The organism is Rhizobium sullae (genome assembly GCF_025200715.1).
Taxonomy (GTDB): Bacteria; Pseudomonadota; Alphaproteobacteria; order Rhizobiales; family Rhizobiaceae; genus Rhizobium; species Rhizobium sullae.
In genome coordinates this window covers 115,343-173,013 of the sequence record NZ_CP104146.1, presented here as the reverse complement: position 1 = coordinate 173,013, position 57,671 = coordinate 115,343, and the positions used below count along the sequence as shown (strand labels likewise).

43 protein-coding genes and 23 pseudogenes (2 of these 66 running past the window's edge) are annotated in these 57,671 nt (G+C 57.0%); 28 read left to right on the top strand and 38 right to left on the bottom strand.

The annotated features are described in order from the left end of the window. A protein-coding gene (locus N2599_RS37270; protein WP_260308687.1) for a helicase-related protein crosses the window boundary here: on the bottom strand, positions 1–36 show its 5' end (the start). It extends 267 nt beyond the left edge of the window; 36 of the gene's 303 nt are visible here — the first part of the coding sequence; its start codon is at positions 34–36; its stop codon lies off the left edge, out of view. 717 nt (positions 37–753) lie between these two features. Between N2599_RS37270 and N2599_RS37265 the strand changes: the two genes are divergently transcribed. Continuing rightward, a complete protein-coding gene (locus N2599_RS37265; RefSeq protein WP_027513729.1) occupies positions 754–1,203 on the top strand; it encodes a DUF3846 domain-containing protein in 450 nt (149 codons plus the stop codon). 502 nt (positions 1,204–1,705) lie between these two features. Beyond that, positions 1,706–2,240 (top strand): annotated as a pseudogene (locus N2599_RS37260) (IS66 family transposase); the annotation flags it as partial. Between the two features lie 197 nt (positions 2,241–2,437). On the opposite strand, the pseudogene tnpC (N2599_RS37255) reads toward N2599_RS37260, so the two are convergent. The 11 genes and pseudogenes from tnpC (N2599_RS37255) to N2599_RS37205 form a co-directional block, all read right to left on the bottom strand. Further along, a pseudogene (gene tnpC, locus N2599_RS37255) lies at positions 2,438–4,088 on the bottom strand (IS66 family transposase). 87 nt (positions 4,089–4,175) lie between these two features. After that, positions 4,176–4,505, bottom strand: coding sequence for an IS66 family insertion sequence element accessory protein TnpB (tnpB, locus tag N2599_RS37250; protein WP_260308665.1), 330 nt, complete (start codon positions 4,503–4,505; stop codon positions 4,176–4,178). Further along, entirely contained in the window at positions 4,502–4,957 is a 456-nt protein-coding gene (tnpA, locus tag N2599_RS37245) for an IS66-like element accessory protein TnpA (protein WP_087005347.1), read from the bottom strand. The genes tnpB (N2599_RS37250) and tnpA overlap by 4 nt, the downstream gene beginning before the upstream one ends. 454 nt (positions 4,958–5,411) lie before the next feature. Beyond that, positions 5,412–6,162: pseudogene (locus N2599_RS37240) on the bottom strand (IS6 family transposase). 5 nt (positions 6,163–6,167) lie between these two features. Continuing rightward, positions 6,168–7,046 (bottom strand): annotated as a pseudogene (locus N2599_RS37235) (IS256-like element ISRm3 family transposase); the annotation flags it as partial. A gap of 382 nt (positions 7,047–7,428) precedes the next feature. Continuing rightward, positions 7,429–8,379, bottom strand: a complete 951-nt coding sequence (locus N2599_RS37230; protein ID WP_027513739.1) for an ABC transporter permease — start codon at positions 8,377–8,379, stop codon at positions 7,429–7,431. Continuing rightward, positions 8,366–9,511, bottom strand: a complete 1,146-nt coding sequence (locus N2599_RS37225; RefSeq protein WP_027513738.1) for an ABC transporter permease subunit — start codon at positions 9,509–9,511, stop codon at positions 8,366–8,368. The genes N2599_RS37230 and N2599_RS37225 overlap by 14 nt, the downstream gene beginning before the upstream one ends. An 8-nt stretch (positions 9,512–9,519) precedes the next feature. Then, positions 9,520–11,022 (bottom strand): ATP-binding cassette domain-containing protein, encoded by a 1,503-nt coding sequence (locus tag N2599_RS37220; RefSeq protein WP_027513737.1) that lies wholly within the window; start codon positions 11,020–11,022, stop codon positions 9,520–9,522. Further along, positions 11,019–12,017 carry a BMP family lipoprotein gene (locus N2599_RS37215; protein WP_167333953.1) on the bottom strand — a complete coding sequence of 333 codons (999 nt, stop codon included), beginning with the start codon at positions 12,015–12,017 and terminating at the stop codon, positions 11,019–11,021. The genes N2599_RS37220 and N2599_RS37215 overlap by 4 nt, the downstream gene beginning before the upstream one ends. 205 nt (positions 12,018–12,222) lie before the next feature. Continuing rightward, on the bottom strand, positions 12,223–13,056 hold the full coding sequence (locus tag N2599_RS37210) for a MurR/RpiR family transcriptional regulator (protein ID WP_027513735.1): 834 nt from the start codon (positions 13,054–13,056) through the stop codon (positions 12,223–12,225). 93 nt (positions 13,057–13,149) lie between these two features. Then, positions 13,150–13,854, bottom strand: a complete 705-nt coding sequence (locus N2599_RS37205; RefSeq protein WP_063829635.1) for an HAD-IIA family hydrolase — start codon at positions 13,852–13,854, stop codon at positions 13,150–13,152. Positions 13,855–13,975: 121 nt separating this feature from the next. Here N2599_RS37205 and N2599_RS37200 point away from each other — a divergent pair, with 121 nt between their 5' ends. Then, complete coding sequence (locus N2599_RS37200) at positions 13,976–14,857, top strand: metallophosphoesterase family protein (protein WP_245209335.1); 882 nt, start codon at positions 13,976–13,978, stop codon at positions 14,855–14,857. Positions 14,858–14,913: 56 nt separating this feature from the next. Here the strand turns inward: N2599_RS37200 and N2599_RS37195 are convergent. Continuing rightward, positions 14,914–15,508, bottom strand: a pseudogene (locus tag N2599_RS37195) (recombinase family protein). Positions 15,509–15,785: 277 nt separating this feature from the next. Here N2599_RS37195 and N2599_RS38180 point away from each other — a divergent pair. From N2599_RS38180 to N2599_RS37155, 9 genes and pseudogenes are all read left to right on the top strand, one after another. Then, positions 15,786–15,968: a hypothetical protein gene (locus tag N2599_RS38180; protein WP_037144238.1), complete on the top strand. Its 183-nt coding sequence runs from the start codon at positions 15,786–15,788 to the stop codon at positions 15,966–15,968. A gap of 209 nt (positions 15,969–16,177) precedes the next feature. Beyond that, entirely contained in the window at positions 16,178–16,786 is a 609-nt protein-coding gene (locus N2599_RS38120; RefSeq protein ID WP_375714170.1) for a dCTP deaminase, read from the top strand. Further along, the gene (gene dcd / locus N2599_RS37185) at positions 16,770–17,321 is read left to right on the top strand and encodes a dCTP deaminase (protein WP_027513732.1); all 552 of its coding nucleotides are present in this window, start codon (positions 16,770–16,772) and stop codon (positions 17,319–17,321) included. The genes N2599_RS38120 and dcd overlap by 17 nt, the downstream gene beginning before the upstream one ends. 85 nt (positions 17,322–17,406) lie before the next feature. Then, entirely contained in the window at positions 17,407–18,261 is an 855-nt protein-coding gene (locus N2599_RS37180; RefSeq protein ID WP_027513731.1) for a class I SAM-dependent methyltransferase, read from the top strand. Then, positions 18,261–19,289 (top strand): hypothetical protein, encoded by a 1,029-nt coding sequence (locus tag N2599_RS37175; RefSeq protein ID WP_051336853.1) that lies wholly within the window; start codon positions 18,261–18,263, stop codon positions 19,287–19,289. Before N2599_RS37180 ends, N2599_RS37175 begins: the two co-directional genes overlap by 1 nt. Before the next feature lies 1 nt (position 19,290). Next, a complete protein-coding gene (locus N2599_RS37170) occupies positions 19,291–19,782 on the top strand; it encodes an NUDIX hydrolase (RefSeq protein ID WP_167333952.1) in 492 nt (163 codons plus the stop codon). Between the two features lie 102 nt (positions 19,783–19,884). Further along, positions 19,885–20,145 (top strand): annotated as a pseudogene (locus N2599_RS37165) (transposase); the annotation flags it as partial. A gap of 68 nt (positions 20,146–20,213) precedes the next feature. Continuing rightward, a protein-coding gene (locus N2599_RS37160; RefSeq protein ID WP_260308669.1) for an IS3 family transposase occupies positions 20,214–21,403 on the top strand; the annotation gives its coding sequence in 2 pieces (ribosomal slippage) (positions 20,214–20,466 and positions 20,466–21,403; 1,191 coding nt in all). Between the two features lie 21 nt (positions 21,404–21,424). Further along, positions 21,425–22,018 (top strand): annotated as a pseudogene (locus tag N2599_RS37155) (IS5 family transposase); the annotation flags it as partial. A gap of 256 nt (positions 22,019–22,274) precedes the next feature. Here the strand turns inward: N2599_RS37155 and N2599_RS37150 are convergent. The 7 genes and pseudogenes from N2599_RS37150 to N2599_RS37120 all read right to left on the bottom strand — a co-directional run bounded on the left by N2599_RS37150 (position 22,275) and on the right by N2599_RS37120 (position 28,129). Beyond that, positions 22,275–22,454, bottom strand: coding sequence for a hypothetical protein (locus tag N2599_RS37150; RefSeq protein WP_244564774.1), 180 nt, complete (start codon positions 22,452–22,454; stop codon positions 22,275–22,277). Continuing rightward, complete coding sequence (locus N2599_RS37145; protein WP_260308668.1) at positions 22,451–23,440, bottom strand: IS701 family transposase; 990 nt, start codon at positions 23,438–23,440, stop codon at positions 22,451–22,453. The genes N2599_RS37150 and N2599_RS37145 overlap by 4 nt, the downstream gene beginning before the upstream one ends. Positions 23,441–23,528: 88 nt before the next feature. Beyond that, positions 23,529–24,803: a metallophosphoesterase family protein gene (locus tag N2599_RS37140; protein ID WP_156915393.1), complete on the bottom strand. Its 1,275-nt coding sequence runs from the start codon at positions 24,801–24,803 to the stop codon at positions 23,529–23,531. 276 nt (positions 24,804–25,079) lie between these two features. Continuing rightward, positions 25,080–25,211: a hypothetical protein gene (locus tag N2599_RS37135; protein ID WP_260308667.1), complete on the bottom strand. Its 132-nt coding sequence runs from the start codon at positions 25,209–25,211 to the stop codon at positions 25,080–25,082. 557 nt (positions 25,212–25,768) lie between these two features. Beyond that, positions 25,769–26,519, bottom strand: a pseudogene (locus N2599_RS37130) (IS6 family transposase). 5 nt (positions 26,520–26,524) lie between these two features. Next, a pseudogene (locus N2599_RS37125) lies at positions 26,525–27,322 on the bottom strand (glutamate synthase subunit alpha); the annotation flags it as partial. A 56-nt stretch (positions 27,323–27,378) separates the two neighbouring features. Then, positions 27,379–28,129 (bottom strand): annotated as a pseudogene (locus N2599_RS37120) (IS6 family transposase). An 8-nt stretch (positions 28,130–28,137) separates the two neighbouring features. Between N2599_RS37120 and N2599_RS37115 the strand changes: the two are divergent. The 5 genes and pseudogenes from N2599_RS37115 to N2599_RS37095 all read left to right on the top strand — a co-directional run. Beyond that, positions 28,138–28,284, top strand: a pseudogene (locus tag N2599_RS37115) (TlpA family protein disulfide reductase); the annotation flags it as partial. A 292-nt stretch (positions 28,285–28,576) separates the two neighbouring features. Beyond that, positions 28,577–28,873 carry a co-chaperone GroES gene (gene groES, locus N2599_RS37110; RefSeq protein ID WP_027507824.1) on the top strand — a complete coding sequence of 99 codons (297 nt, stop codon included), beginning with the start codon at positions 28,577–28,579 and terminating at the stop codon, positions 28,871–28,873. 55 nt (positions 28,874–28,928) lie between these two features. Then, entirely contained in the window at positions 28,929–30,566 is a 1,638-nt protein-coding gene (gene groL, locus N2599_RS37105; protein WP_260308657.1) for a chaperonin GroEL, read from the top strand. A 470-nt stretch (positions 30,567–31,036) separates the two neighbouring features. Further along, positions 31,037–31,787, top strand: a pseudogene (locus tag N2599_RS37100) (IS6 family transposase). Between the two features lie 124 nt (positions 31,788–31,911). Further along, entirely contained in the window at positions 31,912–32,280 is a 369-nt protein-coding gene (locus tag N2599_RS37095; protein WP_084606787.1) for a winged helix-turn-helix domain-containing protein, read from the top strand. A 104-nt stretch (positions 32,281–32,384) separates the two neighbouring features. On the opposite strand, the gene N2599_RS37090 is transcribed toward N2599_RS37095, so the two are convergent. Then, positions 32,385–33,542 (bottom strand): amino acid kinase family protein, encoded by a 1,158-nt coding sequence (locus tag N2599_RS37090; RefSeq protein WP_027513931.1) that lies wholly within the window; start codon positions 33,540–33,542, stop codon positions 32,385–32,387. A 759-nt stretch (positions 33,543–34,301) separates the two neighbouring features. Between N2599_RS37090 and N2599_RS37085 the strand changes: the two are divergent. Further along, positions 34,302–34,922, top strand: a pseudogene (locus N2599_RS37085) (glutamate synthase subunit alpha); the annotation flags it as partial. Between the two features lie 2 nt (positions 34,923–34,924). Next, positions 34,925–35,675, top strand: a pseudogene (locus tag N2599_RS37080) (IS6 family transposase). Between the two features lie 32 nt (positions 35,676–35,707). Here the strand turns inward: N2599_RS37080 and N2599_RS37075 are convergent. Both N2599_RS37075 and ectB read right to left on the bottom strand, forming a co-directional pair. Further along, complete coding sequence (locus tag N2599_RS37075) at positions 35,708–36,055, bottom strand: hypothetical protein (protein WP_245209346.1); 348 nt, start codon at positions 36,053–36,055, stop codon at positions 35,708–35,710. A gap of 551 nt (positions 36,056–36,606) precedes the next feature. After that, positions 36,607–37,881, bottom strand: coding sequence for a diaminobutyrate--2-oxoglutarate transaminase (gene ectB, locus N2599_RS37070; RefSeq protein WP_027513942.1), 1,275 nt, complete (start codon positions 37,879–37,881; stop codon positions 36,607–36,609). A 316-nt stretch (positions 37,882–38,197) separates the two neighbouring features. On the opposite strand from ectB, the gene N2599_RS37065 reads away from it, so the two are divergent. Beyond that, positions 38,198–39,387 (top strand): IS3 family transposase gene (locus N2599_RS37065; RefSeq protein ID WP_260308666.1). Its coding sequence is split into 2 segments (ribosomal slippage): positions 38,198–38,450 and positions 38,450–39,387, totalling 1,191 coding nucleotides; the frame shifts between segments, so codons are not numbered across the junction. Between the two features lie 262 nt (positions 39,388–39,649). Here N2599_RS37065 and N2599_RS37060 read toward each other — a convergent pair. Together N2599_RS37060 and N2599_RS37055 are read right to left on the bottom strand one after the other, a co-directional pair. Then, a complete protein-coding gene (locus N2599_RS37060) occupies positions 39,650–39,973 on the bottom strand; it encodes a hypothetical protein (protein ID WP_027513772.1) in 324 nt (107 codons plus the stop codon). Positions 39,974–40,034: 61 nt separating this feature from the next. Beyond that, entirely contained in the window at positions 40,035–40,229 is a 195-nt protein-coding gene (locus N2599_RS37055) for a hypothetical protein (protein WP_156915386.1), read from the bottom strand. A 215-nt stretch (positions 40,230–40,444) separates the two neighbouring features. Here N2599_RS37055 and N2599_RS37050 point away from each other — a divergent pair. From N2599_RS37050 to N2599_RS37040, 3 genes and pseudogenes are all read left to right on the top strand, one after another. Continuing rightward, positions 40,445–40,840 (top strand): annotated as a pseudogene (locus tag N2599_RS37050) (AAA family ATPase); the annotation flags it as partial. Between the two features lie 135 nt (positions 40,841–40,975). Further along, on the top strand, positions 40,976–42,013 hold the full coding sequence (locus N2599_RS37045) for an aspartate-semialdehyde dehydrogenase (protein ID WP_027513770.1): 1,038 nt from the start codon (positions 40,976–40,978) through the stop codon (positions 42,011–42,013). After that, positions 42,010–43,110 (top strand): amino acid kinase family protein, encoded by a 1,101-nt coding sequence (locus tag N2599_RS37040; RefSeq protein ID WP_027513769.1) that lies wholly within the window; start codon positions 42,010–42,012, stop codon positions 43,108–43,110. Before N2599_RS37045 ends, N2599_RS37040 begins: the two co-directional genes overlap by 4 nt. A gap of 154 nt (positions 43,111–43,264) precedes the next feature. On the opposite strand, the gene N2599_RS37035 is transcribed toward N2599_RS37040, so the two are convergent. From N2599_RS37035 to N2599_RS37025, 3 genes and pseudogenes are all read right to left on the bottom strand, one after another. Continuing rightward, the gene (locus N2599_RS37035; RefSeq protein WP_051336856.1) at positions 43,265–44,185 is read right to left on the bottom strand and encodes a replication protein RepA; all 921 of its coding nucleotides are present in this window, start codon (positions 44,183–44,185) and stop codon (positions 43,265–43,267) included. Continuing rightward, positions 44,178–44,632 (bottom strand): annotated as a pseudogene (locus N2599_RS37030) (alpha-hydroxy-acid oxidizing protein); the annotation flags it as partial. The pseudogene N2599_RS37030 and the gene N2599_RS37035, both read right to left, overlap by 8 nt. A 298-nt stretch (positions 44,633–44,930) precedes the next feature. Next, positions 44,931–45,267: pseudogene (locus tag N2599_RS37025) on the bottom strand (IS110 family transposase); the annotation flags it as partial. 659 nt (positions 45,268–45,926) lie between these two features. Here N2599_RS37025 and N2599_RS37760 point away from each other — a divergent pair. From N2599_RS37760 to N2599_RS37010, 4 genes and pseudogenes are all read left to right on the top strand, one after another. Next, positions 45,927–46,351, top strand: a pseudogene (locus N2599_RS37760) (plasmid partitioning protein RepA); the annotation flags it as partial. A 347-nt stretch (positions 46,352–46,698) separates the two neighbouring features. Continuing rightward, a complete protein-coding gene (locus N2599_RS37020) occupies positions 46,699–47,025 on the top strand; it encodes a hypothetical protein (RefSeq protein ID WP_027513766.1) in 327 nt (108 codons plus the stop codon). Between the two features lie 17 nt (positions 47,026–47,042). Continuing rightward, positions 47,043–47,441: a hypothetical protein gene (locus N2599_RS37015; protein ID WP_245209337.1), complete on the top strand. Its 399-nt coding sequence runs from the start codon at positions 47,043–47,045 to the stop codon at positions 47,439–47,441. Positions 47,442–47,573: 132 nt separating this feature from the next. Further along, a pseudogene (locus tag N2599_RS37010) lies at positions 47,574–47,789 on the top strand (IS66 family transposase); the annotation flags it as partial. A gap of 259 nt (positions 47,790–48,048) precedes the next feature. Here N2599_RS37010 and N2599_RS37005 read toward each other — a convergent pair. The 6 genes and pseudogenes from N2599_RS37005 to N2599_RS36980 form a co-directional block, all read right to left on the bottom strand. Then, positions 48,049–48,294: pseudogene (locus tag N2599_RS37005) on the bottom strand (IS6 family transposase); the annotation flags it as partial. 63 nt (positions 48,295–48,357) lie between these two features. Further along, the gene (locus tag N2599_RS37000) at positions 48,358–49,560 is read right to left on the bottom strand and encodes a cytochrome P450 (RefSeq protein ID WP_027513763.1); all 1,203 of its coding nucleotides are present in this window, start codon (positions 49,558–49,560) and stop codon (positions 48,358–48,360) included. Positions 49,561–50,221: 661 nt separating this feature from the next. Next, positions 50,222–50,565: pseudogene (locus tag N2599_RS36995) on the bottom strand (recombinase family protein); the annotation flags it as partial. A 284-nt stretch (positions 50,566–50,849) separates the two neighbouring features. Then, positions 50,850–52,500: pseudogene (gene tnpC / locus N2599_RS36990) on the bottom strand (IS66 family transposase). An 87-nt stretch (positions 52,501–52,587) separates the two neighbouring features. Further along, complete coding sequence (tnpB, locus tag N2599_RS36985) at positions 52,588–52,917, bottom strand: IS66 family insertion sequence element accessory protein TnpB (RefSeq protein ID WP_260308665.1); 330 nt, start codon at positions 52,915–52,917, stop codon at positions 52,588–52,590. Next, entirely contained in the window at positions 52,914–53,318 is a 405-nt protein-coding gene (locus N2599_RS36980) for a transposase (protein WP_375714169.1), read from the bottom strand. Before N2599_RS36980 ends, tnpB (N2599_RS36985) begins: the two co-directional genes overlap by 4 nt. Before the next feature lie 76 nt (positions 53,319–53,394). Here N2599_RS36980 and N2599_RS36975 point away from each other — a divergent pair. Then, positions 53,395–53,790: pseudogene (locus tag N2599_RS36975) on the top strand (IS3 family transposase); the annotation flags it as partial. 79 nt (positions 53,791–53,869) lie between these two features. Here the strand turns inward: N2599_RS36975 and N2599_RS36970 are convergent. From N2599_RS36970 to glyA, 4 genes are all read right to left on the bottom strand, one after another. After that, a complete protein-coding gene (locus N2599_RS36970) occupies positions 53,870–54,172 on the bottom strand; it encodes a hypothetical protein (protein WP_245209345.1) in 303 nt (100 codons plus the stop codon). A 308-nt stretch (positions 54,173–54,480) separates the two neighbouring features. After that, positions 54,481–55,383, bottom strand: a complete 903-nt coding sequence (gene dapF, locus N2599_RS36965; protein WP_051336866.1) for a diaminopimelate epimerase — start codon at positions 55,381–55,383, stop codon at positions 54,481–54,483. Between the two features lie 108 nt (positions 55,384–55,491). Further along, entirely contained in the window at positions 55,492–56,457 is a 966-nt protein-coding gene (locus N2599_RS36960) for a D-alanine--D-alanine ligase family protein (protein WP_084606789.1), read from the bottom strand. A 383-nt stretch (positions 56,458–56,840) separates the two neighbouring features. Next, on the bottom strand, positions 56,841–57,671 hold the 3' portion of the coding sequence (gene glyA, locus N2599_RS36955) for a serine hydroxymethyltransferase (protein ID WP_260308663.1). It continues 468 nt past the right edge of the window; 831 of the gene's 1,299 nt are visible here — the last part of the coding sequence; the start codon falls outside the window, past its right edge; its stop codon occupies positions 56,841–56,843.

The following is a 57,671-nucleotide window of genomic DNA, read 5'->3' as shown; positions in this document are numbered from 1 at the left end:
CTCTTTTGGATGCTTCTTGGTCAGCAACTCGATCAGCGCGGCAAGCTTGGTATCTTTCGCATGGTCCCAATCCTCGCAATCGTCGAGAATTTTCAGAAGTCGGGCGCTGTCGGTCGTCAGATCCTTCTTCAGCTGCGCGACGAATAAATCAGGGCGCAGCCATTTGAACCGCCGCTTGAACTGATCGGCGTAAAGGCGATAGGTCTCCGCCCATTCGGGTGACGATCGGCGCGCAGCTGCTTCGTAGCCCGAACGTCATTATGAGTGCACCATATTGGCGAACTAGGGCGTTTACAGCCGCCTACGAAATAAGCATAGCGCATCCCGGCAACGACAATGCAGAGTTGGTGATGGCAAGTCGCTAGCCCTTCTTGTCACACCACGGGAGCCGTCCTGACCACAAGGAAGGACGGCTCCTTCCTCTCCGGGTGGCGGCCGCGATCGCGGCCGACTTTGTCTGCCCTAGAGAGGGAAAGAGGGCTCTGCCCTCTCTCCTCGCAAGCAAAAAAACGGTCTCCCCGTCCTTCCTCCTCTTCGGCCTTCGGCCTGCGTTCCGTGCAGGATCGACGCGGATCCGCATGCGCGGATCACGCATCGCCCCTTCGGCTCACGCCTCGGGCGGGCGAACCCCCTCCGTTTTTTCCCTTGCCTCCCACTCTCCCGCTGCTCCGCGCGAGCTCGCGAGCAGGAGCGGGGCTCCGGCCCCTTCGGGCACGAGAAAGACCCGCTTCGCGGAAAAGAAAGGGCTAGACCATGACAAAGACTGCTTACCTGCTGGACCCGGAAACCACGCTATTCCGGCCCGTCAAGCTTCAAGACGGAATTAGCTTCAAGCCACTTTACGAGCTGATCGCGTGCCGCCTGATCGAGGTCGTGCGCTTCGATGAAAAACATTCCCTGTTCGTGGACGAAGAAGGTTTGCGCGACGGGCTGACGGCCTTCGCGCTCTTTGAGGGCTACCCGCAGCCGCTCGCCGGGAAACTCGTTCTCGTCGGTGGTGACGGAAGCGAACCTTACACCTCCCCGCTGATCAGTCTTGAGGACGCATCAGCATATTTTACGTGCTGCCGTCCCGTGGTGGACCCCGTCTTTGCGACGGCTGACGAGCTGACGCCACGCGGCTTGATCATAACGGGTGCGCTTTTGGGATTTCAGCTCCGTTTTGAACGGCGTTCCCCGACCCTTGTCGAAGGAGAGGCGTGATGATCATCGCAGCTTTCGAAAACAACATCCTCGCTATCGTTGAAGGAACCTTCGCCGCAACCTTTGCGGCGGAGGACATCGAACCGCAGTTTCATGCTCTCACTCATTTTCCTGACCGGCGCGCAAATACCGAGCTTGCCGACCTGGCAGAGCGGCTGAATCTGTTTGCCGCTTATGTGGTGGAGCTTTGGGACGAAGCCTGTGCGCCAATTCCGGAGGCGGAAATCGAAGCCTTCGCGCGGCGTCACGTCGATCTGACGCGGCGCTATTGGGCGGCGGAGGGCCGTTGCATGAACTGGTTTATTACCGGCCCTGCCCGTTTTCCCGTTGCCCGCAACGAAAAGCGCATGAAGATTTCCGACGCGCGCCACGCCGACCTGAAGGCGCACGAAGCGACGGCCCGCAAGGCCGTCAAGCGGAAGGCGTTTCCGCATGGTGCGGATGATGAGCTGATCCGTTCCGGCGATCCGTCGGCAATGCAGCGGATCGTTACCTGCATCGAAAGGCCACGCCAACGAGTGGATCGCCCATCGTCGACGAGGCGCTGGTGCGGATCGCCGCGCTCTACAAGATCGAAGACAGTATCCGGGGTTGCGATCCCGAACATCGCCGGGCAGTTCGACAGGACCTGTCCCTCCCGCTGGTGGACGAGTTCTTTACCTGGCTGGCAGCGCAAGCCAAGCGCGTCTCACGCAAGTCTGACCTCGGAAAAGCCCTGGCCTATATGCTAACGCGGCAGGACGGCTTCCGGCTGTTCCTGGACGACGGCCACCTCGATATCGACTCCAACCTGGTGGAAAACGCGATCCGCCGCCCCGCCATGAACCGCCGCAATGCGCTCTTTGCGGGGCACGATGAAGGAGGCCGCAATCGGGCCCTGGTTTGCCAGCCTGATCGGCACTTGTAAAATGAACGGCGTTGAGCCCTACGCCTATCTGTGCGACCTCTTCACCCGCCTCGCACACGCCCACCTCGCCAAAGACATCGACGCCCTAATGCCCTGGGCCTATGCCGCCCGCATCAAGGCCTCACAATGAGCTCGTCAGGTACTCTTCGGGGTAGTGTCCAGAATCTTTCGCACTTTTTTCAGGCGACGGCTCCGTGGGTTAAATACTACTCCGCGTAAAGAGGACGTATGCGGCGTCTCCGTCCCATTGATTATGCGGTTGCAACGGTCAGGTCTTTTGCTTGCTGGTGGTTCTGTGAGCTCGTCGAGGAGTCCCGGACGAGGTCATTATGAGGCACTGATCCGTTGCGCATAGGCCCAGGGCATCAGGGCGTCAATGTCTTTGGCGAGGTGGCCATTTGCGAGGCTGATGAAGAGATCGCGCAGGTAGGCATATGGTTCAACGCCATTCATCTTACATGTGCCGATCAGGCTGGCGAAACGGGCCCAATTACGGCCACCCTCGTCATGCCCGGCAAACAGCGCGTTGCGGCGATTCATGGCTGGGCTGCGGATTGCATTTTCGACGAGGTTGGAGTCGATGTCGACGCAGCCGTCGTCGAGGAATAGCCGGAAGCCGTCCTGGCGTTTCAGCATATAGGCCATGGCTTCGCCGAGGTCGGACTTGCGCGATACGCGCTTGGCTTGCGCTGTCAGCCAGGTGAAGAACTCGTCCACCAGCGGGAGGGACAGGTTCTGGCGGATAGCCCGGCGATGATCGGGATCACAACCTCGGATGCTGTCCTCGATCTTGTAGAGAGCGGCGGTGCGCAACAACGCCTCGTCGACGATGGGCGAACCCTTCTTCGGCTGGGACTTGATCAGTTTTCTGCGGCCATGTGCCCAGCAGAAGGCCAGCCTCAACGGATCGCCACTCGTGCGTTTTGGCGTGGCGAGATGGGAGTAGCCGCCATAGGCATCGACCTGGATCGTGCCGTCGAAGCCGTCGAGGATTTCTGCGGCATATTCGCCTTTACGCCCCGGCCGATAATGGAACACCACGCCCGGCGGCGCAGATCCGTTCCAGCCGCGGTCGTCGCGCAGAATAGCCCAGAGATAGCCAGTTTTCGTCTTGCCGCGGCCCGGATCCAACACCCGGGGCCGTGGTCTCGTCGACATAAAGTCTTGAACTGCCCTGTTTCAGGAGCATGGCCATGCGGTCTACCACCGGCGCGATCGCAGCACCCGTCCGCCCCATCCAATCGGCCAGGACCGTGCGGTCGATCGGCACTCCGTGTCGGGCCATGACTGTCGCCTGACGGTTGAGCGGCATATGTTCGGAAGGCTTGGACACGGCGATCTGCGCCAACAGGGCTTCGGTCGGCCAGCTGCCTTCCAACAGATGTGCCGGCGCCCTGGCCTGAACCACGCCGGTGCGGCCCTTGGGACACGCGTATTTCGGGCGGATCGTGACGATCACCTGATAGCAAGCCGGAATTTGATCGAGCCGTTCCGTCCGATCTTCGCCGATCCGCACCATGTTGCCGCAACCACAGGGGCAAGCAATGCTATCGGGCTCGATCACCCGCTCGACTCGCGGCAGGTGCTCAGGCAGCGAGCGCGCCTTGCGCTGTTTGCGCGGGACGGCCTTTTCGGGATCGGATCCGCTGGCCGCGATCTTTCCCTCGACAACAGCGATCTGGGCCTGTGTTTCGGCAATCGCCGTCTCAAGGTCTTCCAGCGCCAGTTCCATCTGCGCCGGATCGAGCTTTTCCGATTTCGGCCCGAACTTCGTGCGGCGGTAATCCTGAACCTGGCTCTCCAGCTTCTCGATCAATTCCTTCAGCTCGCTGATGAAGGCGTCCTTTTCGGCCACCACCGCCTGCTCATGCTGGCGTGCCGCACGCTCGACCGACAGCTCGAACTGCACCGCCGCAAAGGCTTTCAATACCTCGACAGGAAGGTCCGGGAACTGGCTGAGATCGATCGGTTGCGACATGCGTCTTCATAGCAAATCGAAGCAGAAAAGCCCAATAAAACAATGCCAAAATCAAGCAGGTGAGTCATCCTGCCGCACTCGGCGCTGTTACCCGCCGCGCCATAACTCGTCGCCAGTCGATCCTTCGAACAAGGCTTCGTATTGAGCCCGAGAAAGACGCATCGTTCCATCCTGCACCTTGGGCCAGGCAAAACTGCCCTGTTCCAGGATTTTGTAGGTCAGCACCATTCCGGTGCCATCCCATACCAGGATTTTCAGACGATCGCCGCGCTTCGACCGGAAGACCACGGTGACGCCGGAATGCGGATCAAGCTTCAACTCGGTCTGCACCATCAATGCCAGCGCCTGGTGGCCACAGCGGAAGTCCACCGGCCGCGTCGCGATCAGGATCGGCAATCGTTGGCCCGCGACGATCATGCCGTCCCTCGCATCGCCCGCACCAAGGCCGCAACCCGATCAACCGGCACATCGCCGGGAACCCGCACCAGGAGGTCTGCGCCTATTTCTACTGTCATGATCCCCGAAGTGATCTCGACCGGCTCCGGTATTGGTGATGCATCGGCAGCCTCCTTCGGCTCCGTCGTAATCGCCAGGGGCACAAAGGCAGGCACGAATGCTCCGCTATCCTCGCAAGGAACCCCTGCCATCAGTTCCGCAGGCAGCGCCAGAAGTCCCTGACGCGCCTGCCGGCGCCAGTCCGATAGCTGGTGCGCAAGCAGATCATGGCGACGCGCAACATCAACAACCCGCGTACCGGGTTGAAGGCTCTCCGCTACAATCCGCGCCTTCAGATCATTGGGCCATCGCCGGTTTCCACGACGAGGCTCGACAACTTCGCATCGCCCAACAAATCCCTCACCATCCGCCATTCCAAATCTCCAGCTCTTGCCGAAAACCTTCTGGCAGAAACCTCAATGTTCAGAAACATGCGGAATCAATGGGGCGTAGGCGGCGCATACCCCGCAAGCGCAGGATCTCCCTGATCGCCTTCGACGACGAAACTTGGCCGTTGCCACCAGGTGCTATTTCCGCGGATGCGTTAGCAATGCCAGCACGCAGTTGTCGACCGACAGCGCGGTCTTATCACTTCGCAATCGTACGGCAGGATTGCCGCGCCTTGTCGATATAGGTGAGACTGGCGCGATCTTTCGCGTTAAAGTCATTAACTATTACCCTGACAGGTATCCCAAGCTCCCTTGCACCCCCACCCGTCGACTGTCAGTTAGCGTTCTTTGAAACTCCGCGCCCGGCGCACCAGAATGCGTCTTGCCGGCGATGTCACGTTGTTTGATCAAGGTCGGAACAAGGCGCTTATGTGAGACGTCAGGCGGTTGCGCCGGTCACGGCTTTCCACTGCGCCATTGCGCGGATCCGATGGATGTGGATGGCGAGGGCTGAGTTTTTCTGGTGCGGGGGGACGAAGAGATTTCGGAGTGCCGAAAAGATCGATATGAACCGTTGCAAGCCGCCGACGGATCGAAATCCCTGCATCATCCGCTCCCGTTTTCGAAGCGGCACGTGAGAATTCTCGGCTCGATTGTTCAGGCCCTTGTGCGATCGATGTTCGACGGCGGGCATCACCTCCCGTCTTGCAGCACCATATGAGCGCAATTTGTCGGTGACGATCCGCTTCGGCGTCAGGCCTTGCTTCTTCAGCAGCCTGACCAGCAATCGCCTGGCGGCTTGGGTATCGCGGCGGGCTTGAACGATCTCGTCGAGAACGTAACCGTCTTGGTCAACGGCACGCCAGAGCCAATGTTTGCGGCCGCCGATGGAAATCACCACCTCGTCCAGATGCCAGATATCCTTTCGCGAAGGCCTCTTTCTGCACAACTGCCTGGCATAAGCCGTTCCGAATTTGCGACCCCATCTCCGGATCGTCTCATGGGAGACGACGATACCGCGCTCCAGCAGCATCTCCTCGACCATCCTCAGGCTCAAAGGGAACCGAAAATACAGCCAGACCGCACGGGCGATGATCTGCGGTGGAAAGCGGTGGTTCTTGTAGCTTACGGCCGGACTGTTCATCCCAACCCATTATCCGACAACCGTTAAGCCGCTGACAACGTGACATCACCCCTCCAGCGCCTTCAGGCCCGCCTCGGCATCTCGGGCGCGGTAGATGGCTCTCAACGCCGGCACAACGGTCCTTCTATCCTTGTAGGATACGAACTCCAACGAGTGCCGGATCAGGTGGACGATGCAGGTCTGGACGATTGTTTGGGGAAAGACGGCGGTGATGGCCTCGGGGAAGCCCTTCAAGCCGTCGACCACGGCGATTAGGATATCCTGGCAACCGCGGTTCTTCAGCTCGTTCATGACCCGCAGCCAGAACTTTGCCCCTTCCGTCTGCTCGATCCAGAGCCCGAGGATCTCCTTGCTGCCGTCAGCGAGCACGGCCAGGGCGACATAGACGGCTTTGTTGCGTACGAAGCCCTCGTCTCTGATCTTGACCCGGATGGCGTCGAAAAACACGAGGGGGTAGCAAAGCTCGAGCGGCCGGTTTTGCCACTCTCCGACGGCCTCCAGAACCGTATCGGTCACCGCCGAGATCAGATCCGGCGACACATCGATGCCGTAGAGCTCTTCAAGATGCCCCTGGATCTCGCGCACTGTCATACCACGGGCGTACATCGAAATGATCTTATCGTCGAAATCGGGAAACCGGCGCTGATATCTGGCGATCAGCTTTGGGTCGAAGGTACCCGCCCGATCGCGCGGGATGGTCAGCGTCATCTTCGATGTGCCAGTCAAAACCGTCTTCTTGGAGGAACCGTTGCGCCTGTTGGCGGGGCCGCCCTCCAGGCGCTCGACGTCGAGATGGTCGTCAAGCTCCGCATTGAGGATGCGCTCTGAAAGCGCCTTCTTCAGATCGTCCAGCAAACCGTCCTTGCCGAAAACCTCGGATGGATCACGTCCAGCCAGGAGCTGGTCCAGAAGTTCTTTCTCGATAGCCATGTGATGATTCTCTCCTTTTCATCATCATGGCCCACCGCACAGAATTCCTGACAGTCCCAAGAAAGGTCAGCGTGTCTCCTCGATGGTTTCCTCGACCAGGAGGTCAGGCGCGGATAGCGGACCGACCATTTTCCCACCCATACAGTTCGTCTGATCCCACCATCCTATGTGAAGCCTTTCGTGAAGCGGCCATGAACGCTGCCCCCGATTCCATAGGTCGCGGGCAACGGGATGATTGTGCCGAGCAAATCCCTTGTTGCCAAAAGTCGTATGGCCGTACCCGGCGCTCTTTCAGGAAGGTCATCGGCAAGTTGAGAGTGCGTCGTCGTAATCGATGACGCATTGGTCCGCACCGCGAGGTCGTTTCGGCCCGGCGTTGCAATCATTGCTCCGCGCAGCTCCACTGCTTGCCTTCGGCTTTCTCTGTAGCGGATCGAAATCTTTTATAAAGAGGTTGGGTCAGCAAAAGCAGGACAATGATTATGTAGGGCAACACGCTAGACAGCTCCGTCGCCAAACCCACGATTTGCAGGTTTATGCCAAGGATATCGAAGGCGGCAAACACGATTGCTAGCGGCAACAGAACCATCGGCCTTGACCCGGAAACCAGCGCCAGTGCTAGTGCGATGAAGCCTCGTCCTGAGGTCATGTTTGGCGAAAATTGCGGCGCAGCGGCTAGCGCCAATTGCGCACTGCCGAGCCCTATCATCGCGCCGCCGACAACCAACGCAAACCAACGTGTTCTCGCTGCCGGTCGTTTCATCGCATCGGTTATGTCTGGCCTGCTTCCGGTCATACGAACGGTCAAACCGGTCCGTGTGTTGGCAAGCCACGTGGCAAAAAAAGGCGCGATCACCCAACTCAAATACGTTAAGGGCGTTTGACCGCTGATCACATCTCCAATCCAGGGCACCGCTTCGAGTCCCGGTACCGACCAATTGGGAAGCGCTCGCAACTCAGGGGTCGAGATTGTCCCGGCCGTGCCGAAAAGCGCGACGGTTGCCGTGGCGGTCAGTCCGGCAACGACAAGGTTGATGCCAATCCCAACGACGATGAAGTTCGCGCTCAAGCTGATCGCAAGCAGTGCGAATGCGGCGCACGCGAGCGCGCCGCCAAACGCGCCCGCAAGGGTCGCGGCCACGACATTGCCGCCCGTCTTTGCCGCGACGAGCACTGTGACAAAACAGCCGAGCAGCATAACGCCCTCGGAGCCGATGTTGAGAATGCCCGCTCGCAGTGGCAGGTAGACGCCTATGGCAACCACCAAAAGCGGTGTGGCGGCCTGCAGTGTCAGAAACCAGAGATTGGCGCTTAGGAGTTCATCGAGAAACATTACCGCTCTCCAACGCTTGCTGTTTGGCCGGCGCGATCTCTCCGGCGCTGCTCTGTCCGTTCCCCTCATCGGAGTTCGCGCTTTGTTTGCCGTGTGCACGGCCAGAGCTCGGCCGGACCCGATTTCCCCCACCCTTCGCCATGAACGCCGCTGTAATGACAACGAGACCGGCCATCAGCACTCCGAGCCCGGACGGAATGCCAAGATCTCGCTGAATACCGGCAAAACCCGTCGTCAAGGCCGCGAGTAGCAAAGCGGCTGGAAGAACAGCGAGTACTCTCCCGGACACGAGAATGGCAGCGATCACTCCGGTCCAAGCGACTGAGTTCGCGCCGCCCAAGCTCGCATCCTGGTAGCGATGAAAATGCCCCATAACCTCGATCGCACCTGCCAAGCCACAAATCGCGCCTGTTGCCGCCTGCAGGCGAGATTGGAATCCACGGGCATCGACACCGGAAAGGGCAGCGGCGACCGGATTCAGTCCGAACATGGTGAGGCGATGACCGAGCACGGTCCCCTTGACGACAACAAAGGCAAGGCCGATCAAGGCAAAGGCAAATATGATCCCAGAGTGGAAGTTCGTTCGCGGCAGCAGGATGGGCAACCAAGCTTGTTCGGAAATCGTTTGAGTCGCAATGACGCTGTAGGTGTTGTGGTCCTGAAACAGCGTTCGCGTAACCATTCGGCCCAGACCTTCCGCTAAATAATTGGCGATCAAACTCATTACGACTAGCTGAACTCCCGCGACTAAGGAAGCCCGCGAGATGAGGAGGGACCACAGTCCTCCCGCTAGCGCGCCCGCAGCCAATGCGACGACGATGACGATGGGGCCTGGCGCGGCAACAATAGGAGCTATCGCTCCGGCGAACACGCCACCGAGCACGAACTGGCCGAGTTGGCCGACGTCAAACTGCCCGGCGCGAAAACTCAAACACGACGCAGTACCGATGAGCAGGATGGGAGTCAGCGTCTTGCCGGTTGCCCCGATAGCCGTCGGTGAACCGGCGATGCCGTTGAGAAGTGAACCCAATGCGGACAGAACTTCGGCCGGCCCTTTGACAAGGAGCACGACGACACACACCAGCGCCAGAGCCGTGGCTGCAACCAGAGCTAGCGTGATGGCAATCCGCATCCCTCCCGTCACGACACACCTGCCTTCGAGGCAGTGCCGAGACCGCCCATCAGTTCCCCTAGACGCTCAATTGACAACTCGCCGCCTGGCCAGCTTGGGCCGAGCTGGTAATTGTATATGACATGCGCGCGGTCGCTAAGTTCGATCAATTCCTCAAGGTCGCTCGTCAGCAACAACACGGCCCCCCCTTTGGCAGCGAACCGCTTCAACCGGTCACGGATAGCTATGGACGCTGCAAAATCGACTCCGCGTGTCGGCTCATGGGCGACAAGTACCAAAGCACCGTCCAGCTCGCGTGCCACGACCAGACGCTGCAAGTTGCCCCCGCTGAGCTCTCCGGCAAGTTGGTGTGGCCCGCTTGCGACGACCCCAGCTTCCTCAATCAGTTTCTGGGTTGCTTCTTCAGCGAACTGCCGCCGGACGAAGCCCCATTTGTTGCGAAAGCGGTCCGGAACCATTGCGGTCAAGACGGTATCGACAAGAGAAGCGCTCGTCGCACTTCCGGCAGCTTTGACGTTGGAAGGGATCAGACGCAGGCCAAGCCGACGCCGCTCCCAATTCGTTGCCGCAGTCATGTCGGCCCCGTCAAAAAGTACCGGCTGGTAGCGTTCGTCGGAATCAATGCCGGCGAGTGTCGCAAACAACTCATCTTGGCCGTTCCCTGCCACGCCCGCAATCCCGACGATTTCGCCGGCCGCTACCAGCAATCTACCGTTTGCGGCTATGAGGCGGGTTTGGCAATCTCCTTCGAAGCGTGGTGGTCTCAATTCGACTGCCTTAGCCTCCGACGTTGGTAGCCCCACGCCGGTCATGCTCTGCCCTATTATGGAAAGGTCGAAAGGTTTGCGCTCAAACCAGGCGACCGAACGTCCTTTGCGCAAGACAACAACCTCGTCGCAATGGGCGGCTACTTCCCGCAGCTTATGGCTGATGAAGACTGTGCTGACGCCCGTCTCCGCCAAACCTTGAATGATGGCGAACAAGCCATCCACTTCGTCGGGAGCCAAATAGGTTGTCGGCTCATCGAGAAGCAGGATGTCCGCACCACGAAGCAGTGCACCCAAGAGCTCTGCTCGCTGTTGAAGCCCTGGGGCCAGCGTCCCCGCCGGACACTCTAAAGGTACGTTCAAACCTGTCTGGTCCATCAACTCAACGACGCGTCGTCGTCGTTCACGCCAGTCGATACCTTTGAGCCCCAAAATGTTCCTGCCGCGCGCATGCTCAGCGCCAAAGACAATGTTTTCAAGCACGGTGAGGTCAGGAGCGATGGACAGCTGCTGACGAACGAGGGCAACGGTTCCATTCACCGCTACCAGTCCCTCGTCAGGCGTCAGCTCACCTGCGATCACCCTGACCAAGGTACTCTTGCCGGCGCCGTTTTCTCCCACCAGAGCCAAAATCCGACCGCGTGCAATGCGCAGATCAGCATTATCGAGCGCACGCAGGGAACCGAAGGACAAGCGCAACTGCTGACAGTCAACTGCTGCGCTCGCGGATGCTGCGTTTTTCATGAACGGGGAACCGTCACTTTGCCGCTCACAATATCGTCAAACGCCTTTTTACCTCCATCGATGACCTTTTGCGGCAAGTCGAAATCTTCAGACCCGTTATCGGTGACAAAGGGGATGCTGAACACGCCGTCCCTGAGGCCGAGTGCCTTCGACGCGGTTTCATGGGTGTCTTCCACATATTGCTTGAGGATCGCGTAATTGGTCTGATCCTCTGCCGAGGCAACTACGAAGCCGAGCGCAGGCTTGCGAGGCATTGCATTACTATAGTCCGTGAGGTCGGAGGCGATGGTCTTGTAGCCGTGCTGCTCGCCCAGGAAGTACACCTGCAGGTTCGAGCCCGCGGCAGGGAAGATGAGAGTCGCCCCCTTGCTGGCCTGTGACAAGGCAACGGCGCCTGTCTTGGCCGGATCCATGAAGCTTCCTACCGAATTGACGAGCACGGTAATGTCCGGGTCGACAGATTTGGCGCCTGCGATGAATCCTGCACTGAACGCCTTGAGCGGCGGGGAATCGTCGCCGGTAATGATCCCGATGGGCTTGCCGTCCGACATTGTGGCCGCCATCGCGCCAGCGACATAGGTGCCTTCTTGGTTGGCCTGCGCGTACGATGTCACATTAGGCCCGGTGGCGACACCGCCTTCGATGAAAAACCGCTGTTTAGGATAATCGCGGGCAACTTGCGTCAAGATTTCCCCGGAAGCAAAAAAAGCCGTGCCGATAGCCAGATAGCATCCTTTCGAAGCCGCAGCTCGGAGGTTGTCGCCAAGGCCGGACAAACCGGTGCCGTCGATGATGTCTATAGTGATTCCGAAGTCTGCCTCGGCCCGCTCGAGTCCCTTCACAATGGTCTGCTCGGCGGTATTGCCGGCAAGCGGCTCCTGAAAGACATAGGCATAGCCACAATTGTCCCCCAAAGCCTCCTGGGCCATTGCGCCCGTGTTGCCGGATAAAAGCACTGCTGCGACTGCAGCTCCCAGCACCCAGCGGCGCTTCAAATATATGTTCCTGCCATTGGACATTTCCTTCCTCCGAAGTTGCACATTTCCGGTTCGAGCCTTTACGCAGACCGTCATTATCTTCTTAGCAATCAAAGATGACAGTGCGATGAAAATATCTCACTGATTACGGCGAATTCACATGAGACTATCTCAGTCAGGATCGCAATAAGAGAAGTGTCTGATGGAATAGACTAGCAGCCGGCTACGCTCTTTTGATCGATAGGACGTCGAACGTTTTGTTAATCGTCGCGATCGCCTTCTCATAGCTTGCCAGCGCGAGACATGAGATCAACGCATCAACGATGGCGAGTTGTGCGATCCGGCTCGTCATGGCTTCAGTTCGAAAGCCGGTTTCCTTCGCCATGGTCTGAAGAATTATGTCGCAATACGCCTGGATAGGCGACTTGCCGAAGTTTGTGATGCAGATCGTCGTCGCGCCCGCTTCCTTCGCGAGCCGTGTGGCTGCGATCGTCTCATGTGTGCTACCGGAATGCGAAACAGTGATTGTTGCGACATTCGGGCCCGTAAGCGAGGCGCTGATAGCCTGTACGTGCGAATCAAGCACGACCTTGGACTCAATCCCGATCCGCAACAGACGGTAGTTTGCATCCTCGGCAATGGGCGCTGCACTGCCGATCCCGTAGACTTCGACGCGATCGGCGTTAAGAATGGCGGTGACGGCGCGGGACATCTGATTGGTATCAACGACGTTCAATGTGTCCTGCAGCGCTTGCAAGTTTGCCCGGAAGATTTTCTCGATCACGGTGGGAACATCATCTTCCCGCGTCAAATCCTCCTGGATGAACTGGACCGGCTGAACCAGATCCCGCGCCAAAGCGATCTTGAGCTGCTGAAATCCGCGTGCTCCCAATTGCTGGCAAAGGGCAACGACGCTGCCTTCGCTTGCTTCGGCCCTCTCGGCAAGTTCGGTGACCGACATGTGGACTACCTCGACGGCGTGGTTGCTGATGTAGTCGGCGATGCGGCGGGCGGTCGGCGGCAGACTTGAACAGCTGGCATCGATTCGCGCCAACATCCCGTTGAGCGATGACGGCGACACGACATTCACTTCGGACTTGAAAGACTTTTTGCTGGAGGCTGGTTTTCGCATCGTTAACGATCCTAAAGGCTAGGCTGCTTTCAGCAAATTCGCGCATGCAGCGGAATTAACGTCGATATATTCAATGCCCAAGCGTTCTGCACCGACCCCATCGGTTAGCAGATTGTCACCAATCATGACGGCGTCCGCAGGACGAATGCCGAGGCGATTAAGCGCCCGCTCAAACAGGTACGGCTCGGGCTTGCCGATCACCCTGTATGGAACGTCGCCAGCGCATGCAAGAACCGCCGCCAGCAGCGCTCCTGTTTCAGGAACGACGTCTCCGTCTTGTCCGGGATGGGTCACATCCGGATTGGCGACGATCAGCTCGGCGCCGCTGCGAACCGCATTGCTGGCTGCCGCGAGCTTCGCATATGTGAAGTTTCGATCGCGGGCGAGGAGAACAATTTCGGGATCGTGGCCGACGAAATGCAGCCCAAGGTCTTGCCCATATTGCGAGAGCATGGTGCTTCCGACGAGCATCACCCGCGCATCAGGCCGTTCTTTGGCAATGCTTTCCAGTGCGGCGGCTCCGGCAAGCAGGATGTGCTCGGGCGAGATGGATAACCCTAACCCACACAACCTATTCGCTAGGTGCACGGGAGTGTGCTCTGAATCATTCGAAACAAGTGCAAAATGATCGAACCGGGCCAACAGCTCCTTGGCTCCAGGTAGGAGGCCTTGGCCGTTTATCAGTGTGCCATCCAAATCGATCAAACTTGCGCGTATCTGCATCTTTAAGATCCGATGTTTTTGAACAATCAACTATCCTACTTGTAAATGAGCTTACTTCAGTAATAAAGCTAATGTAGCTGAATTTTTTTCACATGACTATCGCGCAAGCCCGTAGAATCCTTTGTGGGGCAAAGCAGGCCTGGTCGCACCATCTGGCCCAAGAGGGATCCACATGACCGCCATTCGTATCGCGTTCATCAGTGACATTCACAACGGACGAGACCTGACCTCGGCGCGGGGAACGGCAGCGTTGCCCCTCCTCGAGAAGTTCGTCGCCGATGCCAACGACGCCGCTTATGATGCAATTGTCGATCTTGGCGATCGGATTTCTGATGAGAGTTCTGAGCGAGACCGGGAGCTTCTGGCGGAGGTTGCGCAACGCTTCCAACAGCTCGATGCTCCGCGGCATCATATCTGCGGCAATCACGATCTCAACTGCTTGACGCAAAGCGACAACGAAGCGCTGCTTGATGGTCCAACGAACACCCGCTCGGTGCTCGTCGGAGGGGTGCGCCTTGCATTCTGGCAACCCTCGGTCAAACTGTCGCGCCAGCACGGTCTCCGTCTCGATGACGGTGATTTGTCATCCCTGCGGGATCTCCTCAACGACGATGAGCGCCCAACCCTACTGCTGACTCACGTGCCGCTGTCGGGTCATTCGCTGAAAAGCAACTTCTACTTCGAAAACAATCCCGGCCACGCGACCTATGCTGAGATCGACGATATTCGTCAGGTCATCTCGCAGGCCCCTTGCCCCATCGCGGCGATTGCCGGCCATGTCCATTGGAATACACTGACGACGGTGGATGGCGTCCCACATCTCTCGTTGCAGTCGTTGACGGAGACCTTCACGGTCGGCGAAGCGGCGGGGGCCACTGCCATAATGGAAATCACGGACCATGCACTACATTGGACCGTGCGGGGGAAGGATCCCCTCTCGCTGACACTGCGTTGGCCGCGTACGGCTCGTTGGCGGACACCTTTGCCGCCCGTTGATGGTTGAACTCCGGAACCTCTCTCCATAGGGATCGGTAAGAGATTTTTGCTCCCCCAGACACGCTAAGACCGATCTGAACGAGAATGCTCGTCGCGAACCCGCATAATGCTCTGTCGGCTGGTCGCGAATTTTTTGGCGATCGCTGAAACGCTCAGCCCTGTCGCGAGATCGTCGCGCACACCCTGCTTCTGTTTGTCGCCCAGCGTCGAGGGCCGGCCGAGGGCTTTCCCTTCCGACTTGGCGCGCTTGAGACCGGCGTGCGTTCGTTCGATCAGCAGATCCCGCTTGAATTGGGCGACGGCGTTGAGCACGTTCATGGTCATCGTCCCGGCCGAGCTGGTGAGATCTGCCCCGCCGAGCGCGAGGCAATAGACCCTCACGCCCATTTCGGCTAGCGCCCTGACTGTGGTGCTGACGTCGATCTCGTCGAGACCGAGGCGGTCTAGCTTGGTCACGATCGAAATATCGCCGGACTCGTCCATGAGCCGGAAAAGGCCGCGGCGCTGCGCGATGGCGGTGCTGCCGGAGACCCTCTCGGTGACGATCCGGCGGGGTTCGACCTGAACGCCGGCGGCTTTCCTGAATCTGGTTCTCGGTAGTCTGTCCCGTCGTCTGTCCATAAGCGAAGACGAAAAGCTCCGGCGAGAGCGGGCCGATGAGGCAACTGGGCTTTCTTGCAGAAAATGAGTGATATGAGGCCAATGAAAGACCCGAGCCGGAAGGAGGCGTCGGGGGTTTTGAACTTGATCAGTCCTGGGAGGAGGGCGAGCGCTCATGCTTTGCGCCATGCGCAGGGCTGCGATGTTACCCAGGGCACTACTCGAGGGTTGATTCCGCTCTTATTTAAGCTTCAGCATAACGACGTTCTCGCCGATGCGCTCAACATCGACGAGGCCGGAAGCTTCGGCTATGTCTGGGTTGTCACGCACCGGCAATGACCGCGTCCGATGCGGCATGTTGGTGCGCTTGCGAAACGGTTCCAGCGCTCACGAGCAACGACCGGAGCGCCACGCGCAAGACGATGATCGTGGCGCTTGCCCGCAAACTGCTGATCGCCCTGTGGCGCCTCGTCACCACGGGCGAGGTGCCTGAGCGTGTAGTGTTGAGTCCGGCGTGATGCACGCGGAACGACCTCGCACCCACGGCCCAAGCAAATTGGAGCTCCCTCTGAGGGTCTGCCGATGATGATCCCAGGTGGCGGTCACCCGCGTTTCCCGTTGGCCCGGAAACCATTGTAGGAAGCCTGACAAAATTGTTCCCCAGTAAACAGGCAGAAGCGGACGCGAAAACCCAACGTTTTGAAACTGAACTGCTTTCTGGGGTGGCATGGTTCTTGCTCCCCTCACTGTAGAGGTGGTCCGCACGAGCGACGCTTACAAGTGTGTACATGGCATTAATCAGTGGGTATTGATCATGATTTTGACGGGTTCGAAAATTGTGAAGGAAGTTAAATGCGGCAACATAGTGATCGAGCCGTTCCGCTATGAATGTATCAATCCAAATAGCTACAATTATCATCTCTCTGATAAAATCATCGAAGTTTCTAACTTTGGAGATCACGAAGACGAACACCTGACGATTAGCTCTGATGGGATCATACTACGACCTGATCGATTCTACCTTGGTAGCACCCACGAAACACTGGGAAGCGCGAGGTATGCTATGTCGCTAATTGGACGCAGTTCAATAGGTCGTTTAGGCTTATTTCTCCAAGCGTCCGCTAATCTTGGCCATACGGGTTCTTGCCACAAATGGACGCTGGAACTCAAATCCTGCCTTCCGATTAAAGTCTATCCAGGGATGACAATCGGTCAAGTTTCATTTTGGCGGAACGCAGGGGATGTTAGCCCATACTCTGGCGTATACGCCTGCAATTCCAATCCGTTTCCGTCGACAATAAACGAAGGAGAGCCGGTAGATGATCCTCACTGGTGATCTCATTGAACGGAGCGTCTCTAGCGGCAAGATCACGATCGATCCGTTTTCGCGGGACCACATCACAACGAATTCCTACGATGTTACGTTGGGTAATACATTTATCCGCTACGTTGATGGCCTCATCGATGTTGCTGTCAAGCCGAAAACACAGGAGATCAGGGTCTCCGCTGGTGAAATATTGGTTATGGAAAAGGGCGATTTTCTGCTTGGTCATACTCGCGAGAAAGTCGGAAGCCGACATTTTGTACCAGTACTTCACGCTCGTTCAGGCATCGCGAGGTTGGGCTTGTTCGTACACGTTACAGCTGATCTCATAGACCTCGGTTCAGTTGGACAGCTCACATTTCAGCTTTTTGCGACACGAAGCGTCGCAATAACCCCGAACATGCGAATTGGCCAGGTTTCCTTCTGGAAGCCCTATGGTCGCCGGACATTTTACAGCGGAAAATACCAAGGCAGCGTTGGGCCACAAGTATCAAAAATACAGCAGGACTTTGAAAAAGCGTTAGGTCAGGAAACGACTTGCGAATAGGATATTAGATGCCAAAAATCTTCGCCACACTAGACAGTAATTATGCTTCTTCTCAACATAAAACGTCTGCACATGGAGAAAGATTATGATAAATTTTGGACACGAATACATCAAGGGCCATTTCGGAAGCAATCTTGCTCTTGGAACACAACAAACTATTCAAAACCAATTCCGCTTCAACCCACGGCCGCTCATCGATCACATAATCGACTGCCTTGCCTTGTCCGGAACAGAGAAATTGCTCGACATGGGCTGCGGCAACGGGTTCATTCTTCGAGACGTTGTCACTCGCTTACGCAACGGTGGCAGCGTCACCGCCATAGACATTGCTCCAGCAATGCTCAAACTAGCCCAGGCCAACGTCAATACGGCCTGGGTTCCTGTCCAATTTGTCGAAGACGATGTTACCAAACTCGACCCTGAGAAGTATGGACAGTTTGACCGCGTCATGGTCAATTTCCTCTTTCACTACATCACCGATCCCGAAGCTCTTATTGGAAAACTGCGACGGCTAGTGCGCCTCGGAGGGAAATTAACTGTTGCTATCGAAGCGCATAACTCAATGTCGAAGATGTACTCCCTACACTTTGATGGCATGCAGAAGGCAGGCTTTCCAACAGAATTCATCAACGCGCTTCCAAAAGGTCGTCGTGGAAAGATGGTACTAGAAAATGCTGAACGTTATCTGGCGGCCTCGTTTGATCACGTCGAAGAGGTTCCTTACATCGATAAGCTCGTTTTCCCCGCAGTCGACGATTACATGAGGTTTTACTCCGACGGACACGGCTATTGTGGCGTAAAATCAAACGCTGGTGACTGGTTAACTGACGAAATGACCACTTCGCTCATAAGTTTCGTACGAAGCTCTGTTGAAGCAGATATCGCAAAAACGGGAGCATTTGTGCTTGAAAAGAAAAACTCGGTGTTCGTATGTTCATAATGAATAAACAACCGCTACTCATTGCTCTCACAGGCTTACCCGGAGCGGGAAAATCCACCTCCGCTAAAGTCATCGGCAGGATGATCGAAATGATGGGCAGGAAAGTAGCCCAATGCTCTATTGGCAAGCCTCTATACGACGTTCAACGCCAGGCTTACGCGCGAATGGGCACCGAACTCGAAATCGGGCAGCAAGACGGCGAACTCCTGAATTTTTTCGGCGCGCACATTCGAAAAATCCGGCCCCCGTTTATGATGGAGGATTTTGCTCGGAGATGTAGATATCTTTATTTGTTGGGCCACGACACAATTGTATGCGACGACGCGCGACCTATTGACCTCCAAAGACTCCAGTTGCTTGGGTTCAAAATTGTAGAGATCAAGGCGCCAGACGACTTGAGGCGTGCGAGAAAACTTTCGAGAGCGGACGCCACGATTGGCGACGATCAACACATTACGGAAAAGGGCGAAGTGTCGATTCACGCAAGCGTACATGTCGTCAATGACAAAGGCTTCGATGATCTCGACAACATGCTACGTGAAGTGGTGGTCAAGTGGAGCAGTCAACCCGCGACAAGCAAGGATCAAATTGAATGGATTACGGATAGAGATGCAGCCATTCACGATTTGGTTGGTGAAGCCACGGCGTATATTTCTGAAAGGTATGTCGAGGAACGCCACCAAATTGGAGCAGCTGTACTCTGCCAAGACGGGTCGATCACCTTCGGCCTCCATCTCGAGGCTGGAGTAGGGCGTGCCTCGATCTGCGCAGAAGCGATGGCCCTTGGACGTGCGCTCGAACTTAAGCACACGACTCCCCAACTTATAGTAGCAGTCCGTCATCCCAAACCGAGCGAAGAGGGTAACCCACGCGTCGTTCCTCCTTGCGGGCTCTGCCGGGAGCTCTTACTCGATTACAATCTGAAAATGAAGGCAATTCTGCACAATGGCCTGTCCCATTCCATAGTAGAAGTAGCAAGCCTACTACCTGCGAAATATGTTCCATCTAAATGGAAACAAGCTACATAGCATGAAAGAAGAACTCTCTATTCCGAATGTATATGGCCTTGTCTATAAACATGGTTCCAACAAAACACAAATTCTGCTTCAAGAGAGGTGGAAGCCGCAATCGGATAAACAAAACTCGGGAAAAATAGAGCTTCCCGGGGGGAAACTCCGGGCATTTGAGGCAGTAACAGATTGCTTAACCCGTGAGGTACAAGAAGAAACGGGAATTAAATTAACACGTATCCTGGATAAGAGTTTTAGATTTGACATCAGCAGCAAAGATGCGGTTTTAACCGTCTATCCAACAATTGTGTCTCAGTACGTGGTTGGTCCATATCCATCTCTTCTCTTGGTGATCTCATGCGAGGGAGAGGGAACACCCAAATCATTTGGGGACGGAACAAAAAATGCCAAGTGGTGGAACGTTACCGAGGCTCTTGCGACTGCATCCTCTAACCCTGATTTGATAACGCCGCTGACGTTGGGCGTTTTTCGAAGTCAATTAACCGTCTGAGTATCTGCAGCCTTTGGGGTAGCCCTTTTCTGTTCTCCCCGCATCTTAGAGACTGCCTCAAAAAGAAGTGGGTGATTTCAATAGGTTGTGGTTCCGTCGGATTTGCAAAGATTCGATGGAGCTCACGATGGCCTGACTGAAATCACCCGTCGGCACTATGCCCGGCGCGCGACCCGTTATGCAAGCGATCTGACGGATCGTGAATGGAGCCTGGTGCAGCCCTTTCTGCCAGCGGCGCGACGTGTCGGGCGTCCCCGCACCACAGATTTGCGAGAGGTGTTGAACGCGCTGCTCTACATCGCCTCGACGGGTTGCCAGTGGCGTATGCTGCCGAAGGATTTCCCGCCCTGTTCAACCGTTCAGCGTTTGACCTGCCACTGCGAATTTCCTCCAGAATGGATTAGAGTTCCGGCCTATTAAGGGACGGACGCATGAAGAAGCAGAGATTTTCGGAAGAGCAGATTATTGCCGTGCTGAAGGAGCAAGAGGCTGGCGCGAAGGCAGCCGACCTCTGCCGCAAACACGGGATTTCAGAAGCAACGTTTTATAACTGGAAGGCCAAATACGGGGGCATGGAGGTCTCTGAGGCGAAGCGGCTGAAGGCGCTTGAGGACGAGAATGCCAAGCTGAAGAAGCTGCTCGCCGAGCAGATGCTGGATGCAGCCGCTCTTCGGGAGCTTCTATCAAAAAAATGGTAGGGCCTGCCGCCAAGCGTGACGCCGTCACGCATCTGAAGACCGTCATGGGTCTTTCGGAACGGCGGGCCTGCCAGATTATATCCGCCGACCGCAAGACGATCCGCTATCGGTCCTGCCGACCGCTGGAGGTTGAATTGCGAGCGAAACTACGCGAGTTGGCCAGTGAGCGAAGACGCTTCGGCTACCGGCGGCTATTCGTCCTGCTTCGGCGGGACGGAGAGCCATCCGGCGTCAACCGCATCTACCGGCTGTATCGCGAGGAAGGTCTTTCGGTCCGCAAGCGGAAAGCCCGGCGGCGTGCTGTTGGCACCCGTGCGCCGATCCTGGTCGAAGCGAAGGCCAATGCCCGCTGGTCATTGGATTTCGTCCACGATCAGCTTGCCTGCGGCAGACGCTTCCGCGTTCTCAACGTCGTCGATGATGTGACGCGCGAATGCCTGGCGGCGATCCCGGACACATCTATCTCCGGTCGTCGTGTGGCGCGAGAACTGACAGCACTGATCGAACGGCGTGGCAAACCGGGCATGATCGTCTCCGACAACGGCACGGAATTCACGTCGAATGCCATCCTTGCCTGGTCGAAAGATCACAAGGTCGAGTGGCATTACATCGCGCCGGGCAAACCGATGCAGAACGGCTATGTCGAGAGTTTCAACGGCCGCATGCGCGACGAGTTGCTCAACGAGAGCCTGTTCTTCGGCCTCGATCATGCTCGCAGCGCCATCGCTGAATGGGCCGAAGATTATAACAATTTCCGGCCACACTCATCGCTCGGATATCAAACCCCGGCAGACTATGCCGGGTCCATCGCCGCAACCGGCTCCAACGCTGCGCAAGATGAAAGCTTCGCGTTTCCGCCGGTTGCTACCACCCCGCCACTTGGCGTATTCAAAACCGCCGGGGCTCTAACCGCCGCTGGATGAAAGATTAGTGGCAGGTCACGTTATTTCTACGAATGGAGAGCAATGGGTCTGTGGAGCCGGATCAACCATCATCTCGTGATGGAAGCACGCGAGTTGGAAGGCAAAGAGGCCAGCCCGACGGCAGGCGTCATAGACAGCCAGAGCGTGAAAACCACCGAAAGCGGCGGCATTCGGGGTTATGATGCCGGAAAAAAGATCAAGGGACGCAAACGTCACATCCTTGTCGACACGCTCGGCCTGATGGTCGGTCTCATGGTCCATAGCGCTGACATTCAGGACAGGGACGGTGCTCCGGACCTCTTGAAATCCATCCGCCAAAGATGGCCTTGGCTGCTGCATGTCTTTGCCGATGGCGGCTACGCGGGTGACAAGCTGAAAAGGCGACTGCGGAAAATCGGGCACTGGACACTGGAAATCATCAAGCGATCCGACAAGGCAAAGGGCTTCGAGGTTCTACCGCGCAGATGGGTCGTTGAACGGACCTTCGCATGGCTCGGCAGATGCAGAAGGCTGGCGAAGGACTTCGAGAAATCCGTCGCTTCCGCCGAGGCGTGGATCATGATCGCCCACATACGCCTCATCACGCGCCGTCTCTCAAGATATTGCTATCATTGACCTCTTTTCGAGTCCGACTCTTAGCTCGACTTTGTACATTATGCGGCGAAGCAAAGGGCTTGTGTCATGCGCTTGAGTCGGTTTGGTTGAATTTGAGGAACGTCCGGGTCTGGCGGGTACTGTCGATAAATGTCCTGGCCCCACAGGACCATGCGAACCGCGCCGATGGCATCGGAGAAGGTGAACTCTGTTTTCTTGTACCATGCTGCAGCATAGGGAAGAGCGCCTCGGCCAAGCATTTCGCATGCCCAGAGTGTCAGAGACTGTAGAGCGCCAGCAGCGACGGTGTCGTGCGCATGATGGCTTTGTCGTTCCACTGCCGTTGGGTTTCCACGCCAAGATGCGCACGGGTTTCGGCGAAGGTGACCTCGATCTGCCAGCGCCGAACGAAGTAGGCAATGATCTGAGCGGGCTCAAGGTTGACGTTGGTGCTCATGAACGCCTGGGGTTCACGACGGCCTGACGGGTCTCGAACGAGAACCCAGCGAATTGGTCTCGGGGGCGTTCCACGCCGATACCAGAGGCCGGTTCCTGAGGTGACATCAAGGGTTTGTCGGTTTGCTTGCCGTACCAAGAGGATGCGACGATGCGTTGCCACTCGGTCTTCGTGTCTTTGAGGAGCGTTTTCAGTTTCGGCAATGGCCTGCCTTTTTGCGCCGGTCGCCCCAGAGAATGTTCGTGCCTCTGATCCGGTGGAGCAAAGAGACTGGCATCCAGACGCAACCGCGTGATGAGAGTGGCCGTGCCGGGCAGAGCCGCAGCCAGTGTATGAACGGCAAAGCTGCTATCGCCGACAAAGATGATTTCGCGGTCCGGCAGCCAGCGGCAAAGCTGCAAGACGCCTTGCCTTGCCCAATCCGTCAGCAGCTTGTGCTTTCGGCCCTTCTTCTGATCATGACGCTCAGAGGGGCACAGGATCGTCAACACGGGCAGGGCTTTGATGCATTTGGCCCATGGGACAGGGGAAAGGACCATGAAGCTCAACCAGCGCAGGCCGCTTGCCTTGACGAAGTGCCCGTGGCTTGAGCGCACCGGGTCACGATAAATGCCACGAGCGGCGATGCGTTGGCCCCAACGCCGTTCGATTGTATCGTCCATCCCGATCACGACGGGGCCAACGCGCACGAACCTGGCAACGATGATGGATAGCAGGCGGGCCGCCAACAGGCGGGGGTTCCAGCGGGCGCGGTTTAGGAGTTGATGATAGGCGGCAAAATTGCTTGCCTCCGCACGACCGGTAATCCGCAAGCAGGCCGTCACAGTTCGCTTGCCAGGCGAAAGGAGCGCACCCATCACCAGGACCAGCAGATGCTCCCAACTCGGCGCGGTAAACCAGAAACGAAATGGCGACAGCCATTGGCGAAGGATGTGGGGGACCGCGTCTCCCGGCTCACTGCTACGATCATGTTGTTGTTCGCTCATCCATCCGTTCGAATCCGACCAAACGAAAGGTGCAAGGCCGAAACCTGCGGCGAATTGATTCACCCGAGCTGCTCAGCAGCGCCCGAAATCACAACCGATTTTGTACAAAGTCGAGCTTAGGAGGTTGAGAGCCCGGCACCAAAAATGCCGCGCGCGTATTGCCCGAGCCCGTTTGCACAGTGCCTGTCACACGCCGCACCTGTTCCAGCCCCCGCGCTGCCACGGTTTTCATTGAGCTTTGAGGCTCGCTGTCAATCCGGAGGAGAACACCGCCAGGGCCGGCCCCCGCGACAACTTCAATTTGTGCGGATGACCAATTTCCGGCCGGTTTTGCCGTCCACTGCCGGGAATCTTCTCCCGGTGAAGGGGTCAGGTTCAATACGATGCGATTATCGGAGTAATCGATAGCGCAAATCGCCGGCCCCTCGTCATGCGCGAAAATCTCAATGCTGCCCTCATCCCCATACACCCTGCTAATGTCGAACCCATATCCTCTTGCATCAGGGGGTAGCATATCCACGGACAGGTCCACCCGCCGGAAATCGGAATAACGCCAGCCATCCGCTTCCCGCGTCAATCGCCAAACTTCCCGCTCCGTCGGAGCCACACCGATCCGCTCAATACACATTCGGTCAGAGCCCAGGCCGCTGGCGAGGACGAGATGTGGACCTTCCACCTGTCCAGGCATTGCCGCCTGCGCGCCGTATTTTGTGCCGGCGCCTCCGGTGCAGACTTGCGCGAGACCGCCCTTGAGCTGCACGTCAAACGCGATGATGTGGCTACATGCATAAAGGCGGACATTGTTTTCCTGCATTATCCGCCAGGCCTTCTGACCTTCATCGGCAGGGACAATCCATTGCGGGGCGCGATCGTAGCCGTTGATTGGCCAGATTGGGTGATGGCCAACGACAACGATGGGTTTGCCTGGATCGAGCCGCGACAATGCGCTCTCGAGGCTCCGACAATCTATGCCGGCATCACCACGGCGATCGATGCGCGCGGTGTTAATGGCGACGAATTGGATACCGGCAATGGCCTCCAGCCACTCTGGGTAGCCGTTTTGTTCTTCGTATTCGAGCGCACTGTGCTCATCATACCAGACATGGTTGCTGGCTATGTGCAGTGTTCGCACCTTTTCAGAAAGGCGCCGCATCGGACCGGAATGAAACACCGCCCATTGCGAGCGCAGTTCCTCTCTTCCGCAATAGCCCATAATCTGATCACCGAGGAAAATGGCGGCGCTAATGTTGTGGTAGTCCACCAGACCCAAGGCGAGCTCAACGATTTCGGCTAAGGTGGCGGCATGATCCGGATCAGTTCCGATGCAGCTGTCGCCAAAGAACAGGATAGGTGCTTGCGACATGCTATTTCGAGCCCGTAACGTCCGGTCGTGAAAGCAGTTCGCCGACCGGTGCGGAAGCACGGCCCCCGCCGGTCGGGCAAAATCCCTGCCAGGCTGCCATCAGTAGTGGCCCGTACGGATCGGCGAGACAATCCGTCGTCGCGATATCATTTTTGAACTCCGAGTGAATTGTTCGATTCAACCCTTAGTGCGGTTCCATGAATGTATCATGAATATATTTCAAAAAAGTGGATCCATAAAATGAAATAGTCTCAAATTCGTTTGGTCGTAAGCACATCAAGCTGACGCAACGATGATGCCCGCCAGCAGATTGAAGGGCAAATGCGCGGCATGGCCAAAAGCCTTGAGCGCGACCCACAGGTTGAATCGGTCTTGCGCAACCGGAGCCGTGATCTCGGCATCACCCATATCCGGCAGGATCAGAATCTTTCCCGCGCGATCGAGCAACAGCTGAGGCAGAGCCGGAGCCTCGGATTAGAACGATAGGAGACGCCATGACGGACGAAAGCCAAAGATTCGAACCGGACGAGCAGGACGCAGGCAGCGACCCGGCCCAGGCTTTCGATGCTTTGCGGCGAGGGCGTCGCAATGATCGGCGTCTTTCATCATCCGGATGATGTTGCGGATCTCATCGACCGCGAAATCAGCCTTGCCACCGTGGCTCGCGATAATTGATCGCCAAACGCCGCAGACGACACATCTTTGGTGGACAATTTAGTAGTACGGTTGTTCCGACTGCCGATCCTCGTGACTCACGAAATGTGCCCGCTGCCGGCGGTGCAGATTGGGGCCGGAACAAGATCTGTTCCTGGTGACACGCAGCCTTTATCAACCAAAGACAGCGACTGCTGATTTGACGATGACCCCACCATCCGGACTTCTGCGCATTTGGCGGCCGGTAGCCACGCGAAAGGGCGATGTCACGTTGTTTGATCAAGGTCGGAACAAGGCGCTTATGTGAGACGTCAGGCGGTTGCGCCGGTCACGGCTTTCCACTGCGCCATTGCGCGGATCCGATGGATGTGGATGGCGAGGGCTGAGTTTTTCTGGTGCGGGGGGACGAAGAGATTTCGGAGTGCCGAAAAGATCGATATGAACCGTTGCAAGCCGCCGACGGATCGAAATCCCTGCATCATCCGCTCCCGTTTTCGAAGCGGCACGTGAGAATTCTCGGCTCGATTGTTCAGGCCCTTGTGCGATCGATGTTCGACGGCGGGCATCACCTCCCGTCTTGCAGCACCATATGAGCGCAATTTGTCGGTGACGATCCGCTTCGGCGTCAGGCCTTGCTTCTTCAGCAGCCTGACCAGCAATCGCCTGGCGGCTTGGGTATCGCGGCGGGCTTGAACGATCTCGTCGAGAACGTAACCGTCTTGGTCAACGGCACGCCAGAGCCAATGTTTGCGGCCGCCGATGGAAATCACCACCTCGTCCAGATGCCAGATATCCTTTCGCGAAGGCCTCTTTCTGCACAACTGCCTGGCATAAGCCGTTCCGAATTTGCGACCCCATCTCCGGATCGTCTCATGGGAGACGACGATACCGCGCTCCAGCAGCATCTCCTCGACCATCCTCAGGCTCAAAGGGAACCGAAAATACAGCCAGACCGCACGGGCGATGATCTGCGGTGGAAAGCGGTGGTTCTTGTAGCTTACGGCCGGACTGTTCATCCCAACCCATTATCCGACAACCGTTAAGCCGCTGACAACGTGACATCACCCTTCGATCGTGTAGTCGAAGGCCTGCTGGCGGTCGAGCAGCGACACGTCGCGGCGCAGCGCCCGCGGTTCCACCGGCTTCAGGTCTTCGAGAATGAGCTGGGTCCGGTCGAGCCAGCTGCGATAGGGATGGGCCGTTGCCAGTTGCGACTTCACCTCGTCGTCTGAGATGATACGGCCTTCTTCCATATCGATCAGCAGCATTTTGCCCGGCTGCAGGCGCCACTTCTGGATGATGATCTCTTCCGGAACCGGCAGCACGCCGGCTTCAGACGCCATGATGACGCGATCGTCATTGGTGACGAGGTAGCGCGCCGGCCGCAGTCCGTTGCGGTCGAGCGTCGCGCCGATCTGCTTGCCGTCGGTGAAGGCGACGGCAGCCGGCCCGTCCCAGGGCTCCATCAGCGCCGCATGATATTCGTAGAAGGCCTTGCGTTCGGCCGCCATCGACTGGTTGCCGGCCCAGGCTTCCGGGATCAGCATCATCACGGCATGCGCCATCGAGTAACCGCCGCGCACCAGGAATTCGAGCGCGTTGTCGAAGCAGGCCGTGTCCGACTGCCCCTCGTAGGAGATCGGCCAGAGCTTGGAGATGTCCTCGCCGAACAGCGGCGAGGAGACCGAGGCTTGGCGCGCCTTCATCCAGTTGACGTTGCCCCGCAGCGTGTTGATCTCGCCGTTATGGGCGACCATGCGATAGGGATGCGCGAGCTTCCACGACGGGAAGGTGTTGGTCGAGAAGCGCTGGTGCACCAGGGCGACCGCGCTTTCGAAACGCGGATCCGACAGGTCCTTGTAATAGAGGGGCGATGTCACGTTGTTTGATCAAGGTCGGAACAAGGCGCTTATGTGAGACGTCAGGCGGTTGCGCCGGTCACGGCTTTCCACTGCGCCATTGCGCGGATCCGATGGATGTGGATGGCGAGGGCTGAGTTTTTCTGGTGCGGGGGGACGAAGAGATTTCGGAGTGCCGAAAAGATCGATATGAACCGTTGCAAGCCGCCGACGGATCGAAATCCCTGCATCATCCGCTCCCGTTTTCGAAGCGGCACGTGAGAATTCTCGGCTCGATTGTTCAGGCCCTTGTGCGATCGATGTTCGACGGCGGGCATCACCTCCCGTCTTGCAGCACCATATGAGCGCAATTTGTCGGTGACGATCCGCTTCGGCGTCAGGCCTTGCTTCTTCAGCAGCCTGACCAGCAATCGCCTGGCGGCTTGGGTATCGCGGCGGGCTTGAACGATCTCGTCGAGAACGTAACCGTCTTGGTCAACGGCACGCCAGAGCCAATGTTTGCGGCCGCCGATGGAAATCACCACCTCGTCCAGATGCCAGATATCCTTTCGCGAAGGCCTCTTTCTGCACAACTGCCTGACATAAGCCGTTCCGAATTTGCGACCCCATCTCCGGATCGTCTCATGGGAGACGACGATACCGCGCTCCAGCAGCATCTCCTCGACCATCCTCAGGCTCAAAGGGAACCGAAAATACAGCCAGACCGCACGGGCGATGATCTGCGGTGGAAAGCGGTGGTTCTTGTAGCTTACGGCCGGACTGTTCATCCCAACCCATTACCCGACAACCGTTAAGCCGCTGACAACGTGACATCACCCCTACCACATCTGCTGCAGATCCTGGCCAACTACAAGGGCGAGAAGGTTTGTTACGGCGATGTTTGTGTTGCTCCGCAGACGAATGTTTCGAACGGTGCCACGCCGAAGGCGGAGCAGGAGAACCCGGCTGAAAGAGGAGCTCTTGAATGACCTTCTATTCCATTTGCACCAAAGCTCGGCGTCTTCTCGTTGCGAGGGGCGCTAATCGCCAGCTCAGATGAAGGACGCTTCCGCGAAGCATCGCCAAACGGGCATAAGCGGATCGTGATCGGCAAATCCCCATGCATGCGGTCGCCTGTCCCGTTGCGAATTGGCCAATGCTTGACACGCACGTCAGCGAGGCATATCTCAGCCACGGTGCTAGCACTCTCGTGTGAGGAGTGCTAGCACGTCCACCGGATCGATGAAGATCCGCACTGTCACTTGATCGAGGGATTAGACAATGGCAAGCACCAATTTCCGTCCGCTGCACGACCGCGTCGTCGTCCGCCGCGTCGAATCTGAAGAACAGACCAAGGGCGGCATCATCATTCCGGACACCGCCAAGGAAAAGCCGCAGGAAGGCGAAATCGTCGCCGTCGGTTCCGGCGCTCGCGACGAGTCCGGCAAGGTCGTCGCTCTCGACGTCAAGGCTGGCGACCGCGTTCTGTTCGGCAAGTGGTCCGGCACCGAAGTCAAGATCAACGGCGAAGATCTGCTGATCATGAAGGAAGCCGACATCATGGGCATCATCGGCTGATCCAGCCGATCGCTTTTCCCGAAATTGCTGACAACCCTATTCTGGAGTTTTCAAAATGGCAGCTAAAGAAATTAAATTCGGCCGCACCGCGCGCGAAAAGATGCTGCGCGGCGTCGATATCCTCGCTGACGCAGTCAAGGTAACGCTCGGCCCCAAGGGCCGTAACGTCATCATCGATAAGTCCTTTGGCGCTCCGCGCATCACCAAGGACGGCGTCTCGGTCGCCAAGGAAATCGAACTTGACGACAAGTTCGAGAACATGGGCGCCCAGATGGTCCGCGAAGTTGCTTCGAAGACCAACGACATCGCCGGCGACGGTACCACGACCGCGACCGTTCTGGCTGCGTCGATCATCCGCGAAGGCAACAAGGCGGTTGCCGCCGGCATGAACCCGATGGACCTTAAGCGCGGCATCGATCTTGCCGTTGCTGAAGTCGTCAAGGATCTCCAGGCCAAGGCCAAGAAGATCTCGACCTCGGAAGAAGTTGCGCAGGTCGGCACGATCTCTGCAAACGGCGACCGGCAGGTCGGTCTCGACATTGCCGAAGCCATGCAGAAGGTTGGCAACGAAGGCGTCATCACCGTCGAAGAAGCCAAGACCGCCGAAACCGAACTCGAAGTCGTCGAAGGCATGCAGTTCGACCGTGGCTACCTCAGCCCGTACTTCGTGACTAACCCGGAAAAGATGGTTGCTGACCTCGACGACGCCTACATCCTTCTGCACGAGAAGAAGCTCTCGAACCTGCAGTCGATGCTCCCGGTTCTCGAAGCTGTCGTCCAGACCGGCAAGCCGCTGCTCATCATCGCTGAAGACGTCGAAGGCGAAGCGCTTGCAACACTCGTCGTCAACAAGCTGCGCGGCGGCCTGAAGATCGCTGCCGTCAAGGCTCCGGGCTTCGGCGACCGCCGCAAGGCCATGCTCGAGGACATCGCCATCCTGACGGGCGGCACGGTGATCTCCGAAGACCTCGGCATCAAGCTCGAGTCCGTTACCCTCGACATGCTCGGTCGCACCAAGAAGGTTTCGATCTCCAAGGAAAACACCACGATCGTCGACGGCGCCGGCGCCAAGTCGGACATCGAAGGCCGCGTTGCCCAGATCAAGGCGCAGATCGAAGAAACCACCTCCGACTACGACCGCGAAAAGCTGCAGGAACGTCTTGCCAAGCTCGCCGGTGGTGTTGCCGTCATCCGCGTCGGCGGCTCGACGGAAGTCGAAGTGAAGGAAAAGAAGGACCGCATCGACGACGCCCTCAATGCGACGCGCGCTGCTGTTCAGGAAGGTATCGTCCCCGGCGGCGGCGTTGCCCTGCTCCGTTCCTCCGTCAAGATCACGTCCAAGGGTGTGAACGACGACCAGGAAGCCGGCATCAACATCGTTCGCAAGTCGCTGCAGTCGCTGGTTCGCCAGATCGCTGACAACGCTGGTGACGAAGCTTCGATCGTCGTTGGCAAGATCCTCGACAAAAATGACGACAACTACGGCTACAACGCCCAGACGAGCGAATATGGCGATATGATCGCCATGGGTATCGTCGACCCGGTCAAGGTCGTCCGCACGGCTCTGCAGAACGCAGCTTCGGTTGCTTCGTTGCTGATCACCACGGAAGCCATGATCGCCGAGCTGCCGAAGAAGGACGCTCCGGCAATGCCCGGCGGCATGGGGGGCATGGGCGGTATGGACATGATGTGATAAGGCGACAGCCTTAGCACGATCCATCCGGATCCGAAGGGCGGCTCTCGAGCCGCCCTTTTATTACTCAACAAAAGACGTTAGCGATCTCGTTGAGACAGCTGGATCCGGCGCTGCATCATCCGGCCTGCTGCCACCTTCTTGGACGTAGAAGTTCTGGCATGGTGATCGTCGCCGGGCGGGCCGTCATTCCGGCCGGCGGCCGGCTGTCGGATTGTCACCTTCCAAGCCGCAGGGGCGTTAGGAGCGGGATCGACCGGGATCTTCATCTGACCCGTTTGGTTGCCGGAAGAGGCTTGTATCCAGGACAGGGGCGATGACGCGAGGTCACGGGAAGGGAAGAATAACCAATATGAAGGCATCACAACCGAAACTCTGAAGCGGGAATCTTCTAGACTCCAGCTTCGAGTTGCGAGGGGGCGCGCTATGGCGAACGCGATATCCGTTCCAAGGGAGGTCTCGCGCGGGTGATGTCACGTTGTCAGCGGCTTAACGGTTGTCGGGTAACGGGTTGGGATGAACAGTCCGGCCGTAAGCTACAAGAACCACCGCTTTCCACCGCAGATCATCGCGCGTGCGGTCTGGCTGTATTTTCGGTTCCCTTTGAGCCTGAGGATGGTCGAGGAGATGCTGCTGGAGCGCGGTATCGTCGTCTCCCATGAGACGATCCGGAGATGGGGTCGCAAATTCGGAACGGCTTATGCCAGGCAGTTGTGCAGAAAGAGGCCTTCGCGAAAGGATATCTGGCATCTGGACGAGGTGGTGATTTCCATCGGCGGCCGCAAACATTGGCTCTGGCGTGCCGTTGACCAAGACGGTTACGTTCTCGACGAGATCGTTCAAGCCCGCCGCGATACCCAAGCCGCCAGGCGATTGCTGGTCAGGCTGCTGAAGAAGCAAGGCCTGACGCCGAAGCGGATCGTCACCGACAAATTGCGCTCATATGGTGCTGCAAGACGGGAGGTGATGCCCGCCGTCGAACATCGATCGCACAAGGGCCTGAACAATCGAGCCGAGAATTCTCACGTGCCGCTTCGAAAACGGGAGCGGATGATGCAGGGATTTCGATCCGTCGGCGGCTTGCAACGGTTCATATCGATCTTTTCGGCACTCCGAAATCTCTTCGTCCCCCCGCACCAGAAAAACTCAGCCCTCGCCATCCACATCCATCGGATCCGCGCAATGGCGCAGTGGAAAGCCGTGACCGGCGCAACCGCCTGACGTCTCACACAAGCGCCTTGTTCCGACCTTGATCAAATAACGTGACATCGCCAGTTCAGCAGCACGAGAGGGCGACAAGCTTGACCAGAGAGAGACGAATCATTTAACTAATGACGGAATAAAAATGTCTTTTGACGAAAAACCCGTCAGGATTGATGTTGTGCCGAAATTTAAACTGACAGTCGACCATTCTGCACATGCGGTGTGGGTAGATCACCCGACGGGATCAAAAGTCCTGAATCTGACTCGAATGGAGTTCAAGCTCGTAGATTGTATGGCCCGTCACCCCGGTCGTATGTACGAGCGCGATGAATTGATTGCCTACTGTTGCCCAGAGAGTGAGACGCTCCATCGAACCATTGACTCTCATATGTCCAATCTGAGGTCCGAACTTGCTGCCGCAGGCGCTCGTTGTCTGCTGGTGACTGTCTGGGGATCTGGATATAAGCTGGACATTGAAACCGGCGTGTACTTTGTCTCGCCGCGTGGCTGAGATAATGATCCTATTGGTGGGAAAGGGCGGAAAGCCGAGACCGGAGTTCTGCGGTTAAGTCCATGTTCGCATTTGAATTTAACGGCGGCATGGCGGCATGATTCTTATTGATCAATTCGCCGCGCCGAGTTGCCAAAGAGGGATAGATACTCAGGTGCCTTGTCCGCAATCACAGATGCTTCTCCCATTGCATCGGGATAAATTCGTCGATGGATATCGCGGGCCATTCCAACGGCCTGCTCGTAATCAGCGTACCAATAGATACCTATCACTGGATCATCGAAGTCCGTAACCACAGTTCTTGTTCTAACGGGAGCCGTGGGTGTGCCTTCCAGTGCGAGAACATGCATTGCGTAGTCGATATCAGTTATGATGCAAAGGCAGGGGCTGTGGTCGTCTTCGAGGCAAATCGCACTGATGTTATGTTGATGAAGTACCTCGCGGAGAGAGTCCCTTTTTTTGGCGCTTGCCACCGGCAAAATTGATGCGTCACGAGCCACTATCACGGAACTGGTGTTATGTCCGCAAGCAGTGACGATCGTGCCGGCGACCGCTTCACCGCCCGTAAGCGATTTGCAGTTTATAGTTACCTCGTTCTTCTCCGCATAATCCACGGCCCCGTGGTGAAGCACCTTTGCACCATATCTCGACATCTCGGCAATTCTCCGATAGGCGATCTTTGGGATCAGTTGTGCCTCTGGGACGAGATTAGGATCTGCGGTGTAGACGCCCCGAACATCCGAGTATATTTCACAAGTGTTTTCGCCCAATGTAGATGCAATTGCGACGGCTGAGAGATCAGAGCTGTTCCTGCCGAGAAAAGTCAACTTGCCGGACTGATCGATCCCCTGACCACCTGCAGCAATGACAACGTCATGCTCCTTAAGTGCAGTGAGGATTGGCTTCGGATTCACACAATCTATCGACGCTCGCCTGAAATCCGAATTTGTCTTAATTCCGAGGGTGTAGCCGTTTAATGAGATGACCGATATCCCAAGCCGACTGACTGCAGTCTCCAACATGCAAGCGCTGAACATCTCTCCAGTTGCGAGCGCTGCATCTAGGCTTGATGGCAGTGGATTGCGATCAACGTCGCGCAGAGTATTTTTTAATCTGTCCGTCATTCCAGCCATCGCGCTGACCACGACAACTATCTTGCTCTCGCCTGCTTCCCGACGATCAGCTAGATGCCGAGCAACTGCAATATAGTCTCCGGGCTGCCGAAAACTGGAGCCCCCGAATTTCAAAATGTGTACATTCATGTTCCACTCACTACGTCGTTGGCAATTGCAAGCTGTGCTGTGAGAAGGGCATCGAGTGTGGCTCAGCCCCTGACTTGCTGACAAATAAGAGAGAATGGAATCTTTAGAAACTACCGGGTTTGGTGGGTTACAGTACTAACTGGTCCGGCCATTATCGGTCACATATGGAGCGAGGCGCCTTCGTGATTGTTTCAAAAAATGGATGATTTTTGATGAACCATTGCAGACCATGATACGTTTGCGGTGCCGTTGCAGCCATAAGAAAGAGCGACTGCAACTCTTTTCGATATGATTCGGTTGAACGCTCCAGATCACACGAACATATAGAACGTCTTTGGGGCGTCGCAGCGTCTTGCATCGAAGCTATCTCCACTCCCAACGATCAATTGAGCCACGCTTTGCCGTGTATCTCCTCTTTTGGGCACCCATGCGTGGCCACCCTACCTCACCGTGGAGGTATCGTACTGAGGTGAGAATGTTAGAACAGATTTCACTGAGACATGAGGCCGGAGCGTTGGGCAGTTGTGGGAACGCAGGTCAGCGTTTGGGACCTTACGGGACTACTAATTCTATCGAACCCTACTCGGTTTAGAACACGAATATTCACCGGATGATATTACCTCACCAACACGCTGGTGAGGGACGACCAGAGAGGGGACTCCGATCATGGCACCTAACGTCGGTATGACAGACAAAGCGCTCATGCCCAAGCAGGTTCTCAACCGGAGCCAGCGTCGAGCGATCAACCGGAGCCAGCGTCGAGCGAAGGGCCTCTACGATCCGCGCAACGAACATGATGCCTGCGGCGTCGGCTTCGTCGCGCATATGAAGGGCCAGAAGTCGCACCAGATCGTCAAGGATGGTTTGTTCATTCTCGAGAACCTGACGCATCGCGGCGCCGTCGGCGCCGATCCGCTGATGGGTGACGGCGCCGGGATCCTGGTGCAGATCCCCGACCGGCTTTTCCGCGAGGAGATGACGGGGCCGGGCGTTACCCTGCCGCCGGTCGGCAAATATGGCGTCGGCCATATCTTCATGCCCCGCGATGAAAAGCAGATCGAGCACTTCAAGAAAGTGATCAAGGACGTCATCACCGAAGAAGGTCAGGTCTTCATCGGCTTTCGCGATGTGCCGGTCGACAATTCCTCGCTCTCCAAGGCGCCGGCCATTGCCGAGACCGAGCCGCATCATGTGCAGGTCTTCATCGGCGCCGGCAAGGATGCCGAAAACAACGACGACTTCGAGCGCCGGCTGTTCACGCTGCGCAAGGTGATCTCCAAACGTATCGGCGAGGAGCGCAATTTCTATCTGGTGTCGCTGTCGTCGGCGACGGTGGTCTACAAGGGCATGTTCCTGGCCTATCAGCTCGGCCTCTATTGGTGATGTCACGTTGTCAGCGGCTTAACGGTTGTCGGGTAATGGGTTGGGATGAACAGTCCGGCCGTAAGCTACAAGAACCACCGCTTTCCACCGCAGATCATCGCCCGTGCGGTCTGGCTGTATTTTCGGTTCCCTTTGAGCCTGAGGATGGTCGAGGAGATGCTGCTGGAGCGCGGTATCGTCGTCTCCCATGAGACGATCCGGAGATGGGGTCGCAAATTCGGAACGGCTTATGTCAGGCAGTTGTGCAGAAAGAGGCCTTCGCGAAAGGATATCTGGCATCTGGACGAGGTGGTGATTTCCATCGGCGGCCGCAAACATTGGCTCTGGCGTGCCGTTGACCAAGACGGTTACGTTCTCGACGAGATCGTTCAAGCCCGCCGCGATACCCAAGCCGCCAGGCGATTGCTGGTCAGGCTGCTGAAGAAGCAAGGCCTGACGCCGAAGCGGATCGTCACCGACAAATTGCGCTCATATGGTGCTGCAAGACGGGAGGTGATGCCCGCCGTCGAACATCGATCGCACAAGGGCCTGAACAATCGAGCCGAGAATTCTCACGTGCCGCTTCGAAAACGGGAGCGGATGATGCAGGGATTTCGATCCGTCGGCGGCTTGCAACGGTTCATATCGATCTTTTCGGCACTCCGAAATCTCTTCGTCCCCCCGCACCAGAAAAACTCAGCCCTCGCCATCCACATCCATCGGATCCGCGCAATGGCGCAGTGGAAAGCCGTGACCGGCGCAACCGCCTGACGTCTCACATAAGCGCCTTGTTCCGACCTTGATCAAACAACGTGACATCGCCAGTCAGGATCCTTGAAGCAGGATTTTAGCGACTCGAGGTGCTCTGCAAGGTTCGTGTCAAGTAGATCGTCGAGGCGCATTGCTTGGACATGTGCCACGGTTCCTTCCCTGTCTCGCCCGACAATCCAAAAAGCCTTCCCAGGTAAAAGATCGGAACAGTCTGGACGGAAGTTTGGGTACGTGGGCCGCTTTCCGGGAAGTTTGCTGGTGATCCCCACATATTCCTCAAAGTCTTCGCCCATCGTAATGCTGAGACCGGATCGGCGTGCCAACTCGTTTGTTGCGCAGATATATTTTGATACATCGAGCGTCGTCACGTTTCCGTGCATGTCACTTCTCCTATTCCACCAGTGTTTGCGGCGAAGATCGCTAGAGGGGCATTTCGCCCAACAGATGAGTCGTCTGTTTGGTCACCCCGCCGGCATTGCGGCGTAATCGGACACGCATGCCGCCGCCGTCTACGGCCTATACTCACCGGCAGTCCAATCTCCGCTGCGCTGTCTACCTTCTTCGCAGCCAACGGCGAATATATTCGAGCTTCGCTACTTGGGAGATTGGCAACGGTCATCTGATGATCAATATAAAAGCCGACAGGTTCGCTCATCGTTACCTCCTGAATTTGAGTGAAGCACATGCGGCTTTCGACTAAGCCACGAGTTGGAGCTATTCATCCACCTTACCGCGAGATGCACGACCTTTCTGGACCTTTACGTTCAACATGGCCTACGAGCCAGCTGCGGGCGCCGCCGCTGGCGATGAGCATCTTCTGCTTCAAGTCCGCCACCTCAGTAACATCAGTTTCCGCGACCGTACGCCAACGCGTCTTCGAAGAAAGTTCATGTCTCGCATTGAGCCTCTGTCCGATTTTCGGCTTTTAGAGTCAGACGCTCGCGTGGACAGACAGGTCCAGAATGTCCAGACCACGCTGAAGCATTTGCGCATCGATTGTCAGAGGTGGAAGAAACTTGATAACTTGGTCCTCTGCACCGCATCTCTCTACCACAAGCCCCTCATCAAAGGCTTTGCGAACGATCCTTTCGGCCACGTTGCCTACAGCGCAGTCGAGCGCCAGCATCAGGCCTCTTCCGCGGACGGATAGATTGTGATTTTGGGTGCTTTGCGCTATCTGCCGCAGGCGCTCGCTCATGATGCTTCCTTTTTCCATGACATCGTCAGATAGATTTTCATTCGCCCAGAACTTTCTCAAAGCGCCCGTCGCTGTCACGAGCGCAAGGTTGTTGCCTCGGAACGTCCCGATGTGCTCTGCCGGCTGCCATACGTCCAACTCGGGCTTGAGCAGCAAAAGGGACAGCGGCAGCCCGATGCCACTCAGCGACTTCGAGAGAACGATTATGTCGGGCGATATACCGGCGAACTCAAAGCTGAAGAAACTGCCCGTTCTCCCACATCCTGCTTGAATGTCGTCAACGATGAGGAGAATGTCGTTCTTTCTGCAAATTCGCTCGACCGACCGCAGCCACTTGTCGCTCGCGACGTTTATGCCCCCCTCGCCTTGAACGGTTTCCAAAATGATGGCTGCTGGCAGATCTATGCCGCTGCTTCCATCCGAAAGCACTTCGTCCAGGTATTCCGACGTGTCTCTATCTGGCCCAAAGTAGCCGTCATAGGGCATGAATACGGCGCCGGATGGAGGAAGGCCTGCCGCATCGCGGTAGTAACGATTACCCGTCACGGCAAGCGCGCCCAGGCTCACTCCATGAAAGCCGTTGGTGAATGAAATTATGCTATGCCGTCCAGTGACCTTGCGTGCGAGCTTCAAGGCAGCCTCTACGGCATTGGCGCCGGTCGGACCAGGGAATTGAAATTTATATTTCAAACCACGCGAGCGTAAAATCGTGGCATTAAAATACTCCATAAACTGTCGTTTAGCTGACGTAGCCATGTCCAATCCATGGATTATTGCACTCGATTTCGCGTATTCCACCATAGCATTTATCAAGTCGGGATCGTTGTGACCGTAGTTGAGAGCGCCCGCGCCGGAGAGAAAGTCGATGTATTTGCAACCCTTCTCGTCCTCGATAATGGCTCCGCCGGCCCTCCTGAAAACGGTAGGAAAGGACCGCGAATACGACCTCACGTTCGATTCGAGGTTTTCGAACACAGAAAGCGAGTTGGTGTTGTTGTTAGGGAACACGATCTTACTCCTTTTTGACCGCTGCAAGTTCGGTCTGCTGTCCAAGCTAGGGTCCGATCGGAATTCCGGCTCGGCTCAACGGTGATGACTTGCAACCTTCGTCGTCGGCCCATTTCTTTCAAGTTTCGTGCCAGTCAGCTTCTTTATAGACGACCCATATTATTCACCTGCTATGCTAGCTATTTAGGCGCCCAAATATGGGGCCGAGAAATGCAGGCATGTCGCTGAACCCGCAAATTGTCGTGACAATGTGACCTGCCACTGCGAATTTCCTCCAGAATGGATTTAGAGTTCCGGCCTATTAAAGGACGGACGCATGAAGAAGCAGAGATTTTCGGAAGAGCAGATTATTGCCGTGCTGAAGGAGCAAGAGGCTGGCGCGAAGGCAGCCGACCTCTGCCGCAAACACGGGATTTCAGAAGCAACGTTTTATAACTGGAAGGCCAAATACGGGGGCATGGAGGTCTCTGAGGCGAAGCGGCTGAAGGCGCTTGAGGACGAGAATGCCAAGCTGAAAAAGCTGCTCGCCGAGCAGATGCTGGATGCAGCCGCTCTTCGGGAGCTTCTATCAAAAAAATGGTAGGGCCTGCCGCCAAGCGTGACGCCGTCACGCATCTGAAGACCGTCATGGGTCTTTCGGAACGGCGGGCCTGCCAGATTATATCCGCCGACCGCAAGACGATCCGCTATCGGTCCTGCCGACCGCTGGAGGTTGAATTGCGAGCGAAACTACGCGAGTTGGCCAGTGAGCGAAGACGCTTCGGCTACCGGCGGCTATTCGTCCTGCTTCGGCGGGACGGAGAGCCATCCGGCGTCAACCGCATCTACCGGCTGTATCGCGAGGAAGGTCTTTCGGTCCGCAAGCGGAAAGCCCGGCGGCGTGCTGTTGGCACCCGTGCGCCGATCCTGGTCGAAGCGAAGGCCAATGCCCGCTGGTCATTGGATTTCGTCCACGATCAGCTTGCCTGCGGCAGACGCTTCCGCGTTCTCAACGTCGTCGATGATGTGACGCGCGAATGCCTGGCGGCGATCCCGGACACATCTATCTCCGGTCGTCGTGTGGCGCGAGAACTGACAGCGCTGATCGAACGGCGTGGCAAACCGGGCATGATCGTCTCCGACAACGGCACGGAATTCACGTCGAATGCCATCCTTGCCTGGTCGAAAGATCACAAGGTCGAGTGGCATTACATCGCGCCGGGCAAACCGATGCAGAACGGCTATGTCGAGAGTTTCAACGGCCGCATGCGCGACGAGTTGCTCAACGAGAGCCTGTTCTTCGGCCTCGATCATGCTCGCAGCGCCATCGCTGAATGGGCCGAAGATTATAACAATTTCCGGCCACACTCATCGCTCGGATATCAAACCCCGGCAGACTATGCCGGGTCCATCGCCGCAACCGGCTCCAACGCTGCGCAAGATGAAAGCTTCGCGTTTCCGCCGGTTTCTACCACCCCGCCACTTGGCGTATTCAAAACCGCCGGGGCTCTAACCGCCGCTGGATGAAAGATTAGTGGCAGGTCAAATGTCGTACATCGTGTCTCCATGCATGGGTGGCGCTTTTGGCGTCCGGATCTGATTGCGGTTTTTTCGCCTGCCTGGAAGTGACCACGGCTTGTCTTTGCCAGCCTCTGCGGGCCGTCAAAGGTGTGATGGCTCAGGCTCGGCATTAACGATCGAGCGCACCAAGCCGGGCCATTCGCAACAGGTTGTGCTTAAAATCTTTCGGACGCTCCCCAAGCAGCGCAAAGATGTTCCGCTTTCCACCCTACAGCTCCGCGCGAACTGCTTCGTGACACTTGTACTCGGCTAGTGTCTTCAGCAATTGCGCCAGCAGGGGCTGCTTCACTTCGTCTGGGACGGGCAGCCCCTTTACCAAAGTCACAGCCATTTTGACCAACTCCACTGCCACCTCGTTGTTGCCGATCTCATGGAAGAAGTGGGCCATGGCATCATAGTATTCCGCCCTTGAATAGGCATCTTCCCGCTGACACAGTGTCAGGCTGTGCTCAGACAGCTCCTTGCCCATCGACAAGCGTTTACCAAAAGGAAATCGCGAGTAATCATGCGATGAGTCAAAGAGTTGGTACATCGCTCCAAGAAGCCAGGCTTTTGAGTCCTTCTCATTGCAAGGCGGACAAATTTGCGGAGCATCAGCCAGCCGCCTCCATGTCTTGCAATTCGTCAAGCAGCGTGTCCGCATATAACTCGAACAGGTAGAGGCTTTCCGGCGTGACACTGACGCCATCTTCAAGGGCCGACAGTGCCGTCTTCCAATCCTTAGCCTCTATCGCCGCCCAGATGCGAGCGATCAATGATTGTTCAGGGTGACAATCCATTGCCGACATTGTCATCACCTTTGTCGGTTACGTGACAAGCGTTCCTGTTCTCAATCCCGTATTTTACGCCCCCATAACTGGAATCGCAGCGAATTATTGTTCGTCATCTCAATCGGCCTGCTTGGCACGAATCTTGAAAGCTATTGCTAGGCAGCGGAACGGCCTCCGCATTCGCGTTGCGAGATAACCGCGCATTGCCTCGAACACATGAAGGAACGCCAAACATGGCAGCTCTGCGTCAGATTGCATTTTATGGAAAGGGCGGAATTGGCAAGTCCACTACGTCCCAAAACGCGCTAGCCGCCCTTGTGGACCACGGGCAGAAGATCCTCATCGTCGGCTGTGACCCGAAGGCTGACTCTACGCGCCTGATCTTGAACTCGAAGGCCCAGGATACGGTTCTTGATCTCGCAGCAACGAGAGGTTCGGTTGAAGATCTTGAACTCGAAGACGTGCTCAAGGTCGGCTATAAAGGTATCAAATGCGTGGAGTCTGGCGGCCCGGAGCCAGGCGTCGGGTGCGCGGGACGCGGCGTTATCGCGTCGATCAACTTTCTCGAAGAGAACGGCGCCTACAACGATGTCGACTACGTGTCTTATGACGTGCTCGGTGACGGTGTGCGGCATGTGGTCGACCTCGGAGCATGTAAACCCGCCGCCGAGTTCGACACTCTTCGGTTACACCCTCAGGCGGCCGCAGCGAGCTTTCAATAATGAAGCCAAGATCCAACCACGAGCTTCTAAATGAGGATACCCATGAGAGCATTAGATATTTCTATCGTTGGAGCAACCGGGGCGGTCGGAACGGCCCTGATCCAGTTATTGGAAAAAAGCAAGATTGCGATCGATCGACTGAGGCTGTTCGCCTCCAGTTCGAGTGCGCGTCAACTTAAGTTTCGAGATCAAACATACCCGGTTGAGGCACTCCGCGACATCGGCGATATCGGTGATATCAAAACCGACCTTGCATTCTTCTCTGCAGGCGACGACGTCAGCGCCGTATGGGGGCCCCGGTTCGCATCCCAAGGAGCCTTGGTGATTGATAACTCGAATGCCTTTCGAATGAAGCCTGACGTACCCCTCATCGTACCACAAGTTAACGCGTGCTCACTGACGGTTCGTCCACCGTCTGGAATAGTAGCAAATCCAAACTGCTCCACAATACAGCTAGTTCGGGCACTGCGACCGTTGATAGCGACGTTCGGCGTTCAGCAGATTCTTTTGGCTACCTATCAAGCCGCGTCAGGAGTGGGCCTGCGCGGGATTAACGAGCTAGAAGACGGTGCCGAAGCCTGGCTCGAGGGGAGCACCGGACCCGCTGCGGAGAGCTTCCCTGTCCATCTTGCATTCAATGTCATACCTCAGATCGGAGAGATTTCCCGTGAAGGCGTGGCTCTTGAGGAACGCAAGCTGGTTCAAGAGTCACGGAAGATCTTCGGTATGCCTCATCTGCAGTTAACCGCCACCTGCGTTAGAGTGCCGGTAAAGACGGGTCATTCCGAGGCGGTATACCTCGAGTTCGACGATCATGTTCGACTAGAACAGGTCCGTGAGCTCCTGGCAAATGAACCAGGTGTTCGACTTTATGCTGACGAAATTCGCGACGGATATCCAACGCCGCGCTATCTGGGAGATCCTGCAGATGTTCACGTCGGACGGGTCCGAGTTAATCCCGAGAATCCGCGCAGGCTGTGGATGTGGGTGGTAGCCGACAACATTCAGGTTGGGGCGGCACTCAACGCACTCCTCATCGCACAGCTTGCGATCGCCAACAATTTGATCGGTGAATCATGAAGACGACTATTGTCAAATTCGGGGGCTCGAGTTTTCGAGACCCTTGTCATTATGCCCGAGTTGCTCGGCATTTAGCTGAGCTGCGCGCTGAAGGAGGAAACAAGATTGTTGCCGTGGTCAGCGCAATGTCTGGAATGACCGACGAGCTGAAATCAACCGTGCTTGGCGTCAATAGGGAAGCAACACCATCGAATCTCGATGCGACACTTGCTATCGGCGAGATGCTGAGTGCCTGCCTGTTGGATGCTGCAGTTAGTTGCCTTGGGATTCCCGTAACGTCTTTGAACGGCTATGCCATCGGAATACGCACTAATTCGGACTTCGGTCGCGCGTCAGTTGAAAGCGTCGATCCTCAGCCGATCAGGGCTGCACTTCAGGAGCATGACATTGTCGTTGTCGCTGGTGGTCAGGCAATTGATCAGTCGGGCAGACTAACGTTTCTCGGCAGAAACAGCTCCGATCTGACAGCAGTCGTGATCGCCGCTATGTTGGGAGAGCAAACGTGCGAAATATATTCGGATGTTAAGGGCGTCTACACGGCGGATCCTCATCTTGTATCAGGGGCACGATTAATCCCGAAGATTGGGTATGGGACAATCGAGCAGATGTCGCGGCAGGGCGCAAAGGTGCTGCACCATAGGGCGGTGGATTATGCTAAAAAGCACGCAGTTACCATAGTCTGCAAAGCACTGACTAGTGACGGAGCGGCGACGGGCACGATCATCACAGGCCACGGATACTCCGGTTCCGTGACAGTAGCACGCGACACAGCAGTATTAGCTGTCGCGAGTGTTGCAGAACGCGACACTCTCCTTATGCTTCTTGATCAACACGATATTAGCTCGATATGCTTTGAAGAGGACGGTAGGCCCTGCCTTTGCATCATAACCGACATCGATTTCGCGATGCGCCTTGTCGCAGCGGCAGGCACGCGCGCCGTCGCCATCGGATCAAAGGTCGTGGTGACCGAGCTTAACGGCGCGATGTCGCGCGTCCACCTTCACGTTGACTACGAGAGCGCCATGGCACATGCGCAAACCATCCACGAACAAATGCATCCTGCAGCCGTTGGCGATCTTGTGATTGAGAACGACTGAACAGCGCCACAGGCGACGCCCAAATGGAGGCGGCGGCGAAGTCGCTTGATCTGGCCATCGACCCAGGGATGCTTCGACTTGGTAGCGGGTGATCGCTAGCGGCGATCGCCTGTTCCACCGCTCTGATAACCCTGGCGAGTTCAACATGCAGTCTTCATCGCAGGGACAGGGCGCGGACAGACGCGACCGGTGAATTCGGAAAGGGTTGTAGGTTCCGGACCGGCTCTTTCCCGTTGTTGTGGACGAGGCCACCAAGCCAGAAGTATATATCCAGTTTGCGCGCGCTGCCTTGTAAGGCACGCGCAACGTGCACGTTGACCGGCAGAGTATGGCGCTGCAGGTTCTCGAACATCACGCTGCTAAACGTGACTGTAGACCGCCAGCGGGATTCCGGGTGGCTATCCGTCGATAGCCACATATCGATGTCCTCGATCAGGAAAAACTGATTAGCCTTCATCTTGTCGGGCTCGGTTGAGCTGATGCGTATGGAGCAATGGGCCAGGGCATTCAGCTGCTCCTTGCACGCAGTCAACGGCCCTTTTTTTCCCCCACTGTCGGAGAAGCCCATTTCGCGTACGAAGGCCGTGAAAGTGTCGGCGATTTCGACCGTCGGCGATTTCTGGCGGATGGCCTCGGAGCATAGGTGCATCAGGATCAATCGGGCCTTGGGGCCGAATGGCAGGGTATAGTCAAGCCATGCCCCATCAGGACCCAGGCTACTCCCCGCCTGCACCATAATCCCCATGTTGCCCTGCTTGCGCCTAAACTCGCGCAGATCGATCGGTGGGCGCGCATAAGGCAAGCCACAGATCGCAAGCACGCTATGAAGGTGACGAATATCCGCAGGTCGCGGATGTTCTTGTAGAAAATGGTCATGGGTCAGGGCACGGCGCCGTTTCTCACGCGGCATGGCGCTCAGTTCGACCTCGCGCGCTGCACTTTCCGCGTTGCGGGCCACCTGCTCGGCGATGATCTGGCGGACTTCGACTTCGCGAACAGCAGGGAGCTTGAAACGGCTTGCGTCGCGAAGCCGTTTTCTAAGATCGGCATCCTTGACGATCGATGTCTCAGGCATGGGATTGCAGACATGTCGAGGACAACAAGCGCGCCTGACGCAACGCCGCCAGATCAGCCGAGCCGGTGCAGAAGCAGGCGACCGCCAACTGGCGGATGACGATCCGGAAATGCCCAACAACCGCCTCGGTGGACACCGTTGCCGCGCCCAGCACGCCGGCCGCCTGCCCGGCGATGTCCGCGCCCAGACGGATGGCCCTGGCCACGTCCACGCCATCGCGGATCCCGCCCGGCGCGATCAGCTCCACCGTTGGCAGCACCCGACGCACCGCCTGCACGCTAGCCGGGGTCGGGATCCCCCAGTCGGCGAACGCCATCGCCACTGCACGGTCGGCGTCATCGCGGGCGCGCTCGCCCTCCACCGCGGCCCAACTGGTGCCGCCGGCACCGGCCACATCGATCACCGCCACGCCCGCCTCACGAGCGCACGGGCCACCGAGGCGGATAGGAGCGTCATATAATGCAACATAAAAGACCTCGTGACGAGTTTTCTGACGTGTGACGTGTTTTTGCCGCCTACATACATTTCCTGTGCCAGTCAACAGTCAACAAGCACTTTGCCACGCCAGCAAATTTACGGGCTCCATCGGAGCAGGGATTTCGTCAGCTTTTGGAACAATGGCCCTCAATAACGTCTGCCCTGCTCGCTTGAGATTCCATCGAGGGTGGGTAGCGACCTGCACAAGCACAGACGGCGTGCGTCAGTGATCGAGGCGGCTAGACGCGCCGTGCTTGAGCATGAAGGCCCAGACCGTCGTGCGCTCGCCGGCCCTCAATAGCCGGGCGAGCGCAAGCAAGTCTCGCGATTCGTGACGCGGTCGCCAGGCTTTCTCGCGATCGGCGACGGAGCGACAACCAGGCAGTCATGGCCCCGCGACTTGATGAGCTGGTGGAGGCCGGAACCCGTGGGGCCGGCCTCGTAGCAGCAATGCATGTGATCAAACTTTGCGGCTATACGCTGGATAATGCGGCGCATACTGGCATCCGATGCCTCAACCTCTCTCGGTTCCGGCCAGATTCAGCCATCGCATTCTTCAGCTTGGCAACATCGATTCCGACAAAAGCGTTTCTATAATCTGCCACGGCTCGTCCTCCTGTCGTGAAGATCGGCCCTGAGATTACACACATCAACGAAGTGTTGCTGAATACCCCGCTTAGGCTCACTGAAAGCGGCTTCATTTTGCAGCCGGCCGACCCTGACGTACTGGAAACCGCATCTCGCTGAAAAAAGTGTAGGCGGTGCGCCTACTTAGCTCCGCAGACTTGGTCGCACCTATTTATAGAATCAAAACACCACAAAACATTTCAAAACATATTTCTAAAATCTCAAAACAGGGATTTTCAAATTATTGAGAAGATTTTTGACAGGCTCAGAGCCTCCAGGAGAGCGTTTCGAGGAGCTGACGAGGCATTGGCAAGAGCTATCAAAAACGCTCCTGAGGGCCATGGTAGGGCCGGAGCAATGCAGCCGCCAATCCTTAACGGTCATCAGTTCCTCAGCCTGTATCGTGGCAGTGAGTGAATCACGCTATCAAGGCCGTGGCTGCGGCTTCCCGGGTGGTTCCTCGCGTGTGGCCCCCAGGATCTCGACCACCCCCCGCCGTCGAAGGGCCTGCTCCGATGGAGCCCATAAGTTTGTTGGGGCGGCAAAGTGTTTGTTGACGGTTATTGGCACAGGCAATTGATTTACTCCCCGACGGGATAGACACGTCGCATATTCGGAAACCGTCATGATGCCACTTATGCTGCATTTCAAAAATTACCGCTCTCAAACGGATGCGTCGGGGCGCATCCAGCGCCATGGCAAAGAACTCTAGGATCGCATACGCGCGCGGGGCGCAGCTCTCATATTTTCATTTCCAGACGACATGACCTTGCGCTCGTACTCCTTGGGCGAGGTCGCCGAGATTCTCGGTGAGTCGGACAGTTATCTGCATCAGTTGTAATTGATGGGCCGGGGCCAACACCGGAGCCGCGACGCTCCTATACGCTTCGACAGATCAGCGAACTCCGTGCTTATCTCGCTTCAGCCCGTCCGAAAGAGGCTCGGAAGTTTTGCCCGCGGAGGCGCGATGGTGAGAAACTACAGATCATTCTCAGTAGCCGCCTGCCGGCAAGAACCACTACATCGTTCGATCTGACCCAGGGCCTTGCACATTCCGCGTTCCTGGCGCACGAACACTGTGGAGAACAAGACATGGCCTCTGGCCCCGTCGATCAAAGTGCAGCGCTGGCTGCGCGGCGATCCGCTTTCCAATTTCCAGCTCGGCAAGATATCCATCCTCGATTTCTTTTTCGACTACCTGCGAAGCTTGCGGGCCGGCGCTGGCCCGCCTGGCCCAGCTGTAGGAGAATTACAGCGACATCGGAGTTGATGTCATCGAAGTTGCAGCAGATGAAAAAGCTGCAACAGCTGACAAGGCTAGAGCTCGGGTGCGCCATTGGGTAACCAATGGCTCCCGCATTCGAACATTCGGATCGCGTTCGACTACTCAGGCGAAATGGAAGCATTGGATGGATGCCAGTCTGTCTTTCCGATATCCACGGGTGTTTATTGTCGACCGAGACGGCAGCATCTGCATTATCGGCCACCCGGACTCGCTCGAGGACGTTTTGCCAAAAGTGATTGACGGCAGCTGGCACGCCAGCGCGGAAGCAAAAAATGTCGAAAAGGAGCGCATTGCTGAAGGCGAGATGCATGTTTCAGAGAAACCGTTTCGTGATCGAATTCGGGCGACTGCGGAGATTGAGGATTGGGAGACGGCGCTCTCTGCCAGTGAAGAGGGCACCAACCTGATCCCGGACAGCCTCTCCTTGCGCAAATGGCATGTCGGGATTTGATCGGAGGAATGCGCGACATGGATTCGGGCTGGATGGCGTTGGGCCAATTTGCTCGCGATCCAATTGAACGAAACTCTGAAGATTGGCTTCTCGCGGCGATTCAAGAACTCTTCGGTCTCTATGATTACTCGGGCCTTCCATCTGCGGAACGCTTTTCGATGGGCAAGGAGATCTCCGAACGAATCCTGAGCCTGTACCCGCAGCAGGATGCTCTCTCACGCGCTGAGTCTTACGAGACGATTGCCCGTTACTACGATGAGAGCGGCGACAACGATCGGGCTGTGGATTTGATCGAGCAGGCTTTGAATTTCGTAGAGGGAGAGCCTCTCCCGCACGAGGTCAAGCGGAAAGAACTTGGAGCGCTTGCTGCTGATCCTGGCGGAATACAAGGGCGTGGCTCCGTGGAAGCGGTTTGAAAAAAGAACCTGTTGGCGCTCCTCAGGCAGCGTCGACAGGAATTCTGACGAACCATTGAGTAAGAACGTATGGTTGATCCGACCGGATTGTCTTCAACACGTCGAGCAACCGTTGATGAACCGGCCGCAGATGCATCTTCGAAGCTCTTTGCCGACGAGACGACCGCGCCGGTGCTCGATCCGGGGCGCGGTAAGACCAAGACGAGTCAGCTCTGGGCTTATGCCCGCGACGACAGACCATGGCTGGGAACCGATCCACCCGGTGTCGTCTATGTCTATGCACCGGACCGCAAAGCTGAGCGCCCGATGACTCATCTCGACGGCTTCGTCGGCATTCTCCAGGTCGACGTGTGTGGACGCCCGGTAAATGCAAGCAAAATCTTACTTCCGGACCGGCATGTGGTCGGGTTCTGACGTGTGTCCGGCCTCAAAAAGCGACTTCAACACGTCGCGGGGCAATCCGGCTAGACGTGCTCTGGGTACTCATCAACCTAATAATTCTTCTGATCCTGTTTCTGACCGATTGCCCATAATCCTCTTTAGACCTCACCACACGGCACTGTAAACTTAACGCTGCGAAGACAAGATCTGGGAGTGAGGCTTTGGTTCAATCGGCGTGAAGGCGCGCGATTAGGCGCCATGCTTGCATGGCCGCTGCTCGCAGTTCTCGATGGTGGGTGGATGGAAAATCGTGGCGGGGAACGTTAAAGAGGTTGACGATCGGGTCGTGTACGGAAACGAAACGCTGAAGCTGTCGCGCTGACTTGAAGCGCTTCATGATCCTTTCCCGCCGTCGGACGGGTTGATGAGAGTTCTACGCCCGATTGCTCAGGCCCTTGTGCGAGCAATGCTCTGGCGCGCGCCGGGTGCGCCGGCAAATTGCGGAAAGATCGCGATTCCCGGTGGTGTCCGCGCATCACCAGAGCACCGGAAACTCCTCGAACCCGCCAGTGATAATATCTTTGCGCAACTTCAGTTCTTCGGGCGCCACGGCCAGGCGCAGCGTGGGGAAGCGCTGGAAGATCGAACCGAACACCACCTTGAGTTCCAGCCTGGCAAGCGCCTCGCCGATGCAGTAGTGCGGCCCGTAGGAGAACGCCAGGTGCGGTTTTTCGGCGCGTCCGATGTCGAAGTTTTCCGGGTCGTCGAAATGGTGTGGATCGAATGACGTCGCCGGCAGGCCGACCAGCACCTTGCTCTCCGCGGGAATATGGACGCCCGCGATCGTCACGTCCGTCCTCGGATAGCGCATGATGCCGTCCCAGCCCGCGCCCGGCGGGTACATGCGAAGGATTTCCTCCACCGCCTTGTCCACGAGGGATGGATCGCCGACCAGGCGTTCGCGCTGATGCGGATGGCGGGACATGGCCAGCAGGCCGAATTCGATCTGTGCGACGGTGCTCTCGTGCCCCGCCACTAGTATCCCCGCGGCCAGGCCGATCGCCTCTTCCTCGGTCGCCTTGCCCTGGTCAACCGCCGCGAGCAGATCCGTCAGCAGGTTGTCGCCCGGATCCTGGCGCTTGCCTCGCATCTTGCCGCGAATGTAGGTGCGCAATTCTCCCCAGGCCAGGAGCGCCGCGCTACGCGGGCCGCTTTCATGCTGGTGCGTCATCACTTCGTCGGACAGCTCGGCGAAAAAGGCGTGATCCTCGTAGGGTACGCCCATCAGCGCGCTGATGACCATGGCCGGAAGCGGAAAGGAGAGGTAGTGTCGCAGGTCGGCGGGCTGGGGCTGGGCCGCCAGCGTCTCGAACAACTGCGCGGCGATCGCCTCGATCTGCTGCGCGAGCAGCTTCACCCTGCGGTTGCTGAAGGCCGGCGCCACGATCGTGCGTAAGCGGGCATGCTCGCTGCCCTCGTGCGAGCCCAGCCACCCCGGCGAACCGAGAATCACCGTAGCCGGGGTGAATGCCGCCGGCGGCATTCCCGAGGGCCGAAAGGCCGCGTCGGACAGTACCGCCTTAGCTTCCTCGTAGCCTGTCACCCACCAGCCTTCATGCCCTGACGGGAAGCGCACGCGGTGGATCGGACCGTTGGCGCGTAACGCCAACATCTCGGGCGAGGGCTCGATGTGATCGACGCGCCACATCGGCAGCGTCGGCAAGGATTGTCCGGACATGACGGCACCTCACTCTCTATGTGATGAAAGGGCGGAAGGTGACCGGCAGGCGCTCCCGGCGGCCGCTAACTTAAGGCGGCATTGTAGAAGACGTCCTATGCGGCGATTGTCGGCGCCAGATACTCCACCGCACGAACAGCGGGGGAACACGCCGAGAATCTCGGCAACCTCGCCCAAGGACAACGAGCGCGATATCCTGTCGTCTGGAAATTGGAAACTGGCCGTTTGTAGCATGAATTTCCTCGTGACGTTTTATTGTCTTTATATCGTTGTTATCCCGTCACTGGCTAAACCAGTTGCCTGGGCCTGTCAACTCTCAACAGCCAACAAGCACTTGCCGCGCCAACAAACTTACCGGCTCCATCGGAGCAGAGCAGGCCTTTCGTCGCCTGATCTGGCCCTTCAAACCGGACCAGTTTTAGCTAGAGTTTCCCGGTTGCATCCTGGCTAGGGAAGGAACGGAAGACGATGAAGGTAGGACGCTCAGAAGGCGTTCATTCTGGAAGCAAAGTGATGAAGGTGCCTCGGGATCCACGGTGGGCGATACCTTCTCAGGGTATCTTCCCGCGCTTGATCCACGTCACAGCTATCGAGGTCGTGCAAACCTTGGAACGGGTGTGCCGGAACGTCGGCTATTAGAAGACGATCCCTGTCGATCGACGAGCTCATGCTCGTTGGAACTGCCCTTTAAACCCAAGAGCAGGCGGTCGTTGCCCTGGTGGGGCGCATAAACCGCTTCCTGGGCAACCAGGAACGGTATCGACAACACCGCAAATCTCGATGAGTTGTTGCCAGTCCCAGCTGTTTCGGGCGACGCGCTAAATCTCACGCGCGGCCACTGTCAACCTTGCCAAGGCAGATTTCGCCACCATACGGTCAAATCCAGCGCGGATCACGCCACCGGCGGCCGAACTACAAAAGGCGTCTCTCTATATGCGACCAGCCAAGCGCGGCCAGCCGGTCGCGCATGGAGTATTGGAGGGCGCTGCTTTCGCGATTGTGCAGAACCTGGTGAGCCTAATACCGCCAAGCATAGGTGACATCGAACCTGTCGCCGCCGGGACCGATGGCCTTTCATCCCCGTTAGTCGCATAGAACGGCGTCACCGCAGCGGACCGTGCACCCGTCGATCTCCACGTCCTGGTTGGCATTACGGAAAGGCCAATTGGACACTGTGCTGCCCGCAAGGTATGCGGCGTCTCCGTCCCATTGATTATGCGGTTGCAACGGTCAGGTCTTTTGCTTGCTGGTGGTTCTGTGAGCTCGTCGAGGAGTCCCGGACGAGGTCATTATGAGGCACTGATCCGTTGCGCATAGGCCCAGGGCATCAGGGCGTCGATGTCTTTGGCGAGGTGGCCATTTGCGAGGCTGATGAAGAGATCGCGCAGGTAGGCATATGGTTCAACGCCATTCATCTTACATGTGCCGATCAGGCTGGCGAAACGGGCCCAATTACGGCCACCCTCGTCATGCCCGGCAAACAGCGCGTTGCGGCGATTCATGGCTGGGCTGCGGATTGCATTTTCGACGAGGTTGGAGTCGATGTCGACGCAGCCGTCGTCGAGGAATAGCCGGAAGCCGTCCTGGCGTTTCAGCATATAGGCCATGGCTTCGCCGAGGTCGGACTTGCGCGAGACGCGCGCGGCCTGAGCTGTCAGCCAGGTGAAGAACTCGTCCACCAGCGAGCGGGACAGGTTCTGGCGGATAGCCCGGCGATGATCGGGATCACAACCTCGGATGCTGTCCTCGATCTTGTAGAGAGCGGCGATGCGCAACAACGCCTCGTCGACGATGGGCGAACCCTTCTTCGGCTGGGACTTGATCAGTTTTCTGCGGCCATGTGCCCAGCAGAAGGCCAGCCTCAACGGATCGCCACTCGTGCGTTTTGGCGTGGCGAGATGGGAGTAGCCGCCATAGGCATCGACCTGGATCGTGCCGTCGAAGCCGTCGAGGATTTCTGCGGCATATTCGCCTTTACGCCCCGGCCGATAATGGAACACCACGCCCGGCGGCGCAGATCCGTTCCAGCCGCGGTCGTCGCGCAGAATAGCCCAGAGATAGCCAGTTTTCGTCTTGCCGCGGCCCGGATCCAACACCCGGGGCCGTGGTCTCGTCGACATAAAGTCTTGAACTGCCCTGTTTCAGGAGCATGGCCATGCGGTCTACCACCGGCGCGATCGCAGCACCCGTCCGCCCCATCCAATCGGCCAGGACCGTGCGGTCGATCGGCACTCCGTGTCGGGCCATGACTGTCGCCTGACGGTTGAGCGGCATATGTTCGGAAGGCTTGGACACGGCGATCTGCGCCAACAGGGCTTCGGTCGGCCAGCTGCCTTCCAACAGATGTGCCGGCGCCCTGGCCTGAACCACGCCGGTGCGGCCCTTGGGACACGCGTATTTCGGGCGGATCGTGACGATCACCTGATAGCAAGCCGGAATTTGATCGAGCCGTTCCGTCCGATCTTCGCCGATCCGCACCATGTTGCCGCAACCACAGGGGCAAGCAATGCTATCGGGCTCGATCACCCGCTCGACTCGCGGCAGGTGCTCAGGCAGCGAGCGCGCCTTGCGCTGTTTGCGCGGGACGGCCTTTTCGGGATCGGATCCGCTGGCCGCGATCTTTCCCTCGACAACAGCGATCTGGGCCTGTGTTTCGGCAATCGCCGTCTCAAGGTCTTCCAGCGCCAGTTCCATCTGCGCCGGATCGAGCTTTTCCGATTTCGGCCCGAACTTCGTGCGGCGGTAATCCTGAACCTGGCTCTCCAGCTTCTCGATCAATTCCTTCAGCTCGCTGATGAAGGCGTCCTTTTCGGCCACCACCGCCTGCTCATGCTGGCGTGCCGCACGCTCGACCGACAGCTCGAACTGCACCGCCGCAAAGGCTTTCAATACCTCGACAGGAAGGTCCGGGAACTGGCTGAGATCGATCGGTTGCGACATGCGTCTTCATAGCAAATCGAAGCAGAAAAGCCCAATAAAACAATGCCAAAATCAAGCAGGTGAGTCATCCTGCCGCACTCGGCGCTGTTACCCGCCGCGCCATAACTCGTCGCCAGTCGATCCTTCGAACAAGGCTTCGTATTGAGCCCGAGAAAGACGCATCGTTCCATCCTGCACCTTGGGCCAGGCAAAACTGCCCTGTTCCAGGATTTTGTAGGTCAGCACCATTCCGGTGCCATCCCATACCAGGATTTTCAGACGATCGCCGCGCTTCGACCGGAAGACCACGGTGACGCCGGAATGCGGATCAAGCTTCAACTCGGTCTGCACCATCAATGCCAGCGCCTGGTGGCCACAGCGGAAGTCCACCGGCCGCGTCGCGATCAGGATCGGCAATCGTTGGCCCGCGACGATCATGCCGTCCCTCGCATCGCCCGCACCAGGAGGTCTGCGCCTATTTCTACTGTCATGATCCCCGAAGTGATCTCGACCGGCTCCGGTATTGGTGATGCAGCCTCCTTCGGCTCCGTCGTAATCGCCAGGGGCACAAAGGCAGGCACGAATGCTCCGCTATCCTCGCAAGGAACCCCTGCCATCAGTTCCGCAGGCAGCGCCAGAAGTCCCTGACGCGCCTGCCGGCGCCAGTCCGATAGCTGGTGCGCAAGCAGATCATGGCGACGCGCAACATCAACAACCCGCGTACCGGGTTGAAGGCTCTCCGCTACAATCCGCGCCTTCAGATCATTGGGCCATCGCCGGTTTCCACGACGAGGCTCGACAACTTCGCATCGCCCAACAAATCCCTCACCATCCGCCATTCCAAATCTCCAGCTCTTGCCGAAAACCTTCTGCAGAAACCTCAATGTTCAGAAACATGCGGAATCAATGGGGCGTAGGCGGCGCATACGCTGGGATACCGGTGATCGGCTCCATCGCCAACTGGCAGTCAATGCTCTTCGAAAAGCCATTATCATGCGTCGACCAAAGCCTGGCCTGATCCATCACTCCGACCGCGGCAGTCAATATTGTTCAGTTGACTATCAGGCCCTGCTGCGCAGCAATGGCATCCTAATCTCGATGTCAGGAAAGGGAAACTGCTATGATAACGCCATGGTCGAAACGTTCTTCAAGACGTTGAAATCAGAGCTTATCTGGAGGACCATCTATCAGACGCGAAATCAGGCCGAAATTGCCATTGCCCGCTACATCGATGGCTTCTACAATCCCACCCGGCGGCACTCGGCGCTTGACTACCTAAGCCCCGCACAGTTCGAGACACTGGCCGCATGATCTGAAAATGCCTCTCCACTTCTCCGAAGCAAGTCCAGCTTGCGACACGCCCAAACCAGAATTAGCGCACGCCCATTCTTCAGCCGGCAATCATCGCGAGCTCCGTCTGCACATAATCAAAGCGGATCGTACCGACCTGTCGCGCGATCTCATCTGCGCTCTTCTTGAACACGCCGAAGAGGTTTGCTAACACCGCATCATGTTTCCGCTTGTCCATCCCGGATTTCTGCTTTTCCAATCCGTAATCAAATTTTCCCAAGAGTAGTAAGGCGCAGTTTTTGTCGGGTCGCATGCAGAAGACCAAGGCGCCTCTATCCTCAAACTCCTGCATGAGGAACGCATCGTCAGACGCGATACCGGAAGTTAATTCGTAGACCTGCATGAGCCTTGATCTAGTTATTTCATAGTCCTCTGAGCTTTCGATAACGCCTCCCAGCACTAGATATGGCAGTCTGCTGGAACTGCGCAGCCAAACCTTTGTTCCGTCGGCTTTCAGAAATATTTCAACCTCCTACCATTTCAGAAATCACGATCGTTGGATGGGTAGCGAGCGTGGCCGCGGTATGATGTTCTCGAAAGCGCGTCCAGCCACGATCCGCACTTATTGTCGAGCACAAAGCCGGACGCTTCCTGCCCAGATACGACGACGGCCCAATTCAAACCTCCATCATTCGACAAGGCATTGAGCTATCAATGATTCCATATGACCTTGCCCCCTTCTATAAAACCATGGCAACAAAACGCGACTGGTCCGGTCATGACAGCCATGTCTCCGTGCAAAATCTCAATTTTCAGCGATCCAGCTGAAAGGTGAACGACAATTCTGCTGGAGGTCATGAGGCCTCGTTTCAGTGCAGCGTACGCGGCAACGCACGCGCCGGTTCCACATGACTTGGTCAATATCCCAGGTCGCTCCCAGACGGCAAGTCGCAGCGTCTGCTCGTCGAGAACTTCGGCTGCACCCACATTAACGCCGTCGGGAAACAGCGAATCATTCTGCACCACGGGCGCATAGTGCGCCATATCAAGCTCTTCGAGTTGATCGACGAAGAAGACTGCATGCGGATTGCCAATGTTGAGTGCGACACCGTCCTTTAGTGGTCCGCTTTGCAGGGGTAGGTGAAGTGTATCAACATAGTTGGCCAAGGGAATTCTGCGCCAGTCCATACTGATCGGCCCGAGCGTGACGCTGATCTGCATTGATCCCGCCTTGCGGCAGTGAAGGACGCCTGCTCGCGTTTCAATCTGCACCTCGTCCCCGCCGGTCTCCTCGAGGAGTAGATGTGCTACGCAGCGAGTGGCATTGCCGCACGCGCCGACCTCCTTGCCATCGGTGTTAAAGATCCTCATCGCCGCGTAGGCACCGGCCTTGTATCCCTCGTGTGAGGCGTGCTCAATGGTGAGCAGTTGCTCGCCTCCCACACCGGTGTGGCTATCGCAGATGCGGACGATGTCACCCTGATCGAGACATTTTGGTCCGTTCCGCGAATCTAAAATCACGAAATAGTTCTGCAGGCCATGCATCTTGATGAACGGCCAATGCCCAAGCAAGGCATTTGGTGGAGGGCACGAAAGGAAGCTGATGTGTGTCATTTTGTTCTGTCCAGCTTGATAGGGTCTGTAATTAAAAGGAAACCACTTGCGTTACGCCCGTCCGCGTACCTCGTCACAATGATCGACACATGCATTACCCAACCAAATTTAGACCATTAGCTGCCCGGGGGGGATTTGTGCAGCAGTGCTCAGTGTGAGGAAGTCTTCGAATGAGAACCGCGATAGGAAGGAGAGTGGCGCAGTACTGTCAGGGTGCAGCCCTGGAATTGTATTTGCCTCTAGATAGACGGGGGCACTGTCGCGGTAGATAAAGTCTAACCGTACAAGCCCTTTGCAGTTCAATTGCTTATAAAGCATCAGGGCATCATTGCGGACACGTTCTGCCGCCGGTCCATGGAGTATCCTGGATTTGGGACGAATCTTCAGCTGGTCATCAAAAAAACGCCGGCCGTCTGGAATGTCGAACACTACGGCATCGCCAATAACAAACTCAGGGCCAACCTGAAAGATACCGACGGTACCGGATGCTCCTTCGATGAATTCTTCAAGGCGCCATCTGGAGCGGTCACAAGGTTCAATTTGGCTAATTGCCTCCGCAGATGCAGCCTGGCCATCCAACATCTTGATTCCCAGGCTGGACCCCTCATCAATTGGTTTCAGGACCAGCACCTTCGATTGCTGGAGTTCGCCTGGCCAGGTGCGCGGATCTTCCAGCGTTGTTACCAAACGGCCGTAAGGGACTGGATAGCCCCAAGCTCGAAGCAATGCGACAAAGACTTCTTTGTTCATTCCAATTGCAGAGGCTAGGACTGATGGACCGGAATATGGAACACGTAGGGTGTCAAGGAATCCCTGGATCCTACCGTCTTCGCCTCCCGCGCCATACACAACATTTAGCACGAAGTCGCATTGGCGGACGGCACTGAGCAAGTGATCCACCTCGTCTGGGTCCACAACTTCAACTGAACGGCAAAGTTTTTGAAGGTATGGCAATAGTGCATTTTTGGTTTCAAGAGAGCCTCCGCGCTCAGTTGATGAACCTCCAGCAAGAAGAACCAAATCCGACTTGGATAGAACTTCTCGTGCGGCCGAAAGTAGTTTTGAATCTTGCATTTGACAGTCCTCATTGATTGTGAAACCGGAACAACTTCAAAGACCACTTCTCAGTTTAAGTGACGAGCTTTCACGAGACTGTGCTTCCTTCCTTGGCTTCATTGATCACGCTGACACTCCAGAGCGGCAAATTCAGTTGTTAACCGCCGCCCGACCTCTAATGTGCAACAAACATGCCAACTAGCCAAAAAAGCTCAAAGCAGACGATTCGCTTAAAATTCAATGTATGCGCCGCCTCCATCCCGTTCATTGCGCGTGTTTGTGAACATTGAGGTTTCTACAAAGGCTGGTTCGAGTGAGCGGCTATTGTCGCAAGCCACGGCCCATCAGCGCCATTGGCCCATTGGGCGCGTAAGTGGAGCGGACTGCGCTGCATGTGCGCATCAAATCCGCCGCAACTTTGTATTGTTGGGGTACAGTGGAAACGTTGATGCCATGGCTGAAACTTTTCCGGCGATTGCGGGATCAATCTTGACGGAGCTTCCGGGGGTGACGCCTCCAACCCGATCGAGAACATCCGCTATGAGTTCTGCTAGCTCGGAAGCCTCGGCCTCTCCCATGCCTCGAGCGGCAATCGCAGACGTTCCCATCCGAAGACCCGAGGTCACGTTGGGAGATTCTGTATCATGTGGAACGAGATTGCGGTTGGTCGTTACACCGTGATCTTCCAACGCGTTTTGAGCAACATCGCCGGTCAAACCCTTATTCCTCAAATCGACCATCGCGAAGGGAGTGTCTGTTCCTCCGGTGACAATCTGGTAGCCACGCGAACTGAGACCGGAAGCCAACGTCCTCGCGCAGTTCAGCACACGACTTGTATATTCAGCGAATTCGGGTTTAAGCGCTTCGCCAAAACAAACAGCCTTGGCCGCCATCACGTTCGGGTGCGGCCCGCCTTGGATACCGGGGAACACTGCTGAATCGATCTTCCGACCCATGGCCGCATCGCGGCAAACGACCAGACCTCCGCGAGGGCCGCGTAGATTTTTGTTGGTCGTGGATGTCAGGAAGTCGATGTGCGGAAATGGGCTCGGGTACTGCTTGCCTGCGATTAGCCCAGAGAAATGTGCGACATCCGCCAAGGTCGCTGCGCCTACCTCGGCTGCGATCGCCGATACCCTTTGGAAGTCGATTGCTCGTGGATAAGACGAACCCCCGACGATTATGAGCTTCGGTCGATGTTCACGCGCCAGCTGCTCCATCGCATCGTAATC

Coding starts and splice junctions, on each gene's coding strand:
- N2599_RS36960 (WP_084606789.1), bottom strand. CDS start 56,457: ATGCAAGATTCAAAACTACTTTCGGCCGCACGAGAAGTTCTATCCAAG.
- N2599_RS37035 (WP_051336856.1), bottom strand. CDS start 44,185: ATGCCTGAGACATCGATCGTCAAGGATGCCGATCTTAGAAAACGGCTT.
- N2599_RS37265 (WP_027513729.1), top strand. CDS start 754: ATGACAAAGACTGCTTACCTGCTGGACCCGGAAACCACGCTATTCCGG.
- groL (WP_260308657.1), top strand. CDS start 28,929: ATGGCAGCTAAAGAAATTAAATTCGGCCGCACCGCGCGCGAAAAGATG.
- N2599_RS37225 (WP_027513738.1), bottom strand. CDS start 9,511: ATGCGGATTGCCATCACGCTAGCTCTGGTTGCAGCCACGGCTCTGGCG.
- N2599_RS37230 (WP_027513739.1), bottom strand. CDS start 8,379: ATGTTTCTCGATGAACTCCTAAGCGCCAATCTCTGGTTTCTGACACTG.
- N2599_RS37060 (WP_027513772.1), bottom strand. CDS start 39,973: ATGTACCAACTCTTTGACTCATCGCATGATTACTCGCGATTTCCTTTT.
- tnpA (WP_087005347.1), bottom strand. CDS start 4,957: ATGGCGGATGGTGAGGGATTTGTTGGGCGATGCGAAGTTGTCGAGCCT.
- N2599_RS38120 (WP_375714170.1), top strand. CDS start 16,178: ATGGTTCTTGCTCCCCTCACTGTAGAGGTGGTCCGCACGAGCGACGCT.
- groES (WP_027507824.1), top strand. CDS start 28,577: ATGGCAAGCACCAATTTCCGTCCGCTGCACGACCGCGTCGTCGTCCGC.
- N2599_RS37135 (WP_260308667.1), bottom strand. CDS start 25,211: ATGGGTGATGCCGAGATCACGGCTCCGGTTGCGCAAGACCGATTCAAC.
- N2599_RS37090 (WP_027513931.1), bottom strand. CDS start 33,542: ATGAATGTACACATTTTGAAATTCGGGGGCTCCAGTTTTCGGCAGCCC.
- N2599_RS37150 (WP_244564774.1), bottom strand. CDS start 22,454: ATGAGCACCAACGTCAACCTTGAGCCCGCTCAGATCATTGCCTACTTC.
- N2599_RS38180 (WP_037144238.1), top strand. CDS start 15,786: ATGACCGCGTCCGATGCGGCATGTTGGTGCGCTTGCGAAACGGTTCCA.
- N2599_RS37210 (WP_027513735.1), bottom strand. CDS start 13,056: ATGTTGGCGCGAATCGATGCCAGCTGTTCAAGTCTGCCGCCGACCGCC.
- N2599_RS37095 (WP_084606787.1), top strand. CDS start 31,912: ATGTCTTTTGACGAAAAACCCGTCAGGATTGATGTTGTGCCGAAATTT.
- tnpB (WP_260308665.1), bottom strand. CDS start 52,917: ATGATCGTCGCGGGCCAACGATTGCCGATCCTGATCGCGACGCGGCCG.
- N2599_RS37075 (WP_245209346.1), bottom strand. CDS start 36,055: ATGCACGGAAACGTGACGACGCTCGATGTATCAAAATATATCTGCGCA.
- N2599_RS37220 (WP_027513737.1), bottom strand. CDS start 11,022: ATGAAAAACGCAGCATCCGCGAGCGCAGCAGTTGACTGTCAGCAGTTG.
- N2599_RS37020 (WP_027513766.1), top strand. CDS start 46,699: ATGGATGCCAGTCTGTCTTTCCGATATCCACGGGTGTTTATTGTCGAC.
- N2599_RS36980 (WP_375714169.1), bottom strand. CDS start 53,318: ATGGCGGATGGTGAGGGATTTGTTGGGCGATGCGAAGTTGTCGAGCCT.
- N2599_RS37015 (WP_245209337.1), top strand. CDS start 47,043: ATGGATTCGGGCTGGATGGCGTTGGGCCAATTTGCTCGCGATCCAATT.
- N2599_RS37175 (WP_051336853.1), top strand. CDS start 18,261: ATGAATAAACAACCGCTACTCATTGCTCTCACAGGCTTACCCGGAGCG.
- N2599_RS37000 (WP_027513763.1), bottom strand. CDS start 49,560: ATGTCCGGACAATCCTTGCCGACGCTGCCGATGTGGCGCGTCGATCAC.
- tnpB (WP_260308665.1), bottom strand. CDS start 4,505: ATGATCGTCGCGGGCCAACGATTGCCGATCCTGATCGCGACGCGGCCG.
- dapF (WP_051336866.1), bottom strand. CDS start 55,383: ATGACACACATCAGCTTCCTTTCGTGCCCTCCACCAAATGCCTTGCTT.
- N2599_RS37205 (WP_063829635.1), bottom strand. CDS start 13,854: ATGCAGATACGCGCAAGTTTGATCGATTTGGATGGCACACTGATAAAC.
- dcd (WP_027513732.1), top strand. CDS start 16,770: ATGATCCTCACTGGTGATCTCATTGAACGGAGCGTCTCTAGCGGCAAG.
- N2599_RS37045 (WP_027513770.1), top strand. CDS start 40,976: ATGAGAGCATTAGATATTTCTATCGTTGGAGCAACCGGGGCGGTCGGA.
- N2599_RS37170 (WP_167333952.1), top strand. CDS start 19,291: ATGAAAGAAGAACTCTCTATTCCGAATGTATATGGCCTTGTCTATAAA.
- N2599_RS37040 (WP_027513769.1), top strand. CDS start 42,010: ATGAAGACGACTATTGTCAAATTCGGGGGCTCGAGTTTTCGAGACCCT.
- N2599_RS37145 (WP_260308668.1), bottom strand. CDS start 23,440: ATGAGCGAACAACAACATGATCGTAGCAGTGAGCCGGGAGACGCGGTC.
- N2599_RS37140 (WP_156915393.1), bottom strand. CDS start 24,803: ATGTCGCAAGCACCTATCCTGTTCTTTGGCGACAGCTGCATCGGAACT.
- N2599_RS36970 (WP_245209345.1), bottom strand. CDS start 54,172: ATGCAGGTCTACGAATTAACTTCCGGTATCGCGTCTGACGATGCGTTC.
- N2599_RS37180 (WP_027513731.1), top strand. CDS start 17,407: ATGATAAATTTTGGACACGAATACATCAAGGGCCATTTCGGAAGCAAT.
- N2599_RS37055 (WP_156915386.1), bottom strand. CDS start 40,229: ATGTCGGCAATGGATTGTCACCCTGAACAATCATTGATCGCTCGCATC.